At 73.8% G+C, this 57,671-nt stretch carries 39 protein-coding genes and 2 pseudogenes (1 of these 41 cut by a window edge); 26 read left to right on the top strand and 15 right to left on the bottom strand.

Going from position 1 to position 57,671, the window contains the following annotated elements; genetic code table 11:
• Positions 1 to 399, bottom strand: the 5' portion of a protein-coding gene (locus ACIRBX_RS11510; protein WP_402295616.1) for an acyltransferase family protein. Its footprint begins 708 nt before the window's first position; 399 of the gene's 1,107 nt are visible here — the first part of the coding sequence; its start codon is at positions 397 to 399; the stop codon falls past the left edge of the window.
• Between the two features lie 136 nt (positions 400 to 535).
• On the opposite strand from ACIRBX_RS11510, the gene ACIRBX_RS11505 reads away from it, so the two are divergent.
• Positions 536 to 3,550, top strand: coding sequence for a bifunctional [glutamine synthetase] adenylyltransferase/[glutamine synthetase]-adenylyl-L-tyrosine phosphorylase (locus ACIRBX_RS11505; protein ID WP_402295614.1), 3,015 nt, complete (start codon positions 536 to 538; stop codon positions 3,548 to 3,550).
• A 65-nt stretch (positions 3,551 to 3,615) separates the two neighbouring features.
• Here ACIRBX_RS11505 and ACIRBX_RS11500 read toward each other — a convergent pair whose 3' ends face one another.
• Positions 3,616 to 4,566, bottom strand: a complete 951-nt coding sequence (locus ACIRBX_RS11500) for a phosphatase PAP2 family protein (protein WP_402295612.1) — start codon at positions 4,564 to 4,566, stop codon at positions 3,616 to 3,618.
• A 325-nt stretch (positions 4,567 to 4,891) separates the two neighbouring features.
• On the opposite strand from ACIRBX_RS11500, the gene pulA reads away from it, so the two are divergent.
• The 4 genes from pulA (at position 4,892) to ACIRBX_RS11480 (ending at position 15,305) form a co-directional block, all read left to right on the top strand.
• Positions 4,892 to 10,429: a pullulanase-type alpha-1,6-glucosidase gene (pulA, locus tag ACIRBX_RS11495; RefSeq protein ID WP_402295611.1), complete on the top strand. Its 5,538-nt coding sequence runs from the start codon at positions 4,892 to 4,894 to the stop codon at positions 10,427 to 10,429.
• Positions 10,430 to 11,020: 591 nt separating this feature from the next.
• On the top strand, positions 11,021 to 13,354 hold the full coding sequence (locus tag ACIRBX_RS11490) for a M4 family metallopeptidase (RefSeq protein WP_402295610.1): 2,334 nt from the start codon (positions 11,021 to 11,023) through the stop codon (positions 13,352 to 13,354).
• Between the two features lie 293 nt (positions 13,355 to 13,647).
• Positions 13,648 to 14,970, top strand: coding sequence for an ammonium transporter (locus ACIRBX_RS11485; protein WP_402295608.1), 1,323 nt, complete (start codon positions 13,648 to 13,650; stop codon positions 14,968 to 14,970).
• Positions 14,967 to 15,305, top strand: coding sequence for a P-II family nitrogen regulator (locus ACIRBX_RS11480; RefSeq protein ID WP_402295607.1), 339 nt, complete (start codon positions 14,967 to 14,969; stop codon positions 15,303 to 15,305). The genes ACIRBX_RS11485 and ACIRBX_RS11480 overlap by 4 nt, the downstream gene beginning before the upstream one ends.
• Before the next feature lie 93 nt (positions 15,306 to 15,398).
• Here the strand turns inward: ACIRBX_RS11480 and ACIRBX_RS11475 are convergent, their stop codons facing one another.
• From ACIRBX_RS11475 to ACIRBX_RS11465, 3 genes are all read right to left on the bottom strand, one after another.
• A complete protein-coding gene (locus tag ACIRBX_RS11475) occupies positions 15,399 to 16,286 on the bottom strand; it encodes a hypothetical protein (protein ID WP_402295606.1) in 888 nt (295 codons plus the stop codon).
• 11 nt (positions 16,287 to 16,297) lie between these two features.
• Positions 16,298 to 16,795 (bottom strand): SigE family RNA polymerase sigma factor, encoded by a 498-nt coding sequence (locus ACIRBX_RS11470; protein ID WP_402295604.1) that lies wholly within the window; start codon positions 16,793 to 16,795, stop codon positions 16,298 to 16,300.
• A 139-nt stretch (positions 16,796 to 16,934) separates the two neighbouring features.
• Positions 16,935 to 17,606 (bottom strand): TNT domain-containing protein, encoded by a 672-nt coding sequence (locus ACIRBX_RS11465; protein WP_402295602.1) that lies wholly within the window; start codon positions 17,604 to 17,606, stop codon positions 16,935 to 16,937.
• Positions 17,607 to 17,946: 340 nt separating this feature from the next.
• On the opposite strand from ACIRBX_RS11465, the gene ACIRBX_RS11460 reads away from it, so the two are divergent.
• Positions 17,947 to 19,713 carry a carbohydrate-binding module family 20 domain-containing protein gene (locus tag ACIRBX_RS11460; protein WP_402295600.1) on the top strand — a complete coding sequence of 589 codons (1,767 nt, stop codon included), beginning with the start codon at positions 17,947 to 17,949 and terminating at the stop codon, positions 19,711 to 19,713.
• 73 nt (positions 19,714 to 19,786) lie between these two features.
• Here the strand turns inward: ACIRBX_RS11460 and ACIRBX_RS11455 are convergent, their stop codons facing one another.
• A complete protein-coding gene (locus tag ACIRBX_RS11455; RefSeq protein ID WP_402295599.1) occupies positions 19,787 to 20,530 on the bottom strand; it encodes an SDR family oxidoreductase in 744 nt (247 codons plus the stop codon).
• A gap of 193 nt (positions 20,531 to 20,723) precedes the next feature.
• Here ACIRBX_RS11455 and ACIRBX_RS11450 point away from each other — a divergent pair, with 193 nt between their 5' ends.
• From ACIRBX_RS11450 to ACIRBX_RS11435, 4 genes are all read left to right on the top strand, one after another.
• The gene (locus ACIRBX_RS11450; protein ID WP_402295598.1) at positions 20,724 to 22,019 is read left to right on the top strand and encodes an ROK family protein; all 1,296 of its coding nucleotides are present in this window, start codon (positions 20,724 to 20,726) and stop codon (positions 22,017 to 22,019) included.
• 473 nt (positions 22,020 to 22,492) lie between these two features.
• Positions 22,493 to 23,536, top strand: coding sequence for an alpha/beta hydrolase (locus tag ACIRBX_RS11445; protein ID WP_402295596.1), 1,044 nt, complete (start codon positions 22,493 to 22,495; stop codon positions 23,534 to 23,536).
• Positions 23,537 to 23,705: 169 nt separating this feature from the next.
• Positions 23,706 to 24,434: a hemerythrin domain-containing protein gene (locus ACIRBX_RS11440; protein WP_402295594.1), complete on the top strand. Its 729-nt coding sequence runs from the start codon at positions 23,706 to 23,708 to the stop codon at positions 24,432 to 24,434.
• Between the two features lie 85 nt (positions 24,435 to 24,519).
• Complete coding sequence (locus ACIRBX_RS11435; protein ID WP_402295592.1) at positions 24,520 to 25,476, top strand: DUF1152 domain-containing protein; 957 nt, start codon at positions 24,520 to 24,522, stop codon at positions 25,474 to 25,476.
• 29 nt (positions 25,477 to 25,505) lie between these two features.
• On the opposite strand, the gene ACIRBX_RS11430 is transcribed toward ACIRBX_RS11435, so the two are convergent.
• The 4 genes from ACIRBX_RS11430 to ACIRBX_RS11415 form a co-directional block, all read right to left on the bottom strand.
• Positions 25,506 to 26,189, bottom strand: coding sequence for a hypothetical protein (locus ACIRBX_RS11430; RefSeq protein ID WP_402295590.1), 684 nt, complete (start codon positions 26,187 to 26,189; stop codon positions 25,506 to 25,508).
• A 113-nt stretch (positions 26,190 to 26,302) separates the two neighbouring features.
• A complete protein-coding gene (gene arr, locus ACIRBX_RS11425) occupies positions 26,303 to 26,725 on the bottom strand; it encodes an NAD(+)--rifampin ADP-ribosyltransferase (protein WP_402295589.1) in 423 nt (140 codons plus the stop codon).
• Positions 26,726 to 26,831: 106 nt separating this feature from the next.
• Complete coding sequence (locus ACIRBX_RS11420) at positions 26,832 to 27,845, bottom strand: ParB/RepB/Spo0J family partition protein (protein WP_402295588.1); 1,014 nt, start codon at positions 27,843 to 27,845, stop codon at positions 26,832 to 26,834.
• The gene (locus ACIRBX_RS11415; RefSeq protein ID WP_402295586.1) at positions 27,842 to 28,999 is read right to left on the bottom strand and encodes a ParA family protein; all 1,158 of its coding nucleotides are present in this window, start codon (positions 28,997 to 28,999) and stop codon (positions 27,842 to 27,844) included. The genes ACIRBX_RS11420 and ACIRBX_RS11415 overlap by 4 nt, the downstream gene beginning before the upstream one ends.
• Before the next feature lie 168 nt (positions 29,000 to 29,167).
• Between ACIRBX_RS11415 and ACIRBX_RS11410 the strand changes: the two genes are divergently transcribed.
• The gene (locus ACIRBX_RS11410) at positions 29,168 to 29,929 is read left to right on the top strand and encodes an isocitrate lyase/phosphoenolpyruvate mutase family protein (protein WP_402295584.1); all 762 of its coding nucleotides are present in this window, start codon (positions 29,168 to 29,170) and stop codon (positions 29,927 to 29,929) included.
• 115 nt (positions 29,930 to 30,044) lie between these two features.
• Here the strand turns inward: ACIRBX_RS11410 and ACIRBX_RS11405 are convergent, their stop codons facing one another.
• Both ACIRBX_RS11405 and ACIRBX_RS11400 read right to left on the bottom strand, forming a co-directional pair.
• The gene (locus ACIRBX_RS11405; protein WP_402295582.1) at positions 30,045 to 30,593 is read right to left on the bottom strand and encodes a DUF1697 domain-containing protein; all 549 of its coding nucleotides are present in this window, start codon (positions 30,591 to 30,593) and stop codon (positions 30,045 to 30,047) included.
• Positions 30,594 to 30,641: 48 nt separating this feature from the next.
• A complete protein-coding gene (locus tag ACIRBX_RS11400) occupies positions 30,642 to 31,022 on the bottom strand; it encodes an arsenate reductase family protein (protein ID WP_402295580.1) in 381 nt (126 codons plus the stop codon).
• A gap of 110 nt (positions 31,023 to 31,132) precedes the next feature.
• On the opposite strand from ACIRBX_RS11400, the gene ACIRBX_RS11395 reads away from it, so the two are divergent.
• The 5 genes from ACIRBX_RS11395 to ACIRBX_RS11375 all read left to right on the top strand — a co-directional run bounded on the left by ACIRBX_RS11395 (position 31,133) and on the right by ACIRBX_RS11375 (position 36,497).
• On the top strand, positions 31,133 to 32,350 hold the full coding sequence (locus ACIRBX_RS11395; RefSeq protein ID WP_402295578.1) for a cytochrome P450: 1,218 nt from the start codon (positions 31,133 to 31,135) through the stop codon (positions 32,348 to 32,350).
• An 89-nt stretch (positions 32,351 to 32,439) separates the two neighbouring features.
• A complete protein-coding gene (locus ACIRBX_RS11390; protein ID WP_402295577.1) occupies positions 32,440 to 33,348 on the top strand; it encodes a MurR/RpiR family transcriptional regulator in 909 nt (302 codons plus the stop codon).
• Entirely contained in the window at positions 33,348 to 34,394 is a 1,047-nt protein-coding gene (gene murQ, locus ACIRBX_RS11385) for an N-acetylmuramic acid 6-phosphate etherase (protein ID WP_402295575.1), read from the top strand. The genes ACIRBX_RS11390 and murQ overlap by 1 nt, the downstream gene beginning before the upstream one ends.
• Positions 34,395 to 34,434: 40 nt before the next feature.
• Positions 34,435 to 36,006 (top strand): PTS transporter subunit EIIC, encoded by a 1,572-nt coding sequence (locus tag ACIRBX_RS11380; RefSeq protein ID WP_402295574.1) that lies wholly within the window; start codon positions 34,435 to 34,437, stop codon positions 36,004 to 36,006.
• 284 nt (positions 36,007 to 36,290) lie between these two features.
• Positions 36,291 to 36,497 (top strand): DUF6011 domain-containing protein, encoded by a 207-nt coding sequence (locus tag ACIRBX_RS11375; RefSeq protein WP_402295572.1) that lies wholly within the window; start codon positions 36,291 to 36,293, stop codon positions 36,495 to 36,497.
• A 263-nt stretch (positions 36,498 to 36,760) separates the two neighbouring features.
• On the opposite strand, the pseudogene ACIRBX_RS11370 reads toward ACIRBX_RS11375, so the two are convergent.
• Positions 36,761 to 37,411, bottom strand: a pseudogene (locus tag ACIRBX_RS11370) (HAD family hydrolase).
• A 126-nt stretch (positions 37,412 to 37,537) separates the two neighbouring features.
• Here ACIRBX_RS11370 and ACIRBX_RS11365 point away from each other — a divergent pair.
• From ACIRBX_RS11365 to ACIRBX_RS11320, 10 genes are all read left to right on the top strand, one after another.
• A complete protein-coding gene (locus ACIRBX_RS11365; RefSeq protein WP_402295570.1) occupies positions 37,538 to 37,780 on the top strand; it encodes a hypothetical protein in 243 nt (80 codons plus the stop codon).
• Positions 37,781 to 37,859: 79 nt separating this feature from the next.
• Positions 37,860 to 38,375, top strand: a complete 516-nt coding sequence (locus ACIRBX_RS11360) for a pyridoxamine 5'-phosphate oxidase family protein (RefSeq protein ID WP_402295568.1) — start codon at positions 37,860 to 37,862, stop codon at positions 38,373 to 38,375.
• 290 nt (positions 38,376 to 38,665) lie between these two features.
• Positions 38,666 to 39,448, top strand: coding sequence for a hypothetical protein (locus ACIRBX_RS11355; RefSeq protein ID WP_402295566.1), 783 nt, complete (start codon positions 38,666 to 38,668; stop codon positions 39,446 to 39,448).
• Between the two features lie 275 nt (positions 39,449 to 39,723).
• Complete coding sequence (locus ACIRBX_RS11350) at positions 39,724 to 40,377, top strand: sigma-70 family RNA polymerase sigma factor (protein WP_402295565.1); 654 nt, start codon at positions 39,724 to 39,726, stop codon at positions 40,375 to 40,377.
• A 140-nt stretch (positions 40,378 to 40,517) separates the two neighbouring features.
• The gene (locus ACIRBX_RS11345) at positions 40,518 to 40,751 is read left to right on the top strand and encodes a heavy-metal-associated domain-containing protein (protein ID WP_402295563.1); all 234 of its coding nucleotides are present in this window, start codon (positions 40,518 to 40,520) and stop codon (positions 40,749 to 40,751) included.
• 144 nt (positions 40,752 to 40,895) lie between these two features.
• The gene (locus ACIRBX_RS11340) at positions 40,896 to 41,156 is read left to right on the top strand and encodes a hypothetical protein (RefSeq protein WP_402295561.1); all 261 of its coding nucleotides are present in this window, start codon (positions 40,896 to 40,898) and stop codon (positions 41,154 to 41,156) included.
• Positions 41,153 to 43,474 (top strand): heavy metal translocating P-type ATPase, encoded by a 2,322-nt coding sequence (locus ACIRBX_RS11335; protein WP_402295560.1) that lies wholly within the window; start codon positions 41,153 to 41,155, stop codon positions 43,472 to 43,474. The genes ACIRBX_RS11340 and ACIRBX_RS11335 overlap by 4 nt, the downstream gene beginning before the upstream one ends.
• Positions 43,475 to 43,479: 5 nt before the next feature.
• A complete protein-coding gene (locus tag ACIRBX_RS11330; RefSeq protein WP_402295558.1) occupies positions 43,480 to 43,932 on the top strand; it encodes a copper chaperone PCu(A)C in 453 nt (150 codons plus the stop codon).
• 118 nt (positions 43,933 to 44,050) lie between these two features.
• Positions 44,051 to 45,238 carry a hypothetical protein gene (locus ACIRBX_RS11325; protein ID WP_402295557.1) on the top strand — a complete coding sequence of 396 codons (1,188 nt, stop codon included), beginning with the start codon at positions 44,051 to 44,053 and terminating at the stop codon, positions 45,236 to 45,238.
• Positions 45,222 to 45,995 (top strand): hypothetical protein, encoded by a 774-nt coding sequence (locus ACIRBX_RS11320; protein WP_402295555.1) that lies wholly within the window; start codon positions 45,222 to 45,224, stop codon positions 45,993 to 45,995. Before ACIRBX_RS11325 ends, ACIRBX_RS11320 begins: the two co-directional genes overlap by 17 nt.
• A 69-nt stretch (positions 45,996 to 46,064) precedes the next feature.
• Here the strand turns inward: ACIRBX_RS11320 and ACIRBX_RS11315 are convergent, their stop codons facing one another.
• On the bottom strand, positions 46,065 to 56,903 hold the full coding sequence (locus tag ACIRBX_RS11315; RefSeq protein ID WP_402295553.1) for a toxin glutamine deamidase domain-containing protein: 10,839 nt from the start codon (positions 56,901 to 56,903) through the stop codon (positions 46,065 to 46,067).
• A gap of 6 nt (positions 56,904 to 56,909) precedes the next feature.
• A pseudogene (locus ACIRBX_RS11310) lies at positions 56,910 to 57,671 on the bottom strand (hypothetical protein); the annotation flags it as partial.

Below are 57,671 nucleotides of genomic sequence, written 5' to 3'. Positions count from 1 at the left end.
CCACGCCTCGTCGCCCAGCGACCAGCTCGCCGGATTCCCGCCCTTGGCGGCGGCCGGCAGCCAGGCGTGCAGCAGCGGGACGGACCAGAGCGCGGCGGTCAGCGGCAGCGCCGCGCCGATCGCGGCGTAGGCGGCCAGCGAGAGCAGGGTGGTCAGCGCGTGCAGCGGCCAGATCCGGGCCAGCCGCCGGCGCAGGAAGACCGCGGCCCACACGGGGGAGCCGGCGTACGTCCAGGCCAGCACGTAGCCGGAGAGCACGAAGAAGAAGGTCACCCCGCTGCGCCCGTACCAGACCAGCGGGCTGAGCAGCGGCAGCTCGCCCAGCTGGCGGGAGAGGTGGTAGAGCACCACCAGCAGGGCGGCCCAGAACCGCAGGCCGGTGAGGGAGGGCAGGCGCATGAACGGCCCAACGCGGCGGGCGGTGCGGAGGTTGCTCCCGGCGCCCGGTGGGGAGGCTGACACCCCGCCACCTGACGCACCGTCGGCGGGTCAGCCCGTACGCTCGTACCACGAACGAACAGGGAGGCGGGCCGCAGTGGCGGAGCGGAGCAGTCGGCTGGAAGTACGGCTGGTGCGGCGGGGGTTCTCCGACCCGGACGCGGCCGTCCGGTGGCTGGCCGGGCCGGGGCTGGAGGGGCTGGCCGAGGACCCGGTGCTGCTGGACGCGCTCGGGGCGACCGCCGATCCCGATCTGGCGCTGCACGGGCTGGCCCGGCTGCTGGAGGCGCTGGACGCCACCGAGCGGCACACCCTGCGGGACACCCTGACCGGCTCCAAGCCGCTGCGCGACCGGCTGCTCTCGGTGCTCGGCGCCTCCGCCGCGCTCGGTGACCACCTGGCCCGGCACCCGCGCGACTGGCACGCCCTGGTCACCTTCGAGCTGCGCGACGTGCACCCCCGCCGGGAGGACTTCCAGCAGGTGCTGCGCGGGCGGGTGAGGAGCAGCGGGGCCTCCCCGGCCGACGCGCTGCGGGCCGCCTACCGCCGCTGCCTGCTGGCCATCGCCGCCCGGGACCTGAGCGGCACCGCCGACCTGCCGCAGACCGGCGCCGAGCTGGCCGACCTGGCCGGGGCCACCCTGCAGACCGCGCTGGAGATCGCCGAGGAGGAGGACCCGGAGGCCGCCGGGCAGTGCCGGCTCGCGGTGATCGGGATGGGCAAGTGCGGCGGCCGGGAGCTCAACTACGTCTCCGACGTGGACGTGATCTTCGTGGCCGAGGCCCGGGACGGGGTCGAGGAGCACAAGGCGCTGCAGGCCGCCACCCGGCTGGCCGCCCGGCTGATGCGGCTGTGCTCCGACACCACCGGCGAGGGCACCATCTGGCCGGTGGACGCCAACCTCCGCCCGGAGGGGCGCAACGGCCCGCTGGTCCGCACCCTGGCCAGCCACCTGGCGTACTACCAGCGCTGGGCCAAGACCTGGGAGTTCCAGGCCCTGCTGAAGGCCCGCCCGGTGGCCGGGGACGCCGAGCTCGGCGCCGCCTACGCCGAGGCCACCGGCCCGCTGGTCTGGCAGGCCGCCGAGCGGGAGAACTTCGTCGCCGACGTGCAGCAGATGCGCCGCCGGGTGGTGGACTCGATCCCCGCCACCGAGCTGGACCGCCAGCTCAAGCTCGGTCCGGGCGGGCTGCGCGACGTGGAGTTCTCGGTGCAGCTGCTCCAACTGGTGCACGGCCGCACCGACGCCGGGGTGCACAGCCCCAACACCCTCCGGGCACTGGAGCAGCTGAGCGCCGGCGGCTACGTCGGCCGGGCCGACGCCGCGTCACTCGACGCCGCGTACCGCTTCCTGCGCGCACTGGAGCACCGGATCCAGCTGCACCGGCTGCGCCGCACCCACCTGATGCCGACCGACCAGGCCGACCTGCGCCGACTGGCCCGCTCGCTGGCCCCGCAGATCAACGACACCGGGCTGACCGGGCAGGGCAAGGCGGACCCGGTCGCCGCGCTCCAGCGGGAGTGGCGGCGGCACGCGATGGAGGTCCGGCGGCTGCACGAGAAGCTGTTCTACCGCCCGCTGCTGGACGCCGTCGCCGAGCTGCCGGCCGGGGCGACCGGCCTCTCGCCGGCCGCCGCCAAGGCCCGGCTGGAGGCGCTCGGCTACGCCGACCCGGCCGCTGCGCTGCGCCACCTCAGTGCGCTGGCCTCCGGGGTCAGCCGGAAGGCGGCGATCCAGCGCACCCTGCTGCCGGTGCTGCTCGGCTGGTTCGCCGACTCGGCCGACCCGGACGCCGGGCTGCTGAACTTCCGTCAGGTCTCCGACGCGCTCGGCCGCACCCCCTGGTACCTGCGGCTGCTGCGGGACGAGAGCGCCGCCGCCGAGCAGCTGGCCCGGGTGCTCTCGGCCGGCCGGCTCGCCCCCGACCTGCTGCTGCGGGCCCCCGAGGCGGTCGCCATGCTCGGTGACCCGAACGGGCTGGCGCCGCGCGGGCGCCCCGCCCTGGAGGCCGAGGTGCTGGCCGCGGTCAGCCGGTCCGGCAGCGCCGCCGCCGGGGTGGCGGCGGCCCGCTCGGTCCGGCGGCGGGAGCTGTTCCGCACCTCGGCCGCCGATGTGCTGGGGCGGTTCGGCGAGGACCCGGGCGAGGCGGTGGACGCGGCCGGCGAGGCGCTCACCGCGCTCAACGCGGCCACCCTGCAGGGCGCGCTGCGGGCCTGCACCGCCGAGTGGGAGGCCGAGAACGGCGAGCTGCCGACCAGGCTCGCGGTGATCGCGATGGGCCGGTTCGGTGGCCGCGAGATGGGCTACGGCTCGGACGCCGACGTGCTCTTCGTGCACGAGCCCCGGCTCGGCGCGCTGGACCACGACGCGGCGAAGGCCGCCCAGACGGTCTGCAACCAGCTGCGCACCCTGCTCGGCGCCCCTTCCACCGAACCGCCGCTGCTGGTCGACGCCGACCTGCGGCCGGAGGGCCGGCAGGGCCCGCTGGTGCGCACCCTGGCGTCGTACGAGGCGTACTACCGGCGCTGGTCGCACGTCTGGGAGGCACAGGCGCTGCTGCGGGCCGAGCCGGTGGCAGGGGACCCGGAGCTGGGCGGGCGGTTCCGCGCGCTGATCGATCCGCTGCGCTACCCGGGGGCCGGGGTGTCGGAGCAGGACCTGGTGGAGATCCGCCGGATCAAGGCCCGGATCGAGGCCGAGCGGCTGCCGCGCGGGGCCGATCCGACCACCCACACCAAGATCGGCCGGGGTGGCCTGGCCGACGTGGAGTGGACGGTGCAGCTGCTCCAGCTGGTGCACGCCCACACCGTGCCGGCCCTGCGGACCACGAAGACCCGGGCGGCCCTGACGGCGGCCGGGGCGGCCGGGCTGATCGGCGCCGAGGACGCGGCGGTGCTGGACGCCGCCTGGGTGCTGGCCTCCCGGGTGCGCGGCGCGGTGATGCTGGTCCGCGGCCGACCGGGCGACAGCTTCCCGGCCGACGCCCGCGAACTGGCCGGGGTGGCCCGCTACCTCGGCTACGGCAGCGGCCACACCGGGGAGCTGGTGGACGACTACCGCCGCACCACGCGAAGGGCCCGCTCGGTCGTCGAGCGCCTGTTCTACGGCTGATCGACGGCGGGCGGGCCCGGGCGTGCTCCGTGGGCGTGCTTCGTGTGTGGGACGGGTGGGGCGGCTCAGGCGGCGGCCTTGGCGCTCCAGTCGGCCGGGACGGTGACCGGGGTGTCGTCCCCGGGCCGGACCGGGTGGCGGGGGAGCTGGTAGGCCCAGACGTGGTAGACCGCGCGGGCCGCGGCGTAGCCGGCGGCCAGGCAGACGATGCCGCCGACCGCGTCCATCCAGAAGTGGTTGGCGGTGGAGACGATCACCAGCAGGGTGGCGGCCGGGTAGAGCAGGCCGAGCACCCGGACCCAGAGCGGGCGGGCCAGGAAGAAGATGGTCAGGCCGCACCAGAGCGACCACCCGATGTGCATCGAGGGCATCGCCGCGTACTGGTTGGAGACGCTGGCCGCCGCGCCGGAGGCCATCGAGCCCCAGGTGTCGTGCACCTTCACGGTGTCGATGAAGTCCATCCCGTGCATCAGCCGGGGCGGGGCGAGCGGGAAGAAGTAGAAGCCGATCAGGGCCAGCCCGGTGGTCAGGAAGAGCACCGTGCGGGTGGCCGCGTAGCGGCCGGGGTGGCGGCGGTAGACCCAGACCAGGACGCCGATGGTCACGATGAAGTGCAGCGTCGCGTAGTAGTAGTTCATCCCGACGATCAGCCAGGTGACCGAGTCCACCGCGTGGTTGACGGACCGTTCGACCGCGATGCCGAGGGTCTGCTCCAGGTTCCAGATCCAGCGGGCGTGCTTCTGGGCGGTGGCCTCGTGCTCGGGCACCGCATTGCGGACCAGTGAGTAGACCCAGTAGCTGATGCCGATCAGGGCCAGCTCGAACCAGAGCTTGGGCCGGGCGGGGGAGCGGCGCTGCCCCCGGATGCGGCGGCGCAGCGCGGCGCCCCTGGACTGGGCGGCCAGGGTGGCTCCGTCCGGCTGGTGGCTCGTACGGGCCTCGCCAGGGACGGAACCTCTCCGGGTCGCCTCCGAGGCGCTCGCGGCGTCGGTGCGGATGTCGGTCGGTTCCCCCATGGACGAGAAGTCTGCCAGACGTGCCGTGGCCGCTTGCTCATCCTGCGGTAGTGGATTCTTCACCACCCGTCCCCCTTCGGGGGTAGGGGGGCGGGTACCGGAGGCTGACATGGAGTCCATTGTGGCCCCTTCGGGTACGCCCGGTCGACGGGACCCCGGTGGTCTTCACCACTGCCCCGCTGCGCGGTGCGCGCGGGCCCGGTCGGCAGGCAACGGTTCGGTCAAGACTGCCGCTGCAACGATTTCTGCATCTTGCTGAAACATTTTGCAATCGCTAGCGTCCAGCCACCCACTCGACGACGAGCCGCCTCAAGGGAGCCCAGCTGTGGCCGAAGTCCAGCCCCGCCGCCCACGGAGCACGACCCCCTACCAGCGCCCCGGCCGGACGGCCGCGCTGATCGCCGCCTCACTGCTGGCCACCGGGCTGGGGGTCACCGGGCTGGGGGCCGCCCCGCTCGCCGTCGCCGCGCCGGCCGCCCCGCCCTCGGACCGGGCGATGGCCGACCGGGCCGACCGGCACGACCTGACCAGGGAGCAGTTCTACTTCGTGCTCCCGGACCGCTTCGCCAACGGCGACCGGCGCAACGACACCGGCGGCATCCCCGGCGACCGGATGGCGCACGGTCTGGACCCGGCCGACAAGGGCTTCTACCACGGGGGTGACCTCAAGGGACTGATCGACCGGCTGGACTACGTCCAGGGCCTGGGCACCACCGCGATCTGGATGGCCCCGCTGTTCGAGAACCGCCCGGTGCAGGGCACCGGCGCGGACGCCTCGGCCGGCTACCACGGCTACTGGATCACCGACTTCACCAAGGTCGACCCGCACTTCGGGACCAACGAGCAGCTCAAGGAGCTGATCACCAAGGCGCACGCCAAGGGCATCAAGGTCTTCTTCGACGTCATCACCAACCACACCGCCGACGTGGTCGACTTCCAGGAGAAGGCGTACGACTACCGCTCGACCGGCGCCTACCCGACCCTGGACGCCGACGGCCGACCGGTGGACGAGACCGCGATCGCCGACGCCGCCGCGCAGTGGCCGAAGCTCACCGCCGACTCCTTCCCCTACCGCCCGACCTTCCGGACCGAGGCCGACCGGAAGGCCAAGACGCCGAACTGGCTGAACGACCCCGCGCTCTACCACAACCGGGGCAACTCGACCTTCGTCGGCGAGTCCGCCACCGAGGGCGACTTCTCCGGCCTGGACGACCTGGACACCCAGAACCCCCGGGTGGTCAAGGGCATGCAGGACATCTACAAGACCTGGGTGAAGGAGACCGGGGTCGACGGCTTCCGGATCGACACCGTCAAGCACGTCAACACCGCCTTCTGGTCGCAGTGGGCCCCCGAGCTCAAGGGCTACGCGGCCAAGCTGGGCAACGACGACTTCTTCATGTTCGGCGAGGTCTACTCCGGCGACCCGGCCGTCACCGCGCCGTACGTCACCAAGGGCAGGCTCCAGGCCACCCTGGACTTCGGCTTCCAGGAGGGCGCCCGCCGCTACGTCTCGCAGGGCGGCTCGGCGAGGACGCTGGCCGAGCTCTACGCGCAGGACTACCGCTACACCACCGCCGAGACCAACGCCTACGAGCTGCCGACCTTCCTCGGCAACCACGACATGGGCCGGTTCGGGTCCTTCCTGCGGGCCGACGACCAGGGCGCGAGCGGTGAACTGCTGCTCCGCAAGGACCGGTTGGCGAACGAGCTGATGTTCCTGACCCGGGGTCAGCCGGTGGTCTACTACGGCGACGAGCAGGGCTTCACCGGGGCCGGCGGGGACAAGGACGCCCGGCACGACATGTTCGCCTCGAAGACCGCCTCGTACAACGCGGACGAGGTGATCGGCGGGGTCAGGGGCTCCGCCGACCGGTACGGCACCGACGGGGCGCTCTACCGGGGCATCGCCGAGCTGGCCCAACTCCGCCGGCAGCACCCGGCGCTGGCCGACGGCGCGCAGATCGAGCGGTACGCCGCCGACGGGGCCGGGGTGTACGCCTTCTCCCGGATCGACGCCGAGGAGCAGGTCGAGTACCTGGTCGCGGTCAACAACGCGGCCGAGCCGAAGACCGTCACGCTGGACACCTTCTCGGCCGGCACCGACTTCGGGCAGGTCTACCCGGCGGCGGCGGGCAAGGTCACCAGCGGAGCCGACCGCAAGGTCACCGTCACCGTGCCGGCGTACTCCTCGGTGGTGCACAAGGCCGCCAGTAAGCTCGCCAGGACCACGACCGCGCCCCAACTCACCCTGCGCACACCGGCGGACGGCTCCACCGGCACCGTCACCGTCGGCGCCGAGGTGCCGGGCGGCGGCTTCAACCGGGTCTCGTTCGCCGCGCAGATCGGCAACGGGGCCTGGCAGCAGCTCGGTTCGGCCGACAGCGGGGTCTACCGGACCACCCTCGACCTGACCGGGGTGGCCCCCGGCACGGTGGTCCGGTACAAGGCCGTGGTCCGCGACAGCAGCGGCAACCTCCGCTCCGCGACCGGGAGTTCCACCACCGGTACGCCGGCCCCGAAGCCGGTGCCGAGCGCCACCTCCCGCCCGTACGCGATCGTGCACTACCAGCGGAAGAACGCCGACTACGACGGCTGGAACATGTACGCCTGGGGCGACCTGGCCGACGGCGAGGCCACCCCGTGGCCGGCCGGGCACGCCTTCACCGGGCGGGACGGCTACGGCGCCTTCGCCTACGTGAAGTTGAAGACCGGCGCGGCCGACGTGGGCTTCGTGGTGGAGAACAACGGCACCAAGGACACCGACGGCGACCGGCACATCGACCTGGGCTCCACCGGCGAGGTCTGGGTCAAGGAGGGCGACCCGAAGCTCTACACCAGCAACCCGGACCCGGTCACGCCCGTCCCGGCGAACACCGCCGTGATCCACTACCAGCGGGCCGACGGCGACTACGAGGGCTGGGGCCTGCACGACTGGACCGGCGCGGCGAACCCGACCGACTGGGGCAACCCGCTGATGCCCGTCCGCCGGGACTCCTATGGTGCCGTCTTCGAGGTGCCGCTGGCCCCCGGCGCGACCAGCCTCAGCTACATCCTCCACCGGGGCAACGACAAGGACCTGCCGAACGACCAGTCGCTGGACTTCGCCACCAGTGGCCGCGAGGTCTGGCTGATCGGCGGTCAGGAGGGCCACCTGCTGCCGCAGGCGGCCGGGTCCTCCTCCCAGCTCGACCCGGGCAGCGCCCGGGCCCAGTGGATCGACGCGAGGACGGTGGTGGTGCCCGCGACCTACGGTGCGGGCGACGCCGCGCTGAAGGGCGGCACCAGCGCCCAGCTGGTCTACGACCCGGCCGGCGGGATCACCGTCGACAAGGGCGTGATCAGCAAGCCCGGCCAGTGGATCCGGCTCAGCCCCGGCGCCCTGACGGAGGCCCAGAAGAAGAAGTACCCGCACCTGGCGGGCTACCGCGCCTTCACGGTGGACGCCCGGGACGCCCGCCGCACCACCGAGGCGCTGCGCAGCCAGCTGCTCTTCACCGAGCACCTGCCCAGCGGCGCCGCACTGGCCGCCACCGGGGTGCAGATCCCCGGCGTGCTGGACGACCTGTACGCGGCCGGGGCCGCCAAGGCCCGACTCGGGCCGGTGTACCGGGAGTCCGGCGGCTGGTGGTGGCGGGAGAAGCAGGTGACGCTCTCGCTCTGGGCGCCGACCGCCACCGAGGTCTCCGTGCAGCTCTTCGACGGGCCGGGCGGCGGCAGCCCGCGCACCGTGCCGCTGCGCCGGGACGAGGCCACCGGCGTCTGGTCGCTGACCGAGGACGCCCGGAAGCTGGACGGGAAGTACTACCTCTACCAGGTGAAGGTCTGGGCGCCGAGCGTCGGCAAGGTGGTCACCAACACCGTCACCGACCCGTACTCGGTGGCCCTCTCCACCGACTCCACCCGCTCCCTGGTGGCCGATCTGACGGCCCGTGACACCAAGCCGCGCGGCTGGGACGACCACCGCGCCCCGCAGGCCGTGGCCCCGCAGAAGCAGCAGATCCAGGAGCTGCACGTACGGGACTTCTCGGCCTCCGACAGCACCGTGCCGGTGGCCGAGCGCGGTACCTACAAGGCCTTCACCGAGTCGAGGTCGGCCGGCATGAAGCACCTCAAGGAGCTGGCGGCGGCCGGGGTCACCACCATCCACCTGCTGCCCACCTTCGACATCGCCACCATCCGGGAGAACCGCGCGCAGCAGCAGCTGCCCGCCTGCGACCTGGCCGCGCTGCCCGCCGACGGCGAGCAGCAGCAGGAGTGCGTGGCGGCGGTGCAGGCCACCGACGCCTACAACTGGGGCTACGACCCGCTGCACTACACCGTGCCGGAGGGCTCGTACGCCACCGACCCGAACGGCCTGGCCCGCACCGTGCAGTTCCGCGAGATGGTGCAGGCGATGCACGAGGCCGGGCTGCGGGTGGTGCTGGACGTGGTCTACAACCACACGGCGGCATCCGGTCAGGCCGAGCACTCGGTGCTGGACAAGGTGGTGCCCGGCTACTACCAGCGGCTGAGCGACACCGGGAAGGTCACCACCGACTCCTGCTGCGCGGACACCGCGCCCGAGCACGCCATGATGAACAAGCTGGTGGTGGACTCGGTGCTGACCTGGGCCCGCGAGTACCGGGTGGACGGCTTCCGCTTCGACCTGATGGGCCTGGACCCGAAGCAGACCATGCTGGACGTGCAGTCCGCGCTGCGCGGTCTGACGCTCCGCAAGGACGGCGTGGAGGGCAAGGACGTCTTCCTGTACGGCGAGGGCTGGAACTTCGGCGTGGTGGCGAACGACGCCCGCTTCGAGCAGGCCACCCAGCTGAACATGGCCGGCACCGGCATCGCCACCTTCAACGACCGGATCCGGGACGCCGCGCGCGGCGGCAACTTCATGCTGAACTCGGCGCCGCAGCAGGGCTTCGCCTCCGGCCTGTACACCGACCCGAACGGCTCGGCGGCCAACGGCACGCCCGAGGAGCAGAAGGCCCGGCTGCTGCACCAGATGGACCAGGTGAAGGTCGGACTGACCGGGAACCTGGCGGGGTACTCCTTCACCGACAGCAGCGGACGGACCGTCACCGGCGCGGGCGTGGACTACAACGGCGCCCCGACCGGCTACGCGGCCAACCCCGGGGAGGCGCTGGAGTACCTCGACGCGCACGACAACGCCGACCTGTTCGACGCGCTGGCCTACAAGCTGCCGGCCGGCACCTCGCCGGCCGACCGGGCCCGGATGCAGGCGCTCGGCCTCTCGCTCACCGCGCTGAGCCAGGGCCCGGGCTTCCTCCAGGCCGGCAGCGAGCGGCTGCGCTCCAAGTCGCTGGACGCCAACTCCTACGACTCGGGCGACTGGTTCAACGCGATCGAGTGGGACTGCACCAAGGGCAACGGCTTCGGCCGTGGGCTGCCGATGGCGGCCGACAACAAGGAGATGTGGCCCGCCGCCAAGCTGCTGCTGGCCGACCCGAAGCTGCGGATGGGCTGCAACGAGATCTCGGCCGCCGACGAGCAGTACCGGCAGTTCGTCCGGATCCGGCAGTCCTCGCCGCTGTTCGCCCTGCCCACCGCCGCCGAGGTGCAGCGCCGGCTCTCCTTCCCGCTCTCCGGCACGGCCGGTGAGCAGCCCGGCGTGATCACCCTGCACCTGGACGGTGCCGGTCTGCCCGGCGCGGAGCGCGGCATCACCGTGGTGGTGAACGCCACCCCGGCCGAACAGCGCCAGACCGTCGGGCAGTTGAAGGGCACCACGCAGACGCTGCACCGGGTGCAGGCCACCGGGGGAGACCCGGTGGTGAAGGGCGCCCGTTTCGATCCGGCCACCGGCACCTTCACGGTGCCGGCCCGGACGGTGGCGGTGTTCGTCCGGGGCTGATCCGTTCACATCTCAACGGGCCGTTCACACAAGGCGGTTCCGTTCACACGGCGGACATGCGCCTGATACGCGTCATCGTCGGACCGCATGGCCGAAAAGCGCCGTCCGGCGCCCAGGGGTGGTGACACCCGGGCGCCGGACGGCGCTGTTTCGGGGTCCGCGCACCGCCGGGGTCACCGGCCGACCGACCGTCCGGACGGGTGGCGATCCTGCCGCTGTTCAGTGCGGATCTGCCGGATGCGAAGCGCTTCGGGACGGTGCCGGCCGATCCCGGCCGTCCCGTGCGCCCCAAGGGAGTTGGCACCGGTGCGCGGTCCCGGTGCCTGGGTCGGATATCGGCCAACCTATGACGTGCATCTGTCATTCACGGCTCGTTTGCTGCCACGATTCCCCCTGCCGCAGACGAGGTGGCCCCGACAACCCACCCGGTACGGCGTTCAGCGCAGGCAAGGCGCTACCAAGCACCACTCCTTTCAACGCACCGACCCGGGCGTCGCACAGGCAGCCCGGGGCCCCCGCTGTGCCGCAACCCCGCGGCCAGGTTCTCTCCACCGCCAGTGCACCCCGCAGGCGGTCGGAAAAGGAGTCCGCATGTCCCGCTACACCCACGCCCGGGTGACGATGGCCGCGCTCGCCGCTGCCACCGCCCTGGTGGTGACGGCCGTGCCCACGATGGCGCAGGCGTCCCCGCAGGCCCCCTCGCAGGCCGCCAACCCGATCGCCGCCGGCAAGGCGAGCCTGCTCGCCTCCGCCGACGCCCAGGGCGCCGGCCTGGTCCAGTCGCTCGGCCTCGGCGGCCAGGAGAAGCTGGTCGCCAAGGACGTCGTGGTCGACGCCGACGGCTCCAAGCACCTGCGCTACGAGCGCACCTACGCCGGCCTCCCGGTGCTCGGTGGCGACCTGGTCGTCCACCAGACCGCCGGTGGCCTCACCAAGGGCGTGGACAAGGCGACCCAGGAGGCGCTGACCGGCTTCAGCACCTCGCCGAAGCTGGCCGCCCCAGCCGCCCAGTCGGCCGCGCTCGGCGCCGAGCAGGGCACCAGCCTGGACACCGCCCCGCGCCTGGTCGTCTGGGCCGCCTCGGGCGCCCCGCGGCTGGCCTACGAGACCGTGGTCTCGGGCGTGGAGGCGGACGGCACCCCGCAGCGCACCCACGTGGTGACGGACGCTCAGACCGGTGCCGTGATCCACAAGTTCGAGGGCATCAAGAAGGGCACCGGCAACGGCGTCTTCGTCGGCAACGTCACCCTCGGCACCTCGCAGTCGGGTTCGAACTACCAGCTCAAGGACCCGACCCGCGGCAACATGTACACCACCACGCTGAACCAGGGCACCAGCGGCAACGGCACCCTGTACAGCAAGGCCGGTTCGGACAGCTGGGGCAACGGCCTGGCCTCCAACAAGGAGTCGGCCGCCGTCGACGCGCACTACGGCGCGGGCGCGACCTGGGACTACTACAAGAACACCTTCGGCCGCAACGGCATCCGCAACGACGGTGTCGGCGCGTTCAGCCGCGTCCACTACGGCAACAACTACGTGAACGCGTTCTGGGACGACTCCTGCTTCTGCATGACCTACGGCGACGGCGCGTCCAACAACGCCCCGCTCACCGCGCTGGACGTGGCCGGCCACGAGATGACGCACGGCGTCACCTCCAACACCGCCAACCTGAACTACTCGGGCGAGTCCGGCGGTCTGAACGAGGCCACCTCGGACATCTTCGGCACCATGGTCGAGTTCGCGGCCAACCTGCCCTCCGACCCGCCGGACTACCTGATCGGCGAGGAGATCAACATCAACGGGGACGGCACGCCGCTCCGTTACATGGACAAGCCCTCCAAGGACGGCGCCTCCAAGGACTCGTGGTACTCGGGCATCGGCAACGTGGACGTGCACTACTCGTCCGGCCCGGCCAACCACTTCTTCTACCTGCTCTCCGAGGGCAGCGGCGCGAAGGTGATCGGCGGCGTCAGCTACAACAGCCCGACCGTCAACAACATCACCGTCACCGGCATCGGCCGGGACAAGGCCGCGGCCATCTGGTACAAGGCGCTCACCGCCTACATGACCTCCACCACCAACTACGCCCAGGCCCGCACCGCGACCGAGAACGCGGCCAAGGACCTGTACGGCGCCGGTTCGGCCGAGGTCATCGCGGTCGGCACCGCCTGGGCGGGCGTCGCGGTCGGCACCGTGCCGACCCAGCCGGGCACCGTCACGGTGACCAACCCGGGCAACCAGACCACCAAGGTCAACACCGCGGTCAACCTGCAGATCGCCGCGAGCGGCGGCACCGCCCCGCTGACCTTCTCGGCCACCGGCCTGCCGGCCGGCCTGTCGATCTCCACCTCCGGGAAGATCACCGGTACCCCGACCGCCGAGGGCACCTCGAACGTGACGGTCACCGCCACGGACAGCGCCAACAAGTCGGGCACGGCCAGCTTCACCTGGACCGTGAACAACTCGACCAGCACCTGCACCCCGGCCCAGCTGCTGGGCAACGCGGGCTTCGAGTCCGGTAACACCACCTGGACCACCACCTCGGGCGTGATCGACAACAGCACCACCAAGCCCGCCCGCACCGGCTCGTACAAGGCTTGGCTGAACGGTTACGGCTCCGCCCACACCGACTCCGCCAGCCAGACCGTCACCATCCCGGCCGGCTGCAAGGCGACCCTCGGGTTCTACCTGCGGATCGACACCGCCGAGACCGGCACCACCCAGTACGACAAGCTGACGGTCACGGTCAACGGCACCGCGCTGAAGACCTACTCCAACGTGGACAAGACCGCCACCTACACCCTGCGCACCTTCGACCTCTCGGCCTACGCCGGCCAGAGCGTCACGGTGAAGTTCAACGGTGTCGAGGACGCGTCGCTCGCGACCAGCTTCCTGATCGACGACACCTCCATCGCCACCAGCTGACACACCCTCAGCGGTAGCACACCCCGGCCCGGCGGAGCTTCGGCTCCGCCGGGCCGGGGCGCGTCCGTCACTGCGTGCGTCCGTCAGTGCGTGCGTGCGTCCGTCGGTGCACGGGTGCGGCCGTCCGGGAGGGCGTCCGCAGGCGCGGCCGTGAGCGGCCGGAAACGGCCCGGCAACACGAAACGCGGGTGAAACACGCACGTCCGCATCCGGAAATCCGGCCCGTTCAGACTCGGCTCCCAACCGACGCGCACCCCACCCCGGCGCGTCGAGGCACCCCGGGAAGGCCGCAGATGCTGCTCGCAGAGACCCCCGCCGGGCCGGACACCGGCGACACCGCCTGGCTGCTGGCCAGCACCGCGCTGGTGCTGCTGATGACGCCGGGCCTGGCGCTGTTCTACGGCGGCATGGTCCGCACCAAGAGCGCGCTCAACATGATCATGATGAGCCTGGTCTCGATCGCCACCGTCACGGTGGTCTGGCTGGTGGCCGGCTACTCGCTGGCCTTCGGCCCGGACCTCGGCGGGCTCGGCCTGATCGGCGGGCTGGACCACCTGGGGATGGCCGGGATCACCCCGTCCTCGCTCACCGGCACGGTGCCCACCCTGCTCTACGCCACCTTCCAGCTGACCTTCGGGATCGTCACCGTCGCGCTGATCTCCGGCGCGGTCGCCGACCGGGCCAGGTTCGGCGCCTGGGTGCTGTTCACCGTGGTCTGGACGCTGCTGGTGTACGTCCCGGTGGCGCACTGGGTGTTCGCCCCCGGCGGCTGGCTGCTCTCCAAGGTGGGTGCGCTGGACTTCGCCGGCGGGCTGGTGGTGGAGGTCAACTCCGGTGCCAGCGGCCTGGCCCTGGCCCTGGTGCTCGGCCCCCGCCTGGGCTTCCGGAAGGAGGCCATGCGCCCGCACAACCTGCCGATGGTGGTGCTCGGTGCGGGCCTGCTCTGGTTCGGCTGGTTCGGCTTCAACGCGGGCTCCGCGCTCGGCGCCAACGGCACCGCCGCCGCCGTGCTGCTCAACACCCAGGCGGCCGGCTGCGCCGGTCTGCTCGGCTGGCTGCTGGTGGAGAAGAAGAAGGACGGCCACGCCACCACCCTGGGCGCCGTCTCCGGCGCGGTGGCCGGGCTGGTCGCCATCACCCCCTCCTGCGGCTCGGTGGACCTGCTCGGCGCGCTGGCCATCGGCGCGGCGGCGGGCGTGGTCTGCTGCTACGCCGTCAGCTGGAAGTTCCGCTTCGGCTACGACGACTCGCTGGACGTGGTCGGCGTGCACCTGGTGGCCGGGGTGATCGGCACCGTGCTGATCGGCGTCTTCGCCTCCGCGGTGATGACCGGCGGCCCGGTGGGCCTGCTGCACGGCGGCCTCGGGCAGCTCGGCAAGCAGCTGCTGGGCGTGCTGGTGGTCGGCGGTTACGCCTTCGCGGTGACCTACGGGATCGGCAAGGCGATCGACCGCACCGTCGGCTTCCGGGCCTCCGCCGAGCACGAGTCGACCGGCCTGGACCTCGCCGTGCACGCCGAGACCGCGTACGATCACGGCGTCCTGGGCCACGGCAGCGCCACCGCCGCGGCCCATGTGGCGCCCGCTCCCTCCGTCCTGAAGGCCCCTCAGTCATGAAGCTGATCACCGCCGTCGTCAAGCCCTTCAAGCTGGACGAGGTGAAGACCGCCCTGCAGTCGCGCGGCGTGCACGGACTGACCGTCACCGAGGCCAGCGGCTACGGCCGGCAGCACGGCCACACCGAGGTCTACCGGGGCGCCGAGTACCGGATCGACCTGGTGCCCAAGGTCCGGATCGAGGTGGTGGTGGAGGACGAGGAGGCCGACCTGGTGGTCGAGGCCATCGTGGCCGCCGCCCGGACCGGCAAGATCGGGGACGGCAAGGTCTGGGTGGTCCCGGTGGACGGCATCGTCCGCGTCCGGACCGGCGAGCGCGGCCCGGACGCGGTCTGAGGCTCCGTCGGTCCCGGCCGGCCGGGGCTGACCGGCCACGGCCGACGGGCCGACCTCGACCACGGCCACGTCCGACGGGCCGGTCCCGGCCGGTCAGCCCCGGCCGGCCGGTTCGGTCAGCCCTCGGGGTACCAGCTCCTGCCACTCGGGGGCGCCGGTCCAGTTCCACAGCGCCTCGGTCGAGAACGGCACGGTGGGCAGCCCGCCCACCGGGTGGCCGTCGAAGTCGATCACCGCGTTGCCGGAGACGATGGTGACGGCCATCCCGTCCAGCCGCTCCCGACGGACCGTCAGGGTCCTGAGGTCCTTCCGGGAGTCGTCCCTGCTCTCCACCAGCTGGCGTTGGCCGTCGGTGAGCAGGTTGACCGTGCAGCCCTGCTCGGAGCGGCAGTCGTACTGCTCGGACGACATCCGGGAGAGCGCGACCCGGAGGTCGGCCGCGCCCCGGGGGTCGGCGTAGCGCACCGCGATCTCGTAGTAGCCGTCCGCCGGGCGCCAGCGGGTCCGGGCCACCGCCGGGGTCTCCTTGACCGGCAGCAGCACAGCCTTCCCGTTCGAGGGCAGCATCCTGGTCAGGATGGCGAGCATCGCCTCCCGGGTGAGCGGGACGGTGCTGTCGGGGTCGGGGTCGGGGTCGGGGTCGGGGTCGGTGGCGTGGTCGTGGTCGGGAGCCGTGGTCGCGGTGTCCGGGGTCGTCCCCGGTGAGGTCGGCGGGACGGATCGGACGGGCGGCGTCGCGGCGACGGCGGCCCGGGAGCCGTCCCGGTCGGCCGCCCAGAAGCCCGGGGTGGCGACGGTGGCCAGGGCGGCCACGGCGAGTGCCGCGCCGGCGATCCGCAGCCGGCGGCGGCGCCGGAGTCTGAGGCCCAGGCGCTTGCTCTCGGCCACCATGGCGGCGACCGGGGCGTCGATGAGGTGGACCGCGTCGAAGAGTTCGTCGAGTCCGGGGTCGTGCGGCATGTCGTCGGTGCTCCTGGTCATGGGTGGCTCGTTCACAGGCTCAGCAGGAGTTCGCGGTCCTCGCCCAGGATGCCCCGGAGCTTGGCCAGCGAACGGGTGGTGAGGGTCTTCACGGCGCCGGGGGAGCACCCGAGCAGCTCGGCCACCGCCTCCACGCTGTGGTCCTCCAGGTACCGGAGCACCACCACGGCCCGGTTCCGGGGCGGGAGTTGGGCCAGCGCGGCGACCAGGGTGACCCGTAGGTCGGACTCCCCGAGGCCGGCCGTCAGCTGCTCCGGCAGCTCGGCCGAGACCACCTCGGAGGAGCGCCGCAGCCGCCGCTGGGAGAGGTACATCCGCAGCAGCACCTTGCGCGCGTACGCGTCCAGCCCCGGCTCGTCCCGGCCGCGCCGCAGCCGGCCCCAGACGGTGAACATCTTGGCCAGGGTGATCTGGACCAGGTCCTGCGCCTGGTGCCAGTCCCCGCACATCAGGTAGGCGATCTGGAACAGGCGTCTGCTCCTGGTGCTCGCGAACTCCTCGAATTCCATGTCCCTGCCCGGCGGTGAATTCCTGCTGACGTCATGAACCCTGACGCTCCGGAGGGACGAGAGGTATCACACGGCTTCGTGCCGGAGGCCGGCTCCCCGTCCGGGGAGCCGGCCTCCGGCACGGCGGTGGAGCGCGGGATCAGGTCCGGGCGAGGTAGCCGTTGTCGATCAGCCAGAGCACGTTCAGCCGGGCCGGGGCGCCGGGCAGGTGCCGGGCGTCCAGCTGGAACTGCCAGCCGTGGCCGGGCTGTCCGAACCACGGGGCGATCGGGCCGGCGTCCACCGTGAACGCCTTGGCGACCTTGTAGACGTGGTAGTTGCAGGCCGGTGCCGGGTCGCTGTCCAGCGACTGCGGCGGCAGCGCGCGGGTCGCGTACGGCAGGCCCTCGGGGGCCAGGTAGGAGCCGTACTCGCTGCCGTAGCGGTCGATCCGCTGGCCGGGCACCAGGGTCTGCTGGATCTCCAGCGGAGTGCCGTCGGGGAGGGTGACGTAGCCGTCGGCGGGCGGGTAGCGCCAGGAGCCGGTGGCGGTGTCGTAGTAGGTGTCCAGGAACTGCTGCTCGCCGAGGCCGCCGGTGCGCTGGTAGCCCCAGAGCTGGCGGCCGACCGGGCCGGTGGTGGGGAGCTGCTCGGGGCCGAGGCGCTTGTCGCCGTGGAAGTCCTGGGCGGAGCACTCGGAGGAGGGGGTGGCGGCCCTGGCGGCGGTCGCGGTGGCCGCGGTGGTGGTGGCCGCGGCGGTGTTCACCAGCGCGGTGCCGGTGAGCAGGGTGGCGGTCATGCCGATGGCCAGCAGGGCCTGACGGATCCTCATGGGCGGGGCACTCTCCGGTCGGTGACGGAGTGGATGCGGACGGTGATCATCGAAGCGGTGGCCGGGCTTCCGCGTCAACCGGGGCGCGCGGAAGCGGCCGAGACCGGCCGGGGGGTGACCGATCCGTTGCCTCCCGGAGCCTTGACGCTCCCCGGTGGCGGCCGTAGGTTCAGCGCGTTGCAAGTTTCCAGCAAGTTTCAATGGTCTTGCAGCAAGAGGCACTTGCTCCTCCTCCACCCCCACCCCGTCCGACCCGTGCGTGCACTGACGGAGGCTCAGGCCGCCGTCCTCGCACCGCCCGGGCGGTCCAGGCTGCCCCACCCAGCCCCCTGGAGACACCGTGGTCACCACCTCCCCCCGCCGCGCGGTCGGCGCCCTCACCGCCGCCGCCGCGCTGGCCCTCTCGATCGGCGGCGGGCTCTCGCTCGCCCCCACCGCCGGCGCCACCCCGCCGGGCACCAAGGACGTCACCGCCACCCTCTTCGAGTGGCGCTTCGACTCCGTCGCCAAGGCCTGCACCGACACCCTCGGCCCCAAGGGCTACGGCTACGTCGAGGTCTCCCCGCCCCAGGAGCACATCCAGGGCGGCCAGTGGTGGACCTCGTACCAGCCGGTCAGCTACAAGATCGCCGGACGGCTCGGCGACCGGTCCCAGTTCCAGTCGATGGTGAACACCTGCCACGCGGCGGGCGTGAAGGTGGTCGCCGACTCGGTGATCAACCACATGTCGGCGGGCTCGGGCACCGGCACCGGCGGCACCGCCTACACCAAGTACACCTACCCCGGCTTCTACCAGGACTGGGACTTCCACTCCTGCCGGACCGCGATCGGCAACAACTACGCCGACCGCTCCAACGTGCAGAACTGCGAGCTGGTCAACCTCTCGGACCTCAACACCGGCTCCGCCTACGTCCAGCAGACCATCGCCAACTACCTCAGCGACCTGCTCTCGCTCGGCGTGGACGGCTTCCGGATCGACGCCGCCAAGCACATCGCCGCCTCGGACCTGGCCGCCATCAAGGCGAAGATGAGCAACCCGAACGCCTACTGGGTCAGCGAGGTGATCTACGGCGGCGGCGAGGCCGTCCAGCCCGGCGAGTACACCGGGGTCGGCGACGTGGACGAGTTCCGCTCCGCGACCTGGCTGAAGAGCGCCTTCAACGGCGGCCGGATCTCCGACCTCCAGGGCTGGGGCAGCGGCCTGCTGGCGAGCTCCCAGGCCCGCACCTTCGTCGACAACTGGGACACCGAGCGCAACGGCTCCACCCTCAACTACACCTACGGCTCCGCCTACACGCTGGCCAACGTCTTCCTGCTGGCCCACCCCTACGGCTCGCCGAACGTCTACTCCGGCTACGCCTTCACCGACCACGACGCCGGCCCGCCGAACGGCGGCACCGTCAACTCCTGCTACACCGACGGCTGGAACTGCACCCACGCCTGGCGCCAGGTGGCCAACATGGTCGGCTTCCGCAACGCGGTGACCGGCACCGGGATCACCAACTGGTGGTCCAACGGCAACAACGCCGTCGCCTTCGGCCGGGGCGACAAGGGCTACGTGGCGATCAACCGCGAGAGCGGAGCCGTCACCCAGACCTTCCAGACCTCCCTCCCGGCCGGCACCTACTGCGACGTCCAGCACGGTGACTTCGCCAACGGCTCCTGCTCCGGCCCCGCCTACACCGTCGGATCCGACGGCCGCTTCACCGCCACCGTCGGCGCGGGCGACGCCGTCGCCCTGCACGTCGCCGCCCGGGGCGGCGGCACCGCGACCCCGACCCCCACTCCGACCCCCACCCCGTCGCCGACCACCGCGACCGCCGCCGCCTTCGCGGTGAACGCCACCACCGTCTACGGCCAGAACATCTTCGTGGTCGGCAACACCACCGCCCTCGGCGGCTGGGACACCGCCAAGGCCCTGCCGCTCTCCTCGGCCGCCTACCCCGTCTGGAAGCTCAACCTCCCGATGGCGGGCGGTACTTCCTTCGAGTACAAGTACATCCGCAAGGAGTCAAACGGCTCCGTCACCTGGGAGTCCGGCGCCAACCGCACCGCCACCGTCCCGCCCTCCGGCACCGTCACCCTGAACGACACCTGGCGCAGCTGACACCCCACCCGAACGCCGGCCGCCCCACCCCCAGCGCACGGGGGAGGGGCGGCCGGTCCCGTCCGCTGCCCCGTCAGCCGCGGCCGACGTACGGCATGGCGGTGGCCATCACGGTGGCGAACTGGACGTTGGCCTCCAGGGGGAGGGCGGCCATGTGACGGACCGTCCGGGCCACGTCGGCGACGTCCATGGTGGGTTCGGGGGCGGTGCGGCCGTCGGCCTGGCGGACTCCGGTGGACATCGCGGCGGTCATGTCGGTGGCGGCGTTGCCGATGTCGATCTGGCCGCAGGCGATGCGGTACGGGCGGCCCTCCAGGGAGAGGGACTTGGTGAGGCCGGTGACGGCGTGTTTGGTGGCGGTGTAGGCGACGGAGTGCGGGCGGGGGGCGTGGGCGGAGATCGAGCCGTTGTTGATGATGCGGCCACCCTGCGGGGTCTGCTGCTTCATCCGGCGGAAGGCGGCCTGGGCGCAGAGGAAGGCGCCGGTCAGGTTGAGGTCGACCACCGCGCGCCAGTCGGCCGCCGTCAGGTCCTCGACGGGGGTGGGGGTGCCGAAGCTGCCGGCGTTGTTGAAGAGCAGGTCGATCCGGCCGTACGTGTCGACGGCGGTGTCGAAGAGGGCGTCCACGGCGGCCGGGTCGGTGACATCGGTCGGGACGGCCAGCGCCGGGGCGGCGGCCGAGGCGGCGACGGCGGCGAGCGGATCGGGGCGGCGGCCGGCCAGCACCAGGTGCCAGCCGTGGGCGGCCAGTTCGAGGGCGACCGCGCGGCCGATCCCGCTGCCGGCTCCGGTGACGACGGCTACCTGCTGGTCCATGGGGCGGCTCCTGGTGGCACGAGGGGCCTCGATGATCGCGCACCGGGGGCGGCGGAGTCACTGGTGGGAGCGTCCAGCGGCGGGTCGGGGGAGGGCGGGGCGGCTTGGCGGGACGTACGGGGAGGTGACGCGGGCCACGGGGCCCGCCCGGGGTGATCGCTAGAGTGTCCGGAGGGAGAGCGCAGGGAGAACCGTGGAGAAGCAGGACGGCAGACCGACCGGTCTGGTCACCTCGGGCCAGCGGGCCGAGCTGATGCGGCAGGGCAACGCCTCCTCGGTGCTGCGCGCCGTGCTGGCCTACGGGCCGGTCTCGCGGGCCGAGATCGCCCGGCACACCGGGATCTCCGCGCCGAGCGTGACCAAGCTGACCGCCGCCCTGATCGAGGCGGAGCTGCTCACCGAGCTGGCCCCGGTGGAGCCGACCCAGGGCCGCCCCCGGGTGCCGCTGGCGCTGGACGGCGACCGGGTGGTGGCGCTCGGCCTGCACATCGGACTGCTGCGCACCACCTACGGACTGGTCGGCCCGGACGGCAGCGTGGTGGCCGAGCGCGAGGTGCTCCACCACGAACTGCCGGACCTCTCCCCGGAGCTGATCGTCGACCAGGCGGTGGCCGGGGTGGACGCGTTCCTCAAGGACCGGCTCGGCGACCGCCACCTGGTCGGGACGGGCGTGACCATCGGCGGCTGGGTGGACGGCGCGCGCGGTCTGGTGGTGGAGCACGGCCCGCTCGGCTGGCGGGGCGTCAGGCTGCTGGAGCTGCTGGAGGGCCGGCTGCCCGGACCGGTGGTGCTGGAGCAGACGGTGCGTGCGATCGCCCGGGCCGAGCTGTGGTTCGGGGCCGGCCGGGAGACCGACGACTTCGTGCTGGTGATGATCGGCAACGTGCTGGGCGCCGCGATCGTGGTGGACCGCACCGTGCACCGGGGCCCGGCCGCCGCCGCCGGGGCGATCGAGCACCTGCTCGCCACCGACGACCCGGACGCCCCCCGCTGCCCGGTCTGCGGAGCGGCCTGTCTGGTCGTCACCGCCTCGGACACCGCGCTGGTCGCCGAGGCCCGGCGGCTGGGCGTGCTGCCTCACCGGGGTCTGGCGGACGACCCGGACGGCGCTGACTCGCTGGCCCTGGAGCGGCTGATCGCGCTGGCCCGTCCGGCCGGTTCGGGCAGCGGTGACGAGCGGGCGCAGGACCTGCTGCGGATCCGGGCCCGGCGGGTCGGCCGCGCGGTGGCCGGGATGGTGGACCTGCTGAACCCGAGCAAGGTGGTGCTGGCCGGCGGCATCCTGGTCGCCGACGAGTACCTGGACGAACTGCGCACCGAGGTCGGCCGCCGCAGCCACCGGGGCCTGGCGGTGGCCGACGACATCCTGCCGGCGGTGTTCGGTTCGCGGACGCTGGTGCGGTCCTCGGCGGTGCCGGTGCTGGAGCGGGTGATCACCGAACCGTTCACCGCGCTCGGTCTGCTCCGCTCCCAACCTGCCGGGGCGTGAGACCGGACGCGTGTGGCCGTGGCGTGACGCCGGTCCGGTGCGCGGGGCCGGTGAGCGAGCCCGGTCCGGCGGTGACGTCGGCGCGGTGACTCGGACGGGGTGAATTCGGCGGGGTGACTCCGGCCACCTCCGGGCCTGTGACGCTGGTCACGTCAACCGCCCGTCCCGGCCGCCCCGTTGGCGCCCCTGGCGGCCCGGGGCCGTTCGAACGCGCAGCGACCCCGCCGAACGGCGGGGGCCGCCCCCGTCGGACGGCGGGAACGTCCGGGCCGGGGGCCGAAGATCGCAACCAGCCTTCACCGGGCCCGCGTCGTAGGATCACGGACGGCACACCTGCCCCGCCGGGCGCGGGTCGCCGACCAGGGTCGGCGCTCCGGACACCCCCGGTGGCCTCAGGAGACGCCCGGCCCGGGCCCTGCCCCGGGGCCCTCGTCCGGAGTCGTCCGGGCGATCGAACGCTCGGAGAGAAGACCTTGCTGCTGAAGCCCGCCCGCACTGTCCTGGCCGCCGCCGGTGCCCTCGGTCTGGCCGTGAGCCTCGCCGCCTGCGGCAGTTCACCGGCCCCGACCGGCGACGGCGCCAAGGGCGGCAAGGACGGCTCGGCGGCTGCCCGGGACGGGTCCTCCGGTTCGCCCTCGGCGGCCCAGAGCAGCACCCCGCCGCCGAAGCCGAGCAAGGTGCTGATGCCGAGCGGCCCGGCGGCCGACCTCAAGAAGGTCCGGGACACCGCGGCCGGCCCGATCATGATGACCACCCTGACCGGCGCCAAGTCCGGTGTGAGCGGCAAGGTCTGGGTCTGGCTGCCGCCCGAGTACGGCGACCCGAAGTTCGCCAAGACCGGCTTCCCGGTGCTCACCCTGTACGCGGGCGGCCAGAGCGCGGGCTACAACACCTGGACCGACAACCAGCTGCCGATCCAGGAGATCGGCGCCCAGCTCTCCAAGGAGGGCAAGGCCCACCCCTTCATCCTGGTGATGCCGGTACAGAACCTCGAAACCGCCGAGGCCAGGGCGCTGGAGTGCAGCGACATCCCCGGGCAGCCGAAGATCGGCACCTGGATGTCGCAGGACATCCCGGACTTCGTGAAGGCCAACTTCCGCACCGTCAAGGGCCGGGACGGCTGGGGCCTGATGGGCGCCTCCACCGGTGCGTTCTGCAGCGCCAAGCTGGCGATGGCGCACCCCGACGTGTTCAAGGCGGCCGTCCCGATCGACGGGTACTTCAACCCGGACTCCCCGCTCTGGAAGGGCCACGAGGCCGAGCGGCTGGCCAACAGCCCGGACCAGCTGATCGCCACCAGCAAGGCCGACGTGCGGATGCTCGCCACGGCGGGCGGGGCCAACGCCTACGAGACCAAGCTGGTGAAGGCCTGGGTCGCCAAGGCCGCCGCCCCGACCACGGTCGAGTACTACGAGCAGCCGGGCGGCAAGCACCTCACCTCGGACTTCAAGAAGATGATCCCGGTCACCCTGGAGTGGCTATCGAAGAACCTGGCCGGGCCGCAGAGCGACGACTGAGGGCACCGCGCGGAGTGTGGTGCTGACGGACCGTCAGGGTTCTGACCTGCGCGTCAATCGGACATTGATTCGACCCTGATGGTCTGTCATCACCCTGGAGACCATGCCGGGGCGCCGTCGAGTGCGGTGCCGGCCCGGCTCGGTCTCAGCCAGTCGTGAAGAGAGTGCCATGCCCAGCCACCTGCTGCCCGTCGAGTCCCCGAAGGCCACCGCCCCCGCGGACGCTCCGCGTGAGACGCAGCCCGCCGCCGAGGCGGTCCCGTTCGCCGGGGTGACCCTGGTGCACGCCGCGCTCCGCCGCGACCTGGCCCGGATCCCCAACGCCCTGCGCCTGCTCCAGCCGGACGACGCCGCGACCGCCGGGGCGATCCAGCGGCACTGGGACTTCCTGACCGCGATGCTCACCTGCCACCACGAGCAGCAGGACAGCCGGCTGTGGCCGCTGCTGCGCCGCTTCGCGCCCGAACTCCGGCTGCTGCTCAACTGGTTGGAGTCCGACCACCACAACCTGGACCACTCCTTCACCCGGGTCACCACCCTGGTCCGGATCGCCACCCGGGACCCTGCGAGCAGCTGGTCGGTGGCGTACGCGGTGGAGGAGCTGGCCGCCCGGCTGGAGACCCACCTGCGGATCGAGGAGCGGCAGTTGCTGCCCCGGATGGAGGGCGTCTTCCCGGCCGGTTCGCGGATCGGCACCCTGCCCGAGCTGCTCGACCTGATCCGGGCCGCCGACGGCCCCGGCACCTCCGACGCGCTGGCCTGGCTGCTGGAGGGCGTCGACCCGGAGCTGGTGGACCGGCTGCTGGCCGACTGCGACGACACCACCGCCCGGCACTGGCCGCACTGGCGGGACACCTACGCCCGCTGCACGGACGAGCTCTGGGGCCCGCGCCCCTGACGTCCGGCTCGGGGGCCCGCACCCCTGACACCGGACCCCGGGGCCCGCGCTCCTGGCGTCCGGCCGGGTGGCCTACGATGCGCGGATGCCGTTCGAACCGCAGCTGATGACCCGTCTGAAGGACGCCCGCCGGGTGCTGGTCGCCGGAGCCGGGGGAGGCTTCGACGTCTACGGCGGGCTCCCGCTGGCCCTGGAGCTGCGCGCGGCCGGTGCCGAAGTGCACCTGGCGAACCTGTCGTTCAGCCACCTCTACGGTCTGCCGAACGAGGTCTGGCACGCCCCCGAGCTGGCCAGGATCACCCCGGACACCGCCTCGGCGGAGAGCTACTTCCCGGAGCGCACGCTGGCCCGCTGGCTGCGCCTGCACGGACTCCCGGACACCGTCTGGGCGTTCGGCTCGGTCGGGGTCAAGCCGCTGCGGGCCGCCTACCGGGAGCTGGTGCGGCACCTCGGCATCGACGCGATCGTGCTGGTGGACGGCGGCACCGACATCCTGATGTGCGGGGACGAGGCCGGTCTCGGCACCCCGGAGGAGGACATGGCCAGCCTCGCGGCGGTGGCCGGCCTGCGCGAGGTGGAGACCCGGCTGGTGGCCTGCCTCGGCTTCGGGGTGGACGCCTACCACGGCGTCAACCACTCGCTGGTGCTGGAGAACCTGGCCGCCCTGGAGCGCGACGGCGGGTACCTCGGCGCCTTCTCGCTCTCCCGGGACAGCCGGGCCGTCCAGCTCTACCTGGACGCCGTCGAGCACGCCCGGGCCGCCTGCCCCGAGCACCCCAGCATCGTCCAGGGCTCGGTGGCGGCCGCCGTGCGCGGCGAGTTCGGCGACGTGCGCTTCACCGAGCGCACCAGCGGCGGCCGGCTCTTCGTGAACCCGCTGATGACGATGTACTTCTCCGTCACGGTGGAGGCGCTGGCCGCCCGGAACCGCTACGTCGACCGGATCGAACGCACCGTGCTGATGCGTCAGATCAGCTCGGTGATCGAGGAGTTCCGCGACGAGCTGCCGGCGCAGCGACCGCCGCGCCAGTACCCGCACTGAGCCGACCCGGGGCCCGCCCGGCCCTCCGCTCAGCTGCCGCCCCCGCCGCCGGTGCCGCCGTTCGAACCGCCGTAGCCGCCGGTCTCGACGGTCTCCAGGCGACGCCGGACGACCAGCTCGACCTCCAGGCCGAGCTCGGGGCCGACCGCTCCGGGGCCGGCGGCGGCCAGTGCCTGCCGCAACTGCCGGTGCAGGGCCTCGGGATCGGTCAGCCGGTGGGACAGTTCGGTGGGCCGGATCGGGCGGCCGTACCGCGTCAGCACGTGCAGGGTGATCTTCTGGGAGACGGGTGGGGAGCCCTCCTTGCGCGAGAGCGTGATCTCGTGGTCGATCACGATCCGCTCGATGGAGGTGGCCGGCCGCGGCGGGTCCGTCCGGCTGCCCCGGATCACCGTCACGGTGTCCGGCGCCGCGGCCGGGGAGAACCGCAGCCGGTGGGCGGCCTGCCGGGCGTTGCGCAGTGCCGCCGCAGCGTTGGCCAGCAGCGCGAGCACGGTGGTGATCACCAGCAGGACCCACAGCGGAAGGGGCACGCGGTCGAGGAGCAGCGCCAGGGTGACGTACACCACCAGCCCGCCGAGCACGCCGATCACCACCGTGCCGAGAGTCTCCACGGCCCACTGCCGGGCGGCGAAGGCGAGCGGCCCCCGGCCCTCGCGGAGCACCAGGTCGATGTGGTCGGGAGGTGAACTGTCCAGCCGGGCACGGTTCATGACACCACGGTAGGGAGGTCCGGGGGCCGGCGGAAGGGGGCGGGAGCGTGATCGGTCCGTCCCCTCGCCGCCGGATCGACGCCGGAGAGACGCCACCGCAGCGCCGGGGAGGGCTAGTTAATGATCTCGCCCTGTCCGCCCGCACGGATCGCGGTGAGACGCTCCCGCCAGAGGAGGAGCGCGTCGGGGGTGAGCCGCGTCCAGTCGTGGACCTCGGCGACGATGCGGAGCGGTTCGGTGCTGCGGTAGGAGCGGGTGGGGTTGCCGGGGAACTTCTTGTCGGTGACGTTCGGGTCGTTCTCGAACTCCCCGGTGGGCTCGACCAGGTACACCCTCGGCTGGCCGACTCCGGCGGCGAGCTCGGCGGCGAGTTCGGCCGCGAGGCCGGCGCCGTCGCGGAGGGCCGTGAAGTAGATGTGGTTCATGACGATCTCGGGCCGGTAGTTGGAGCGGAAGCCCGCGGTCAGGAGGTCTCCGACCTGCAGGTCAGCCGTCGTACCGTGGAAGAACGGCCCCGTGTCCAGCATTTCGCTCATCGCCACAGCTTACGAGTCCGGCCGGGCCGCCCGCTCGAACGGTCCGGGGGTGGGGGGGGGGGCGGGGGCCCCCCCCCCCCCCCCCCCCCCGGCCCCGGCGGTGTGCTCAGAGCAGGGCGCGGAGCGCCTCGACCAGGGCGAGGAATCCGTCGTCGTCGAGGTGGGCGCGCAGGACTGCGGCCTGCTCGCCGGCGGTCCCGCCGAGAAGGGCGGTCAGGTCCGGGCCGGCGCCGGGCGTTCGCGGGGCGGCCGACCCGGCGGACGTCTGCTGCGGGAGCGAGGCGGTCCGGTCCGCTGCGGTGTTGTCCGCGGACAACACCGGGGCGGGGTCGGCGGTCGTCGCCCTGGCGGCTTCCAGGAGCGCCTTCGCCGAGCCCCGCCTGTCCCGCTCGGCCTCCCGCAGGTCGCTCTCCATCCGGAGGAGCGCCTCGACGGTGAGGGTGGTGTCCTCCTTGAGGGCCCGGGCGAGGCGGCGGGCGTAGCGCTCGGCCATCGTCCCGGTGATCAGCATGTGCTGGATCTCCTGGGGGAGGGTGAGGAGGGCGACCTGGTTGCCCACCCAGGAGCGGTCGCGGCCCCGGCGGCGGGCGACCTCGGCGGCGTTGCCCTCGCAGGCGCCGAGCAGGTCACGGATGCCGCGGGCCCGCTCGATGACGTTGAAGTCGTTGCGGTCCTCGTTCTCCAGCAGGAGGTTGTCGAGGAAGTCGGCCCGCGAGGTGGCGAGGTCGTCGCGGACGACGAAGTCCAGGCGGTCGAGGGTGGCGAACCGGGCGGCCTGGAAGCGGCGTTCGCCGTTCAGGATGACGTACTCGGCGCCCGGGTTGACCAGCCGGTGCTCGGGCCAGAGCCTGCGGTAGGCGTCGACGGTGACGGCCACGCACGGCGTGAGCTGACGGACCGCCAGGCTCTCGCCGAAGGCGAGCTGCTCGGCCTCGGTGCCGAAGTCCTTGCGGGGGTTGACGGGGGTGGGGGTGACCTTGGTGAGCTCGATGCGGAGGAGTTCGTAGCCGGGGAGGGTGCCTTCGGCGATGGCCTTGGCCCGGCCGCGTTCGCTGCGGTGGGTGCGGGTGGCGAGGCTGCCGAAGCCGCCGGCCCCGAGGCGGTCTGCTGTCGTGGTCACCGGGTGATGCTCCTCGCGATGGTGCGCATGATGTCGGCCTGTTCGCTGTCGGGGGCGTGGGTCAGCAGGGGCTGCTTGACCCGGACGGCTTCGCGCTGGTCCTTCAGGTCGGGGACGATGCCGATGACGGCCGGTGTCCCGAAGCTCTGCCAGCCGGCGAGGGAGCTGTTGACCACGTAGCCCTTGCGGGGGTTGAAGAGGTTGACGACGAATCCGAGGTCGCCGATGACGATCTTCAGGTCTCCGGCGAGGGAGTCGATCTGGTCGCGCAGCAGCTCGTAGGCGTCGAGCGAGGAGTCCTCGGCCTGGACCGGGATGACGAGGCCGGACCGGCCCTCGTCCTCGCCGTCGCGGGTGCGCACGTAGTAGAGGGCGTTGTCCATGGCGTAGCCGAGGCTGGGAGGGCAGTCGACGACCACGACGTCGTACTCCTTCTCCAGGTCGGCGAGCGCCTTCTCCAGGGCGGTCTCCTTGACCCGGAGCTCGCGGGAGGTGACGAGCCTGGCGTCGAGCAGGAAGCCGTCGGTGCAGGCCGGCAGGAGGTGGAGGCGGTCCTCGATGCCGTGCCCCTCGACGCCGACGGTGAGGCCGCGCAGGTCCTGGCCGGCCTCGCCGGCCATCGCCTTGGTGAGGCTGGCGCCCTTGAGGGGGAGGTGGTCGTGGCCGAGCTGCTTGGTGAGGTGGCCCTGGGGGTCGAAGTCGACCATCAGGACGCGGTGGCCCATCTCGGCGAGGGCGGTGGCGAGGCCGGCGGTGAGGGCGGTCTTGCCGACGCCGCCCTTCTGGTTGGCGAGGGCGATGCGGCGGGGTGCGCCGGCGGCGGTGCGGGTGTGCCGGGGGAGCGGGTGGCTGTCGAGCCAGAGGCGGATGGCCTGGCCGAGGGCCTGGTGGTAGGGGACGCCGCGCTGGGAGCAGTCCGCCCGGAAGTCCTTGTAGAGGTCGGAGGGGACGTAGGTGGAGAACGAGGAGCCGCGGCTGGTGTCGACGGGTGCGAGGGGCCCGTCGGTCCGACGCCACGCCAGGATGCCCTGGGTGACGGCGTCCTGGATGTCGATGCCGACGGTGGCGGCCCGGATCCTCAGCTCGCGGCGCAACTGCTGGGGGAGCTTGGCGACTACCTTGTCCCGGCCGTCGGGCGGACTCTGTGCGGTCATGGGGGAGCTTAGGCACCGCGCGGACGCCGTTGCCGTCCCCGACACGCGTCTCTGCGGAAGTATCTGACGTTTTGTCTGTTTCATCCCCTGTCGGGGTGAGGGGCGCGTGTCGTCGGCCCGGTGTTGCGTCGGCCTTTGGAACCGGAGCGCCGGGGTAGCTTCCTCGGCATGGACCTTCACATCACCGTCGAACGGGCCCAGCGCCTGAAGAAGTTGCACGCCGAGCACCGGCCGCTGGTGCTCCCCACCGTGTGGGACGTCTGGTCCGCGCGGACCGCCGCCGGTGCCGGCTTCCCCGCGCTCACGATCGGCAGCCACCCCCTCGCCGACTCGCGCGGGGCCAAGGACAACGAGGGCCAGACCTTCGAGGAGGTGCTGGCCGCCGTCCGGCCGATCATCGCGGCGGTCGACGTCCCGGTGTCCGTCGACCTGGAGGCCGGGTACGGGCAGTCCCCCGCGGATCTGATCGCCGGGCTCACGGAGGCGGGAGGTGCGGGCCTCAACATCGAGGACACCGTCCACTCGGAGGGCGGGCGCGTGCGGAGCACCCGCGAGCACGCCGACTACGTCGCCGGTCTGCGGGCAGCCGCCGACGACGCGGGCGTCCCCGTCTGGATCAACGGGCGGACCGACCTCTTCCTGCACGCGGAGGACGCCGCCGCCGTCCTCGACGAGGCGGTCGAGCGGTTGCTGGCGATGGAGCAGGCGGGTGCCGACAGCGTCTACCCCGTCCGGATCCAGGACGACGACGAGCTGCTCGCAGCGGTGACCGGGGCGCTCACGGTGCCCGTCAACTCCACCGCCCACCCGGTCAAGCACGACCTCGACCGGTTCCGTCGGCTCGGCGTCGGCCGGATCACCTACGGCCCGCTGCTGCAGATCGCACTGACGGACGCGATGAAGGGGATGCTCGCTCCGTGGTCGAGCTGAGCCGCTGAGCCGCTGATCCGGCGACGGGTCGGCGGCAGGTCGGTGGGTGTTGTCCGCGGACAACACCCACCGCGAGCCCGTGCACCGGCCGCGCCGCTCCGCCCCGGCGACGGGCTCAGGGCTTCCGGGCGGCGGCCAGGATCTTGACGGTGGTGTGGAAGAACCGCGAAGTGCCCTGCCCGGTGTAGGACTTGGGGAAGGACTTGGCCGGGTCGCCGCTGAGCCGGCCGTTCCTCAGGCGGAACACCGTGCAGGCGGCGCCCGGTGTCGCGGAGAGGATCTCCCAACTGCCCTTCGGGTCTGCCACCGGGTACTCCAGGTCGGCCGGCAGCGGCTCGGAGAGGAACACCACGCAGAGCCGCACGTCCGGCGTCACCTCCACGCCGGCGAACGGATCGGCCTCGACCACCGCCGCCACCTCGTCCACGGTGCGGAGCATCACCGGGACGGCGAAGTCGAGTTCGGCCGCGAGGTGACGCTCGATCCGGGCGGTGAGCGCGGCGCGGTCGGTCTCCTCGGTGTCGAAGAAGACGTTCCCGCTCTGGATGTAGCTGCGGACCCTGGTCAGGCCCAGATCGGCGAAGAGGGCGCGCAGCCGCTCCATCTTCACCGTCCGCCCGCCGACGTTGACGGCCCGGAGGAAGGCGATGTAGGTATCGGTCACCCGGGCAGTCTGGCAGGCCCCACCGTCACCCGGGCCCCGGCGCGGCCGTCAGCCGTTCTCCGGCGCCGACGGCGCCGGTACCACCGACGCCAGCGCCTCCGGCGTGCGGGCGACCACGGCGTGGCCGTCGTCGGCGGTGATGATCGGACGCTGGATCAGGATCGGGTGCTCGGCCAGGGCTGCGATCCAGCGGTCGCGGTCGGCGGCGGTGCGGCCCCACTGCCTGATGCCCAGCTCCTTGGCCACCGCCTCGTCGGTGCGGGTGATGTCCCAGGGCTCCAGCGCCAGCCGGTCGAGCACCTGCTCCAGCTCGGCCGCGCTCGGCGGGTCCTCCAGGTAGCGGCGGACGGTGTACTCCGCCCCGGCCTCGTCCAACGCGCCGACGGCGACACGGCACTTGGTGCAGCGCGGGTTGATCCAGATCTCCATGCGGACCAACATACCGAGCCCGCCGTTCCGCTCCGGGGAGGCGGTCGCCGGGAACTCGTCGGTACGCCCACCGGTTGATCGTACGGATGGTCGACCGGGGAGGGGTGTCCATGGACGGCGAACGGATCATCGGTGACCTGATGGGCCCGCAGGGACGGGCGGACCCGTACCCGCTGTACCGGAGGGCGCACGCCCTCGGGCCGGCCGTCGCGGCGGGTGAGGGGGCGGTGCTGGTCTCCGGGTACCACGAGGTCAACCAGGTGCTCCGGTCCACCGCCTTCCGGGTGCCGGACGCGGTGCTGCGCGAGCGCTGGGAGGAGGGCTTCCTCGACCACAGCTCCAAGACGCTGTTCAGCCGCTCGATACTGGAGACCAACGCGCCGGACCACGCCCGGATGCGCTCGCTGATCGCCTCGGTCTTCACCGCCCGCCGGGTGGCCGCGCTGGAGCCGGCCGTCCGGGCGGCGGTGGCGGAGCTGCTGGACGACCTGGCCGAGGCGGGGACGGGCGGGGAGCCGGTCGACTTCATGGACGCCTTCGCCTTCCGGCTGCCGGTCGGGGTGATCTGCGAGCTGCTGGGGGTGCCGAAGCAGGACCGCTACCGGTTCCGCCCGCTGGCCTCCGACCTGACGGCGGCGCTGGAGATCCTGGTCTCCGACGAGGAGCTGACCGCCGCCGACCGGGCGGCCGACGAACTCGCGGGCTACTTCACCGAGTTGGCCGCCCGGCGGGCCGCGGAGCCGGCCGATGACCTGGTCAGCGCGCTGGTCCGGGTGGCCGCCGAGGACCCGGGCCGGATCGCCGGACGGGAGCTGCTGGCCAATCTGGTGCTGCTGCTGGTGGCCGGCTTCGAGACCACCACCAACCTGCTGGGCAACGGGCTGGCGCTGCTCTTCGACCACCCCGCCGAGCTGGCGGCGCTGCGCGAGGGCCGGCTCCCGGCGGCCGGCCTGGTGGACGAGGTGCTGCGCCACGACTCGCCCGTGCAGCTCACCTCCCGGATCTCGCTCGACGACGAGCTGAGCGCGGGCGGCGTCCCCACCCCGTACGGCACCGCCCTCTTCCTGCTGATCGGCGCGGCCAACCGGGACCCGTCCCGCTACCCCGACCCGGACCGCTTCGACCCCTACCGCACCGACAGCCAGCCGCTCAGCTTCGGCGCCGGTGCGCACTTCTGCCTCGGTGCCCAACTCGCCCGGCAGGAGGCCGTGGTGGCGATGCCGGAGCTGCTCCGCCGGTTCCCCGGCCTGGCCCCGGCGGGCGAGCGCACCCGCACCGACCGGCTGGTGCTGCGCGGCTACCGCACCCTGCCGGTCACCCTGGGGTAGCGCCGGGCGGCCCCTCGGGCCGAAGGTCCCGGCCGATTCGGTGACCTTCGGTCGGTGCGCGGGAGGGTCGCTGAAAATATCCTTCAGGTGTGAGCACTTCGGAGAAGGAAACCTTCACCCGCCCGCCGGCGGCCCGGATCAGGGCCCGGCAGGCGGAGATGACCCCGGCGATGAGCCGGGTGGCCGAGGCGGTGGCGGCCGACGCCGCCGGGTGCGCCCGGCTGAGCGTCACCGAACTGGCCGCCCGCACCGGCACCAGCGAGGCCACCGTGGTGCGCACCGCCCGGCTGCTCGGCTACCCCGGCTACCGGGACCTGCGGCTGGCACTCGCCGAGGACGCCGCCCGCCGCCCGGCCCCGGTGCCGGCCGTCACCGGGGACATCGCGGTGGACGACCCGCTCGCCGAGGTGATCGCCAAGCTGGCCCGGGACGGCCGCCGCACGCTGGCCGACACCCTCGAACTGCTCGACCCGGAACGGCTGGCGGCGGCGGTGGCCGCCATCGCCTCGGCCCGCCGGATCGAGGTCTTCGGCATCGGCGCCTCCGGCCTGGTCGCCCAGGACCTGATGCAGAAGCTCCAGCGGATCGGCCTGCTCGCCCAGGCCCACGCCGATCCGCACCTCGCCCTCACCGCCGCCGTCCAACTGCGACCCGGCGACGTGGCGGTGGCCGTCTCCGACTCCGGCGCCACCCAGGACGTACTGGAGCCGCTCACCCGGGCCGCCGGGAACGGCGCCACCTCCATCGCGCTCACCGCCCGCCCGGACTCGCCGCTGGCGCGGGCCGCCGATCTGGTGCTGGCCACCAGCAGCGGCTACGAGACCTCGCTGCGCCCGGCCGCGCTGGCCTCCCGGCTGAGCCAGCTGTTCGTGGTGGACTGCCTCTGCGTCGGGGTGGTCCAGCGCACCTACGAGACCGCGGCCCCCGCACTGGCCGCCACCTACCAGGCCCTGGCGCCCCGCCGCGGCCGTACCACCCCGAAGAAGGGTCACTCCTGATGACCGCTCAGCCCGCCACCGCCGCCGGGTCCGCCCCCGCAGGACCTGCACCCGAAGGACCTGCACCCGAAGGACCTGCCCCGGCAGGGTCTGCTGCCGCAGGGTCCGCTGCCGCAGGGCAGCACACCGCGCCGTACGCCGAACTCCGGGCGCAGCTGGAGACCCTGGCCACCGAGGCGTTCCGCCCCGAACTGGCCGAGATCGACCGGCTCTCCACCCTGGAGATCGCCACCCTGATGAACGGTGAGGACCGCACCGTGGCCGAGGCGGTGGCCCGCCGCCTGCCGGAGATCGCCGCCGCGATCGACGCCACCGCCGAGCGGATGGCCCGGGGCGGCCGGCTGGTCTACGCGGGGGCCGGCACCGCCGGACGGATGGGGGTGCTGGACGCCAGCGAGTGCCCGCCCACCTTCAACACCGCGCCCGGCCAGGTGATCGGCCTGATCGCGGGCGGCCGGGAGGCGATGGTGCAGGCCGTCGAGGGGGCGGAGGACAGCGTCGAGCTGGCCGAAGCCGACCTGGCCGCGCTGGAGTTGACCCCGGACGACGTGGTGGTCGGGATCTCCGCCTCCGGCCGCACCCCCTACGCGGTCGGCGCGGTGGCGTACGCCCGCCGGCTCGGTGCGCTCACCGTCGGGCTCTCCTGCAACGCCGACTCCGCGCTCGGCGCCGCCGCCGAGCATCCGGTGGAGGTGGTGGTCGGCCCCGAACTCCTTACCGGCTCCACCCGGTTGAAGTCCGGCACGGCCCAGAAGCTGGTGCTCAACCTGCTCTCCACCGTCACCATGATCCGGCTCGGCAAGACGTACGGGAACCTGATGGTCGACGTCCGGGCCTCCAACGAGAAGCTCCGGGCCCGCTGCCGCCGGATCGTCGCCCTGGCCACCGGCGCCGACGACGCCACCGTGGAGGCCGCCCTCACCGCCACCGACGGCGAGGTCAAGAACGCCATCCTGGTGGTCCTCGCCGAGGTGGACGGCCCGACCGCCGCCCGCCTCCTCACCGAACACCACGGCCACCTGCGCGCAGCGCTGCTCGCGGTCTGACCCCGAACCCCGAACCACCCCTCCAGCAAGGCAGAGCACCATGACGGACGACAAGAACCGCGCCACCGCCGCCGCGATACTTCCGCTGGTCGGAGGCCCCGGCAACATCACCTCCATCGCGCACTGCATGACCCGCCTGCGCCTCGGGCTCCGGGACCGCTCACTGGTCCGGGAGGACGAACTCAAGGCGCTCCCGGCGGTGTTGGGCACCGTCGAGGACGACACCTACCAGATCGTGCTCGGTCCCGGCACCGTCGCCAAGGTCACCCCGGAGCTCCAGGCACTGGTGGACGCCGCGCCCGCCTCCCGCAGTGCCGAGCAACTCGCCGACCGCGGCGCCGAGATCAGGGCGGCCCGGAAGGCGAAGAACGCCACCCCGGTGAAGCTGATGCTCCGCCGGATCGCCAACATCTTCGTCCCGTTGATCCCGGCCCTGATCGGCTGCGGCATCGTGGCCGGCCTCAACGGCCTGCTGGCGAACCTCGGTTGGCTGCCCTCCCTGGTGCCCGCGCTGGGCGCGATCGCCTCCGGCTTCATGTCGCTGATCGCGGTCTTCGTCGGCTACAACACCGCCAAGGAGTTCGGCGGCACCCCGATCCTGGGCGGTGCGGTCGCCGCCGTGATCCCGTTCGCCGGGGTCGCCAAGGTCACGGTGTTCGGCGAGACCCTGTCACCCGGACAGGGCGGTGTGCTGGGAGCCCTCGGGGCGGCGCTGCTCGCGGTGTACGTCGAGAAGTGGTGTCGGCGCTGGGTCCCCGAGGCGCTGGACGTGCTGGTCACGCCGACCCTCACGGTGCTGCTGACCGGGCTGGTCACGCTCTACGGCCTGATGTTCCTGGCCGGTGAAGTCTCCACCGCCATCGGCTCGTTCGCCACCTGGCTGCTGGCCGGCGGCGGGGCGCTGGCCGGCCTGGTGCTCGGCGGCCTCTTCCTCCCGCTGGTGATGCTCGGCCTGCACCAGGCGCTGATCCCGATCCACACCACGCTGATCGAGCAGCAGGGGTACACCGTGCTGCTCCCCATCCTGGCGATGGCCGGAGCCGGCCAGGTCGGCTGCGCGATCGCGGTCTACTACCGCCTGCGCCGCAACGGCTCGATCCGGGCCACCATCAAGTCCGCCCTCCCGGCCGGATTCCTCGGCGTCGGCGAGCCGCTGATCTACGGGGTCTCCCTCCCGCTCGGCCGCCCCTTCGTCACCGCCTGCATCGGCGGCGCGGCCGGCGGCGCCTTCGTCGGACTCTTCAACCAGCTGGGCACCACGGTCGGTTCGACCGCCATCGGCCCCTCCGGCTGGGCCCTCTTCCCGCTCATCCAGGGCGACCGGAGCCTGGCCTTCACCATCGCCGTCTACGCGGGCGGCCTGCTCACCGGCTACCTGGTCGGCTTCCTGGCCACCTACTTCTTCGGCTTCACCCGGCAGATGCTCACCGAGCTTAACGCCGAGCCGGTGCCCGCCGCGACGGTGGACGGGCCCGCCGGGGCGGCGGGGGCTGAGGGGTCGGCGGGGGAGCCGGCTGCGGTGCCGGCTGCGGTGCCGGGTGCGGTGCCGGCGGAGGCGCCGGCCGGCCGTCCGGCCGAGGCCCGTCCGGACCGGGCTCCGATCGGGGTCTGACCACCTCCGACCGCCGACCGCCGATCGGGAGCCGAGCTCACCGGTCGGCGGTCGGCGGTGTCCGGGGGGTCATTCGCGGGCGGCGGCAGCGGCGGCGAAGAGGCCGCCGAGGCCGAGGGCGACCAGCAGGGCGATGAGGATCTTCCACGTCTTCGTCATGACCTTCCCAACTGCCCGGCGGGCACTGCGGAAACGTCTTGTCACCCGAGCAGCCGGTGGGCCGCCGGGAGCGCTCGGGCCGCCCGGCGGTGGTCCGGGGGCGGACGGTCCGTCAGACTGGCCCGATGCAGTCCGACGAGCCCGCCCTCATCCCCGCCCCGGCCGGTGCCGGTGCCGCCGCCGCCGAGCCGCCGGTGCTGCGCTGCCGCCGCTGCGGCCGTCCGCTGCACGACCCGGAGTCCCGCATCCTCCGACTGGGACCGGGCTGCCGGGGGCCGGAGGAGGGCACCAAGGTCGTGCCCGGCGAGCAGGACTCCCTCCCAGGGCTGTGAGCCCCCGCCCGCCCGGTCGGAGCGCGGGGTCCGGGCGCGGGCCCGATGGCTCGCCCGTCGCCGACTGGTGGGTGGCTCGGGTGGGTGGCCCGGTGCGGACCTGGCCGGTGTCCGCAGGGGTGAGGGCCCGGGGTCAGACCGTGGCCACCAGGGCGGGGGTTTGGGCTCGGGCTCGATCGTGGCTCTGATGGCTCGCCCGGTCCGCGATCGGTGGGTGGCCCGGTGCGGGCCCGGCTGGTGTCCGCAGGGGTGAGGGCCCGAGGTCAGACCGTGGCCACCAAGGCGGGGAGGTCCCGCATGTCGGTGAAGACCGTGGTGCCCGGGCCCGCGAGCCAGGCGGCCGGGGTCAGCCCGCCCGCTTAGCCGAGCGAGCGCATCCCCGCCGCCCGGGCGGCCTGCACGCCGTAGCGGCTGTCCTCGACCACCACGCAGGCCGCCGGGGCGACGCCCGATCGCCGGGCGGCGTGCAGGAAGAGGTCCGGTGCGGGCTTGCCCCGGGCGACCTCGGTGGCGCTGAAGAACCGGCCTTCGAAGTGTTCGTACAGGCCGGTGCGTCCGAGGGTGTGCCGCATCTTGGCGTGCTCGCCGCTGGAGGCCACGCAGGTCGGCAGGGTGAGCCCGGCCAGTGCCTCGGCGATGCCGTCCACCGGGAGCAGTCCGGCGTCCACCGCCTCCGCGTGCCGCCGGGCGAACAGCTTCTTCCAGAGCGTCCCGGCCTCCGGCCCGAGGCGCTCGGTCCACTGCTCGGCGATCGAGGTGGAGGAGCGGCCGATGAAGCGCTCCACCACCTCGTCGGCGGTGAGCGGCCAGCCCAGCTCGGCGCCGATCTCGACATTGACCCGGACGGCGATCCGCTCGCTGTCGACCAGGACGCCGCCACAGTCGAAGATCACCAGTTCGATCGCTCCGTTCATCCCGGCAGGATAGGAGGACCGGGCGGAGCGGGCTGACGGCGGGTCAGGGAATCCCGGATCGGGCGCACGTTCGTGTACGGTTCGCGTCTGCCCCCCGCGCCCGCACCCGTGAACCCTGGACCAGCCGTGAACCCGTACGCCCAGCCCTCCGCGCCCCGCAGCGCCACCGACCGCCTGCTGCGCGTCGGTGCCCTGCTGTTCCTCCCGCCGGTGGCCGCGATCTGGCTTTGGGACTCGCGGCGCCTGCACGTGGCGGCCAAGCTGGTGCTCACCGTCTGGTGCGTGCTCGCCTCGCTGTTCTGGATCGACGTGATCATCGGCCCGAACGACAAGCCGGCCACTCGGGCGGTGGCGTCCGCCCGGGGCTGATGCCGACGGGCGCTCAAGGGCGCTGCCGGATTGCGGAATTCGGCGGCGCGGCCGGCCCCGGGGGAGGGAGGCTGTCGCCATGACCACTGAGAGCCCTGAGAACACCGTGAACCCTGAGACCGCGGTGGACGGTGTGACGGACGAGACCGCCGCGCCCAGAAGCCGCGCCCAGCGCCGCCGTGACACCGAGCACCGGCTGGCCACCGACGTGGACGTCTGGGTGGCCACCGCCTCCCAGGAGGGCGTTCCGTACCTGGTGCCGCTCTCGTTCGCCTGGGACGGCACCGCGCTGCTGGTGGCCACCCCGGCGGGGAGCCCGACCGGGCGGAACCTCGCCGCCTCCGGGACGGTCCGGCTGGCGCTGGGGCCGACCCGGGACGTCACGATGATCGAGGGCCGGGTGGAGTACCTGGAGATGGCGGACCTGCCGGCCGACGAGCGGGCCGCCTTCGCCGCCCGGACCGGATTCGACCCGGCGGCCTCGACCACCCGGTACCGCTGGTACCGGATCACCCCGCTCCGCATCCAGGCGTGGCGGGAGGCGGACGAGCTCTCCGGTCGCGAACTGATGCGCGACGGCGCGTGGTTGGCCTGACCGTACCCGCTCCGGCCCCGGGTGGTACTTCTCACATCGCCGCCCGGGCGCCCGGGCCGACCGAGGGCCGTGCTCCGGCGGCGCGGTATCCGCGCAGGTCAGCCCGGTGCGGTGGGACGGCACGGGGCGGTGCGGAGACGGCGCCCACCCAGCAGTCGGCCGCCGGGGCCGTCCGGTTCCCGGCCGTCCGGGGTGACCTCGGCCACGTGGCCCGAACGGACTGACGGAGCGTCGGTACCCCCGGAAGGCGGGTCCCCGGCGGGCTCCGATGGTGCGACGATGAGTCCGCCATGGAGTCGGGACGGTACGTGCGAGCGGGGCGGGCTGCGGTGTTCGCCGCCGCCTGCGTGCTGCTCGGCGCGGCCGGGCACGTGCTGATGTCCGGTGTCCCGCTGCCCGGGTGGGCACTGCCGGCCGCCTTCGGAGCGGTCGGGGCGCTCGGCTGGCTGACGGCCGGCCGGGAGCGCGGACCCCTGCTGATCACCGGTCTCACCGTGGGGGTGCAGGCCGCGCTGCACGTGCTCTTCTCGCTCGGCCAGGCGACCGCCACCCCGGCGGGTGCCGGCGCCGACAGCACCGCCGTGCAGTGGGCCAGGCTGCTGCTCTGCAACGGTCACCCGCTCACCCCCGGCGAGGCCGCCCGCTTGGTCGAGGACGCCGGGCTTGACCTGGACTCCCTCGGCCCGCCGGTCACCGGTCTCTCCGCCTTGGTGGTCCCGGCCACCTCGTCCGCGCACGCGCACGCCGCCGCCGGACACCTGCACGCGGCCGGGGCGGATGCCCCCGCCGCCCACCAGATGGCCGGCGGCGGCTTCGGCATGCTCGCCGCCCACCTGGTCGCCGCCCTGCTGCTCGGCCTCTGGCTGGCAGCGGGCGAACGGGCGGTGTACCGCCTCGGCCGGACCGTCGCGGCCTGGCTGTTCGCGCCGGTGCTCCTGCTGCTCCGGGCCTGTGCCCCGGCGCCCGCGCCGCGCCCGCGCCGCCGTCAGGAGCCGCCGTCGCGGCTCCGGCTGCTGCTGCTCGTCCACGCCCTCACCTCTCGGGGACCGCCGTTCGGGACCGCCGTCCTCTGACGGCCCGTCACCCCGGGGCCCGCCCCGGCCGACGCCGCGCCCGAACGGGCCGCGGCGCCGCTGCCGCGCGCCCGTGTGCCCCGGGCCGGTCCTGCGGCCGTCCGCGCCGCTCCCGCCTCCGAGAAAGACCCACGGCGTTGAACCCTGCCCTGTCTGCTCCGGTCCTGCCGGTCTCCGTCCCTGCTCCTGCTCCTGCCCCTGCTCCTGCTCGTGCGCGTGCCCTGGCCGTCCCGGCCGCGTCGCCGACCGCCCACCCGCCGGCCGCTCCCGTGCCGGTGCCGACTCCGGCCCCCCGGACGGCCGCCGCCCGGCGGGCCGGCCACGACGATCCGACCGTCACCGCCTGGGCGCTGGCCGCCCGGGAGGGTGACCCGGCCGCCGTGGAACTCTTCGTCCGGGCGACCCGGATGGACGTCTGGCGCTACGTCACCCACCTGAGCGGCGAGCCCCAGGCGGCCGACGACCTCACCCAGGAGACCTTCCTGCGGGCGCTGCGCAGCCTGCCCCGCTTCGAGGCCCGCTCCTCGGCCCGCACCTGGCTCCTGTCGATCGCCCGCCGGACGGTGATCGACCGCTTCCGCTTCGCCGCCGCCCGCCCCCGACTGCTGGACACCGACGACTGGCAGACCGCCGTCGAACGCTCCCAGACCGGCGGACTGCCCGGTTTCGACGAGGGTGTCGCGCTGGCCGAACTGCTGGCCGCCCTCCCGGACGAGCGGCGGGAGGCGTTCGTGCTCACCGCCGTGCTCGGCCTTCCGTACGAGGAAGCGGCCCGGCGGACCGGCTGCCCGGTCGGCACCGTCCGCTCCCGGGTGAACCGGGCCAGGGCCGCGCTGATCCGTCAACTCACGGAGGCCGAGCGGCAGTCGACGGCTCCGCCGGCGGCCGTCACGGCCCCGGCTCGGGCGCCGGTCGGCTGCGCGGCCTGACCGGTTCCCGGAACCACACGATGGGGGCACCGGGCGGCGTGTCCCGGTGCCCCCGGCCCCGGGGTGCGCTGTCGTGGACGCTCACCGGGCCCCGTCGTCCGACCCTGCCCGACCACCTCCGATCTCCCAGGAGCACACCCATGTCCACCACCGCTGCCGCCGCCGTCACCACCGTCCTCACCGTCGGGGGCATGAGCTGCGGTCACTGCGAGCGGACCGTCAGCGCTGCGCTGTCCGCCCTGCCGGGCGTGACCGACGTGACCGCCGAGGCCAAGGCGGAGCGGGTCACCGTCGCCTCGGCCGCCGCACTGGACGAGGCGGCCGTCCGGGCCGCCGTCGAGGGGGCGGGTTTCACGTACACCGGCCGGGCCTGACCGTCCGTCGGCTCCGGACGGCCTGTTCGGCCGTCCGGACCGCCGTTCACCGCCCTCCGCCCGTCGGCTGGTCCCGTGCGTCCGATCCGGTGACGGATCGCGGGGCACGGGAACTCGGCCGGGCCCGGCTCCGACTGCTCCGGTGTGAACGCAGACGCCACCACCTCCGCCGCAGCCGGGCCGGGCCCCCGGCCGTCCGCCCTCCTGCTGGGCTTCGCCCTGCTGCTCGCCCTGGTCTTCGCGGGGGCCTTCGCCGCCGGGAAGGCGGTGGGCCCGGTCGCCCCGGGGCTGCGGCCCGCCGGTGGTGACAGCGGTCCGGCCCACGGGGACACGGGCGGCGCGGGCGACATGGACGGCATGGGCGGCATGGGCGGTCACCGGACGGGGCCGGGGGCGGGCCGGTGAGTGCCACTCCTCCGGGCAGCCTGACGTCCGACGCGTCGTCAGCCACCCCCGCCGACCCGGGCGCCGTCACCGACCTCCGGGTGGGCGGCATGACCTGTGGTGCCTGTGTGGGCCGGGTGGAGAAGCGGCTGACCCGCCTGCCGGGCGTCACCGCAGCGGTCAACCTGGCCACCGGCCGGGTCCGGGTCGGCCACCCGGCCGGGCTGCCGGCCGCCGAGCTGATCGCCGCCGTCGAAGCCGGCGGCTACACCGCCGAGTTGGTCCCGACCCAGCCCGAGAGTGCCCCGCACGCCCCGGACGGCACCGCCCCGGAGCCGGCCGCCGCCGCGCGGGAGCGCCGGGACGAGGTGGTCCGACTGGCCGTCACGGCGGTCCTCGCGCTGCCGGTGCTGGCGTTGTCGATGGTGCCGTCCTGGCAGTTCCCGGCCTGGCAGTGGGTCTGCTTCGGGCTCGCGCTGCCGGTGGTCGGCTGGAGCTCGGCGGGCTTCCACCGGCGGGCCTGGCGCGGGCTGCGGCACGCCACCGCGACCATGGACACCCTGGTCAGCCTGGGGGTGATCGCCTCCTTCGGCTGGTCCGCGTACGCGCTGCTGCTGGGCGGGGCCGGTGATCCGGCGATGCGGATGCCGTTCTCGCTGACCGCCGGGGGCGGCGGGGCGGCCCACGTCTACCTCGAAGCCGCCGTCGGCGTACCGCTGTTCGTGCTGGCGGGGCGGCTGCTGGAGGGACGGGCCCGGCGGCGCGGCGGGGCCGCGCTGCGCGCCCTGGCGGTGCTCGGCACCCGTGAGGTCTGCCTGCGCGAGGGTGCCGCCGAGCGCACCGTCCCGGTCGAACTGCTGCTGCCGGGACAGGAGTTCGTCGTCCGGCCGGGCGAACGGGTGGCCACCGACGGGGTGGTGGTCGAGGGCGGCTCCGCGCTCGACCTGAGCGTGCTGACCGGGGAGAGCGTGCCGGTCGAGGTCGGCCCCGGCGACCAGGCGCCCGGCGCGGCGCTGAACGTCGGAGGGGTGCTGGTGGTGCGGGCCACCGCCGTCGGCGCGGACACCCAACTGGCGCGGATCGCCGCCCTGGTGGCCGAGGCGCAGACCGGCAAGGCGAAGGCGCAGCGGCTGGCGGACGCGGTGGCCGAGGTCTTCGTGCCGGTGGTGCTGGCCGTCGCGGTCTGCGTGCTCGGCTTCTGGCTCGGCGCGGGCGCCGACCCGCAGGCGGCGGTCACCGCCGCCGTCGCGGTGCTGGTGGTGGCTTGCCCGTGTGCGCTCGGCCTGGCCACCCCGACCGCCCTGCTCGCCGCGACCGGGCGCGGAGCCGAACTCGGCGTGCTGGTCCGGGGGCCGGAGGCGCTGGAGAGCCTGCGCCGGGTGGACACCGTGGTCCTGGACAAGACCGGCACCCTGACCACCGGCCGGATGACGCTGGCCGGGCTCACCGCGCTGGAGGGCGTGGACCCCGAACGGGTGCTGCGGCTGGCCGGCGCGCTCGGACACCGCTCGGAGCACCCGGTGGCAAGGGCGGTCGCCGAGGCGGCCCGGCAGCGCTGCGGTGAACTCCCGTCGGTGGAAAGCTTCGTGGCCACCGCCGGACTCGGCGTGGAGGGCACGGTGGAGGGGGCTGCGGTCCGGATGGGGCGCCCGAGCGCCGGGCTCGACGCACCCGGGCTGTCGGCGGCGCTGGCCGAGGCCGACACCGGGGGCCGGACCTCGGTGCTGGTCGAGCTGGACGGCCGCCCGGTGGCGGTGCTGATGGTCGGCGACGCCCTGCGGGCGGGCAGCTGGCGGGCGGTGCACCGGCTGCGCCGGCTCGGCCTGGAGGTGGTGCTGCTGACCGGTGACCGCCCCGGCCCGGCCCGCGCGGTGGCCGAGGAGCTGGGCATCCGCACCGTGCACGCCGCCGCCACCCCGGCCGGCAAGGCCCAGGTGATCGGGCAACTCCGCGCCGCAGGACGGACGGTGGCGATGGTCGGGGACGGTGTCAACGACGCCGCCGCGCTGGCCACCGCCGACCTCGGCATCGCGCTGGCCTCCGGCACGGACGCGGCGATCGGGGCGGCCGGGCTGACCCTGGTCCGGGGCGACGTGGAGACCCTGGTGACCGCGGTCCGGCTGGCCCGCCGCACCCTCGGCACCATCCGGGTCAACCTGCTCTGGGCCTTCGGCTACAACGTGGTGCTGCTACCGCCCGCCGCCCTCGGGCTGCTCAATCCGATGCTGGCCGCCCTGGCGATGTCGGCCAGCTCGGTCCTGGTGGTGGCCAACAGCCTGCGGCTGCGCACCTGGCAGCCGGGTGGCACGGTCAAGTCGGCTACGGCGAGGGTACGTTGAGCCGGGTGGGGGTGCTGCCGCCGCTGGCCGCCGTCACCACCCTGGCCCTGCTCTGCGGGTGGACGGCCACCGGCCAGGCCGGCCGCCGCCTTCCGGTCCGGGCCGAGCCCGGCGCCCGGGTGCTGGTCCCGGCAACCCCGGGCGCGCCGACCGCAGCCCTGGTCACCCTGCACAACCCGGGCGACCTCACCGACGCGCTGACCGGGGCCAGCTGGGGGACGGCGGGCGTGGTCACCCCGAAGCGGCACGTGCACCGCGCCGGGGCCGGCAGCTGGGAGCCGGTGGCCGAGCTGCGGGTGCCGGCCCGGGGCGAGCTGCGGATGTCGGTGGACGGCGCCGACCTGCTGATACCCCGTCCGCCGGCCCTCCGTCCGGGCGACCTGCTGCCGCTCACCCTGCGCTTCCGGCACGGCCCGGACCTGCTGGTGCAGGCCACCGCCGTCGCCCCGGGCGGCTGACGGATGGGGTGGCAGGGGAGGATGGTTCACTGAGGGGGTGGGGTGATCCACCCCGAACGGCGAACGGGGGGTCCGGTCGATGCACACGGCAGGGGAGGCAGGGCCGGCGGAGGCGCGCATGGAGGACGCGGGCAACGTCATCGTCGCGGCCCGGGGTTGGCGGAGCGAGGGCCTCGCCGAGGGGTTCTTCGGTGCCGTGGCCGCCCCGGAGGAGATCGCCTCCGGGGCGGTCGATCCGGCGGGGAAGGACGTCTACGTCCTGGATGACGTCTCCGAGGCGGGTGCGGTCCGACTGGCGTCCGCCGAGCGGGTGTTCGTGGTGCGCGGGCTGTGGGGGAGCCAGGGGGACGACTCGCCGTGGCCGGTGATCGGGGCCGGCCGGGTGCCCCGGCGGGTGCACGGGGCCGGGGTCTACTACCCGCGCTTCTTCGAGCCCGCCGACGACCACTTCGGACGGATCACCGCCGAGCACGCGTTCCAGTCCCTGACCGAGTCCACCAAGCCGGGGACGGCCCACCGCAGCGGCATCTACCTGACGCCCGTCACCCGGGACGGGGACGACCTGCACTTCCGGCTGCTCCGCTGCTCGACCAACCTCTCCGGTCCGACCGAGACCTTCCGCCCCACCGACACCGCCGTCGTCGAGGCCCTCAACCGCGAGGCGGCCACGGTCTTCCGGGGCCACGCCCCGCTGAACCACGTGCTCGCCCAGACCTACCACAACACCGGCGCCACCCCCGAGCGCAAGCAGTCCAAGGCCAGGATCTCCTCCCACGCGGACAAGACCAAGGACATGCCGGTCAACGGCATCATGGCCTTCTGCACCTTCTACGACGGCCTCGACCGGCTCCAGCCCCTCGCCCAGGACCCCTTCGACCTCGGCATCAAGCGCACCAGCGGCCTGACCCGGCTCGAATTCCGGCTCAAGGACCCCGCCGAGGAGTCCGACGCGTTCCCCGCCCGGTTCGGCCTGACCCTCCACCCCGGCTCGGTCTTCTTCATGCCGCTCTCCACGAACCGCCACTACACCCACGAGATCCGCCCCGCGACCCTGGACGCCGGGCAACTCCCCACCCGCCTGGGCTACGTGGTGCGCTGCTCGGCCACCGAGGCCGTCCACCGCGACGGCCGGACCTACCTCAAGAGGGCGGGCGGCCTGGCGGAGTTGGAGCCACCCACCGAGGCCGGCATGGCGGAGCTCCGCCGGCTGTACGCCGAGGAGAACCGGTCCACGGCCTTCGTCGACTACGGCGACCGCTTCCCCTTCAGCATGAACGCGGGAGACTACCGTGCCCCGACCGCCTAGCCTCCCGGCCGAGTTCGGAACCCACTCCCTCCCGGTCGACCGCGACCTCTTCTCCGAGCTCTCGGCCTCGGTCGCCTGGGAGGAGCTGGGCAAGGGCCGTCGCGGCGCCGTGCTCACCAGGGTCGACGGATCGGGCGCCGTCCCGCTGGTGCGGACCACCACCCGGTACGGCAGCCCGGCACAGCGGTTCCGGCCCCTGCACGAGGAGTTGGCGCGGCTGGTCCAGGAGTGCGCAGCCCTCCCGCGCGCCTTGGACAACGCCCTGGTCGAGCTCTACACCAACGCCTACGCGACCATGGGCGCCCACTCCGACCAAGCCCTCGACCTCGCCGAGGACTCGCACGTCGCGGTCCTCTCCTGCTACCGCTTCCCCGAGCCCGTCCCGTCACGGAAGCTGATCGTCGAGCCGAAGGACCCGGCCGACGGCGAGCGCTTCGAGATCCCCCTCGCCCACCACGGCGTGGTCACCTTCTCGACCACGGCCAACCGCCGCTTCCGGCACCGCATCGTCCTCGACCGCTCCGCCCGCACGCCCGACAACCTCTGGCTCGGCGTCACCTTCCGCAGCTCGAAGACGGCCGTCCGGTACCGGGACGGCCACGCCCACCTCCCGGACGGCTCCCGCCTCCTGCTCGCCGACGAGGAGCAGCAGCGCGCGTTCCACCTGCTCCGCCGCCGGGAGAACCAGGAGACGGACTTCGACTACCCCCGCCTCGCCCACACGGTCAGCGCGAGCGACCTGCTGCCTCCGGTCTGACGACCGCTCAGCGCCCCCGCCGCCGCCACCCCTGGCGGCGGCGCGGGCGCGCGGGTGGTGCGGGGCCCGTCAGGCCCTGGGGTGGTCGGTGGTCTCGGTGACCAGGTGCCGGTGCCAGGGGACGGGGGTGTCGGCGGTCGGGAGGAAGGTGGTGATGAGCTGGTCGAGCTTGCGCTGACGCCAGTCGCGGTCCTTGGCGGGAGTGGAGTCGTTCAGGGCGGTGAGCCTCTCCTGGGCGGTGGTGCCGGCGCTGTGGCGGGTGGCCCCGATGGACTGGGCGACCTCGCCCAGGGTGGCGAAGGTGAGGGTGTCGGGGGCCGGGGTGGGGAGCGGGACGGCGGCCGGGTTGGTCCCGCTGAAGGGAGCCCGGGGGTCGAGGTGGCCCTGCTCGCGGAGGTTGATGAGGTCCAGCAGGAGGGTGCTGCGCAGGCGTTGGATCTCCTGCTCCACCTCGGCCTTGGTGCGGGCGTTGCCCCAGTTCTGGGCGAGGATGCCGGCGGTGTCGGTGTCGAAGCGCTTGAGCTCGGCCTCGGCCATGCCGGTGTAGATCCGGGCCAGGTGGACGGCCTCCTGGGAGGGGGTCGGCGGGGTGAGGTCGAGGGGACGTTGGCGGACCGCGGTGACGGTGGAGGAGGCCTCGTCGGTCGGGTCGACGCCGGTCTCCTGGCTGACGATCTGCCAGCCCTCGGTGGGGTGCTTCCAGAGGAAGTTGGTCACCTCGTAGAAGGCGGCCTGGGTGCCGCTCTCGTACTCCTCCGAGCCGAACCAGTCAGTGGGGGCCTGGGCCCGGCGGAAGTCCAGGGCACTGGCGTTGTTGGTGGTGCTGGACTGGTAGTGCCAGGCGGTGAAGACGTCCGGGGTGGCCCCGGGGGTGACGGCGAGGGCGCAGCCGTTCATCACGGCGGTGAAGACGAACTCCGAACCGGCCACGCCGGCATCGGGATCGAGCGGCACGGTGGTCGAGCCGACGGTGTCGAGCAGGCCGCCCGGAGCACCGGCCAGGTAGGGGATGTAGGAGGAGGTCAGGTACTGCTGGTCGGCCGGCGGCTGGGGGAAGCGGTCGGCGAAGCGGGAGACGAAGGGGTCGCCGGGGTGGGCCTCGACGTACTTCTCGACGGCGGGGGTGAGGATCAGCGCGTTGTTCCGGCGCGGGTCCGGGACCAGGGTGAACCAGTTCTGCGGCTGGGTGTTGGCCCAGGACATGAACTGACGCGCCTCCTGCCGGTCGAGCTTTGGTTGCCTGAGCTCCATCCCGAGTGCACCGTCGTAGGACAGGATGGTGTCCCGGAGGAAGTCGGCCGGGGCGTCGGTCAGTTGACTGAGGGCCTGGACCGGGTCGGGGAGGTTCAGCGGCTGCGGAGCGGCGACCTGTGGTGTGGGCTGGGGGGTCTGGTCCGTGCTCTGGTGGCCGAACAGCGAGCTGAGGAACGGGGCCCCGAAGTCGGCCTGGAAGTTCCGGTCCGGAGTGAGGCCGGGGAGGGTCGACTCGTCCGGCCCGGCCGCCGAGGCCCAGACCTTCCAGTCGGTGGCGCGCGGGTCCGGGAGGGAGCCGGGGGTGGCCTCCCAGGCCTGGCGGGTGCTCGGATCGACCCAACGGAGCTGCCCGTCGGCGCCGTTGACCAGCGCGACGGTGTGCCCGACCTCGCCCTCGCGGCCGACCAGCACGGTGGCGAACGAGCCGGGGCCGCCGCGTCGGACGTGGTCGAGCAGGGACTCCACGGCGGGCCGGCCCTCGCCGAACAGGTGCGGCAGGTCGTGACGCCGGTTGAGCACCTGGGCGGCGTGCTGCTCCACCGCACCGGTGTGGCTCTGACCGGACGGCCGGGGCCGGCCGTAGTGGGTGTCGCGGTACGCCTCGACCGCTTCGAGACAGCTCTGCAGGTCGTCACCGAGGCGGAACTCGGCGGCGGGGGAGACGGGTTGCTCGTGCGGGGTGATCAGGCCGAGCAGCTCGGGGGTGGGCTCGGGGAAGCGGCGCCCGCCGGTGTGCTCGCGCACGGCGGCCTGCTGGTCGCCGTCGGCCGGGCGGTAGCCGCGGTCGTGCAGCACGGCGTCGGTGTTCTCGTACGCGGGCGTGCGGCGGCGCTTGGCCGGGGGCTCGCCCCGGTCGGTGCTGGGTGCAGCTGGGGGCGGGGGAGACGGGTGACCTGCCGTCGGCTGACGGTGCGGCTCGGCCGTGCCGAAGCCGGACGGTGCCGGGGTGCCGGCCGAGCGGGCGACCGGGCCGAGCTGGAGCGGTGCGGCGGGCGGGGGCGGGGAGGTCCGCTGGTGCTCGGAGTCGGACTCGCTGTCGTCGTTCAGGGTGAAGTCGTCGTCGAAGATGCTCGGGCCCTGGTCGGTGTCGGTGGCGGTGACCGGGCCGTGCAGCGGGCTGTCGCCGAGCGGCGACTCGGGGGCGGTCACCATCGAGGCGTCGGTGTCCGAGTCGCTGTCGAGGGCCGTCGGCTCCGGGGCCGTCCTCGCCGAACCCGCTTCGGAGGACGGGGCGTTGACGCTCTCGGTGTCGCTGTCGTCGTCGCCGAACGAGAAGTCGTCGTCGAAGATGCTCGGGCCGGGCTCGGCGGCCGACGGGTGGACGGATTCGGTGTCGCTGTCGTCGTTGAGGGTGAAGTCGTCGTCGAAGATGCTCGGGCCAGGCTCGGCGGCCGGGCGGTGGACGACGGACTCGGTGTCGCTGGCGCTGTCGTTGTCCGAGCCGAACGAGAAGTCGTCGTCGAAGATGCTGGGACCCTCGCTCGACGGGTCGAGCCGGAACGGCCGCTCCTGGACCGGTGGTTGGGTGGCCGGCGGCTGCGGAGCAGGGGTGTGCACCGGCTCAGGCGTGGGCTGTCGCGGTGCGGGGGCGGGCTCCTCGGTGGCGGACACCGGGGTCGGGCTGCGGTCGGGGGCGGGCTCGGGCTCGACCGCCGGGGGCGGGGAGGTCCGGAGGATCTCGTGCGGCTGGTCGTTGACGTGCAGCAGGGCCACCAGCAGCTGGTTCTGCTGCCAGTCGTTGGCCCGGCCGGTCAGCTCCGAGGTGTACTGCCGGTAGGGCGAGTCGGGGGTCGCGAAGCCGTTGAGCACGTCGGCGATGACCCGGACCTGGTCCCGGTCGGGGGCGGTGGACTCGTTCTTGAGCTCCTCCGCGTTCCTGAGCTCCTCGATGAAGCCGTTCTCGCGCTCGCGGATGGCGGCGGCCACGTCCGCGAGCCGCTGCCGGGCCTCGGCGGTGGTGCCCAGCGGGATCTGGTGGAGGTCCTCGCCCATCATGGTGACGCGCTCCTCGGCCCGCCGGCCGTCCTCGGAGAGGTAGTGGTCGAGGGTGGCCCGCTGCTCGGTGGTCATGCCCTGGCCGAGCAGGTCGGCGAGCTTGTCGTAGTCCTTGCCCAGGCCCTCGGCGAAGCCGTACAGCTGGTCGCTCTTGAGCTCGAACGGGCGGCCCGAAGCGTCGTCGGCAGGCAGGGTGTTGAGCCAGCCGTCGGCGATCTCCCGGTTGTAGGTGGCCTGCCGCAGGCTGTTGTAGGCCTCGGAGCTCTCGATGGCCGTGGTCCAGTCGTTGCCGGCCGACAGCGCGTCGGTGACCCGCTGGAGCTGCTCGCGGACGGCGACCGCCGCGTGCGCACGCTCCAGCGCGTCCGCGTCCTTGCTGCCGGTCTCGGCCAGCTCGCGCAGCGCCCGCTGCTCGGCCGGGTCGGCCAGCCCGTCCGCCCGGTCGGCCAACAGGTCGGCGGCGGCGCGGAGTTCGCGGACGGCGGTGTCGACATCGGCCTTCGCGGCCCCGGGCCTGAGCGCGCTCTCCCAGGAGTCGGTGAGCCGGTCCGCGGCGTCGCCCGGCAGGTGGGCACCGGCCCGGTCGGCGAGGTCCCGGGCGGCGGTCGAGGAGACCGCCTCGGGGTAGGGGGTGGTGCCGGTGACCGGGGAGAAGTAGGGGCGGCCGGTGAGCTGGCTGGTGCCCGTGGTGTTGGCGCCCTCCTGGACGGCGGGCAGGCTGCCGAGCTGGAAGACCTTCTCGAAGGCGTCCTGGCCCAGCGGGCCGGAGCGCAGCACCAGCACGTCGTCCGGGCCGAGGGTGTCCAGCAGCCGGTTCATCCCGTCGGCGTCGAGCGAGGCGAGGTCGGCCCGCTTGAGCCAGGGCTGCTGGTAGGCCGGCGCGTACGGGACGTCGTGGTTGCCGATCTGGAGCAGCACGGCCGGCTTGCCCAGCCCGGCCTGGTGGATGCCCGCCGCCAGGTAGTCGGGGGCACCGGCCTGCCGGTCGGGGGTGAGCCGGGCCAGACCGTAGAGCGGCATCAGGTCCAGGGCGCCGGAGTCGATCCGGTCGGCGATCTGCTGGAGACCGGGCCGGTCCGCGAAGGAGTGCGGGTCGGGGGCCGGGACGTGCTGCTGGAACAGCGCGTTCTTCCTGTCCACCACGCCGTCCAGCGGCAGCACGCCGAAGCCGTCGTCGGTGCGGGAGAAGACCGCCCGGGTGGACATGCCCCAGGCGTACGGCGCCAGCACCACGGCCTTGTCGCCGCCGGTGTAGGAGAGCAGCGCCTTGGCGTTGTCCCCGTCGGCCCCGATCTCGTCGCTGGCCGCGACCAGGGTGAGGCCGCCCTGCCCGACCGGGGCGGGCTGGTTCGCCCCGTGCGGGTCGAACTCGTCCGGGGCGTAGTGCACCTGGCCGCCGACCAGCAGCGCGGCGTCCAGCATCCGGTCCAGGCGGGCGCGGACGTTGGTCGGGGCGACCAGGTCGATCTGCCCGTCGTAGCCGAGCTCGCGCAGCGAGCGGATCATGTTGACCGCCGCCGCCTGGTGGCCCGAACCGGGACCGGAGGCGACCACCACGGTGACCGACTGCTGGTCGGCCAGCGTCCTCGCCACCTCGCGGCGGGCCTCGACCTCCAGGTCGGTGGGCGGCACGCCGCCGCGTCGGTGGGTGATGACCTCCTTCAACCGGTCGGCGTCGGCGGGGTTCTCGGTACCGAGCCGCCAGAGGGTGTGCTCGGGCACCTCGCGGCCGAGGTCCTTGAGCAGCTCCGGGCCGTGGGCGCCGTTCAGCAGGTCACGGACGGCGGCCAGGTCGCCCGCCCGGACGTCCCGGATCTGCCGGGCGAGCGCCTCGGGGTCGGCGATGCCGTGCCGGTCGGCCAACTCGGCGGCCCGGTCGGCCGGATCGGGCAGCATGCGGCCGGTGGCCGGCCAGTCGTGCAGCGGGCCGTCGCCCTCCGCGCGGGTCGGTCCGGCCTGCGGGGGCGGCGACGGGAGGTCGGTGTCGGTGGCGGTGGGCAGGGTGCGGTCGGCCGGGTCGGCGTGGTCCGCCCCGGACTGCTGCGGGGGGAGACCGTCGGGCCCCTCGGTGAGGGCGGTGAAGTCCCGCAGCCCCTGGTACATGTCGTTGTCGGCGTCGGTGGCCCGCACCGGGTTGGCCGGCGCCTCGTGCAGGGCGGACGGGTCCGGGCCGTACAACCGCTCCAGCAGCGGCAGGAGTTCGGGCTCGTTGGCCCGCACCCAGTCCGCGCCGTTGTTGCGGGGCTGGCCGGTGTACGGGTCGGTGCCGTGGTTGGTGCCGAGGTAGGCGTTGCTGACCTGGGCGAAGTACTCGTACTCGTCCCGGGCGGCGTAGTTCTCCGCCTCGCCCCCGTCGACGCGGCGACGGGCACCGTCGGACCACTCGGAGGGGCCGTCCTCGCCGTACAGGCGGGGGATCGACTCGCTGTCCAGCTTCGCGCCGAAGGTCTCGCCGATGAGCTGCCGCTCGGCGTCGGTGAGGCCGAACTTGTGGATGGTGTGGGCGAGTTCGTGGGTGGTGGTGGAGTAGCCGTCGGCGTAGTGCTGGTCGGGGCCGACGGTGGTGCGCTCGCCGAGCAGGTTCTCCTCGGTCACTGCGGCCCACTTGCCGCCGGAGCCGCGCACGTCGTCCCAGCCGCGTCCGCCGCCCGCCTCGCTGTCGGCCGTCCGGCCGCCGAGGTGGGCGAACGGGGCCAGGTCGGTCATCGCGGTGTCCTTGGGCACCACCACGATCCGGCTGCCCTCGGTGAGCAACCGGGCGGCGGTGTCCGGGTCCTGGAGCATCCGGGTGAGCTGCGCGGTCGCCTCGGCCCGGGCCGAGGCCGGGCGGTCGGCGCCCGGGTCCACGTCCACCATCAGCTGGGCGGCGGTCCGGGCGAAGTCGCCGGGCGGCAGGGTGTCGCGCAGCGCGGTGACGAAGGCCGGGTCCTGCGCGAGGCCGCGCCGGTCCGAGGCGGGGAGCGCGGCGATCGCCGCCTCCCGGTCACGGGGCGGGAGTTGGGGCAGCTCGCGGGTCAGCTCGGTGATGTCGGCCGGGCGGGTGACGGCGTAGTCGTCCTGCGGCGGGGCGGAGCGCGGCGTCTCCCGGGACGGGGAGTCGACCGAGCGGTCGGTGGCGGCCGGCGGGGGCGAGGTGGCGTCCCGCATGCTGGCGTCGGACTTCTGGGTGGCGGGCGGCTCCTCGGGCTCCGGTGACGGGGTGGTGCGCATCCGGTCCCCGGAGTCCTGGCTCTCCGGCGGCTCGGAGGTGCGGTCGGCGTCGGCGTCCGAGTCGGTGGCGGCGTCGGCGTCGGTGTCCGTCGAGGTGGTGGCGGGCTGCTGGTCGTCCCCCCTGAGGCGGGAGTCGATGAACTGCACGCCCTCCTTGGCGGAGGACTTGCCCGAGACGTAGCCGTAGTCGGTCAGGGTGGAGTCGATGACGCCGCTGTCGTACAGCGCCTTCAGCACGTTGCGCGTCTCGGAGGGCGTCAGCTTCCCGCCGCCGCCCAGCAGGTCGCCGAGGCTCTCCTCGATCGCCTTGCGCCGGTCCGCCTTGTTGTTGCTGTCGAGCGGCGCCGGGACGGTCTCCCCGAAGTCCTTCACCACCTGCTCGATCCGCTGGGTCTCCGCCCGCTGGTTGTCGACCAACGCCTGGACCAGGGCCCGCTGCTGGGGTGATCCGCCCGTGCCCAGGTCACCCAGGACCAGCGACGGGTAGAGCGTCTCGGCCACGTACGGGCGGGTCCGCCAGAGCGAGCTCTGCTTGTCGCCGATGTGGCCCTCGGACTTGTCGGCGGTGATGTCCAGCCAGCCCAGGTCCGAGGTCTTGCCCTCGGCGTCGGTCTTGGTGATCACCAGGTCGGGGCGGGTGGAGCCGTTGGTCACCTGGGTGTCGATCTCGTACCCGGCCGGCACGGTGACGTTGTCCCGGATCATCTGGTTCGCCATCGACTCGACCACGTAGCCGAACTGGCGGGGCAGCAGCTTCTGGATCTCCGCCCGGCGGTCCGCCGAGGTCGTCGAGTCGGACCACTCGGCGTAGTTCTTGCTCCACTGCTTGGTGTGGCCGTTGAGATCGGGCACCGACTCCGGGTTGGCCAGGGCGAGCCGGGCCGCCTGCTCCACCTCGGCGTCGATGTCGGCGGCCAGTTGACGCACCACGTCGCGGTCGGCGGCGTCCAGCTTGCTGCCGTCGGCGACCACGGAGAGCACGCCGAAGGTCGGGGCGTCGCCGTCGAAGACCGAGTGGTCCAGACGGGAGTCGAGCGAGTCGCCGTCGGAGTCGGAGGTGGCGGCCCAGACGTGCTTGCCGTCCGCCCAGTCGCCGGGCAGCGCGCCCGGCCGGGCCTCGCGGACCTCGCCGGTGCTCGGATCGGCCCAGCGCAGGGTGCCGTCCGGGCCGTGCACCAGCGCCACCACGTGGCCCTCGGTACCCGGGCCGTCGGAGAACAGCACGGTGGAGAAGCTGCCGGGGCCGGCGGTGCGGACCTGGTCGATGACCGCGTCCACCCCGGGCCGGCCGGTGCCGAGCGGCACGGGTGTGCCGTGACGCTTGGTCAGCGTCCAGGCGGAGTTCTGCTCGGCGACGGAGGTGTGCGGCAGGCCGGAGGGGCGCGGATTGCCGTAGTGGGTGTCGCGCAGCGCCTCGACCGCCTCCAGGCAGCTGTAGAGGTCGCCGTGGTCCATGGTCTCGGCGTGCGGGTTGACCCGGTCCAGCAGCTCGGGCGTCAGGTCCGGGTGCGGGGTGGAACCGTGCTGCTGCAGGTGGTCGGCGAGCGCCTGGTACTGCTCGCGGGTGGCGGGCTCGTACCCGCGGTCGCGCAGCGGCCCGGCGGTGTTCTCGTACGCGGGGGTGCGCTGGCGCTTCGGGCCCTCGGGACGGCCCTGCGGGAGGGCGCCGTCGTCCTCGCGGCCCCGCTTGGTGCCGCGCGGGGCGGGGACCGCCGGGTCGGCGTCGGAGACCGGGCGGGGCCTGAACCGGGGCCCCTCGGTGGGCGGTTGGGACCTCGGGCGGTCGGTGCGCGGGCCGGTGTCGGCGGCCGGGCGGACCGGGCCGAGCCCGCTGCGGCCGGGCGCCGCAGGGGCGGCGGCCGGGGGCGGCGGGGAGACCTGGGAGGTCGGCGGCACCTGGGCGGGCGGCGTCTGCGGCGGGGCCTGCTGCGGTGCCGGGTCGGTGCTCGGCGGGGGGACGAAGGTGTCGGAGCGGTCCTGGGTGGGCGTCGCCGACGGGCGCGGGACGGTGATCGGGCCGCCCGCGATGCGGGTGCCCTCGGGAGCCGGGGTGTGCGGCTCGGTGCGGTCGCCGGTCGGGTCGGTGCGGACGGGCGGTGCGGTCGGCGGTGCCGTCTGCGGCTGGGCCGGCTCGGGGGAGACCCGGCCGGTGACGGGGGGCTGGTGCGGATCGGCCTGGTGGGGCTGGGGCTGCTGCTGGGTCTGGGCCTGCTGGGGCTGGGGGTCCTGGGCCGGGGTGGGCTGCTGACGGGGTGTCGGCTCCGCTGCGGCGGGGGGCTGCTGGCGGTCGTCGCGGGTCTGCGGCGGCTGCTCGGTGTGCGGCTGCGCCTCCGCCTGGGGCTGACGCGCCGGGGCCTGCTCCGGCTGCTGCTGGGCGTGCTGGGGCTGGACGTCGTGCTGGGCCTGGGCGTGCTGGGGCTGGACGTCGGGTTGCGGCTGGGCCTGACGGGGCGTCGGGTCGGCGTCCGGGCGCGGCTGCGGGACGGCGTTCGGCTCGGTCTCGGCACGGGCGGGGACGGGCGTGGGCCGGGGCTCGGCCTCGCTCCGGGGCGTCGGGGCCTCGTGCTGGGCGGGCTGCTGACGGGCCGGATCGGCCGGGGTGGCCGGGTCGACGGGCTGGTGCGGGACGGTGGCCTCGGGACGGACGGTGGCCGGGGGCACGTCCGCCCGGGGCTGGTCGAGCGGGGCGTCCTGGGTGCGCTGGACCGGCGGGGCCTCGTGCGAACTCGGCTGCTGATGCGGGACGTTGGCCTCTGGGCGGGCCGCCGGAGGGGCGTCCTGCCGGGCCGGGGCCGGGTCGGCGACCGGCGGCGGGGTGTCGGCCTGCGGGCGGACCGTCGGCTCCGGGCGGGGCGGTGCCGCATCGGGCTCGGTGCGGACCTGCGGCGCGGGCGCGTCGGCCGGGCGGCTGGCCGGTGGGGTGGGGGAGGTGTCGGTCGGCTGTGCGCGGTCGGCGGTCGGGGCGGCCCGGTCCGGGGTCGCAGTGGCCGCGGCGTGCGGTGCCGGCTCGGCCGCGCGGGGGGCCGGGGCCTCGCCGTGCGGGGTGGCCGGGGGCGCGTCCGCCCGGGCGGGTGCCGGGGTGGGGGCGGGGGTCTCGGTGTGGGCGGCGGGCTGCGGGCGCGGGGCGCTCTCGGGTGCCGGGGTGTGGCCGGCCGTGCTGGAGGGCGTGCCGCCGAACGGCGCGCTGTCGCCGCCGCGCGAGCCGGTCGGGGTGGAACTGCCGCTCCCGGAGGGCGTGTTGGTCTCGTGGCCGCCGATGCTGCCGCCGATGCCGCCCGTGGTGCCGCTGGTGGTGCCGCCGGTCCGGTCGGAGCCGAAGGGCGACAGCGTGCGGGGGCCACCGGTCGAGGGGCTCGCGGTGCTGGCGGTGTCGCTGCCACCGTCGGTGGAGCGCGAGCCGCCGCCCGGCCCCTGGTACGCCTGGGCGCCACCGGTGCCGCCCTCGCCGTGCGTCCCGCCCGAGTCGGCGCCCGATCCGCCGGGCCGGCCGCCGAAGGTCGGCGGGGTGTCGGCGCCGGGCAGGGTGCCGCCGGTCGGGACGTTCGGGATGTCGCCACCGCCGAACTTGCCCTTGAGGGCCGAAGCACCGTGCTGGAGACCGACGTTGGAGCCGCCGCTGAGCCCGGAGCCGAGCAGGCTGCCGCCGTCCACCGTGCCGGTGGTGATCAGCTGGGTCGACACGTCCGCGCCGACGCCGACGGCGGCGCCGTGCACCATCTTGCCGCCGACGGTCTCCATCGCGTTGCCGAGCCCGGCCTTGCCGGCCCCGGCGCCGAGGCCCTTGCCGATCAGATTGCCGGAGGCGCCGCCGACCGCGCCGCCCAGAGCGCTCTGCCCCAGCTCCTTGGTGTCCAGACCGGTGCGGTTGCCCTCGGCGATCTGGATGGTCTGCGCCAGCAGGTTGATCGCGACTTCCTGGGCGGCCTCCTTGGCCGCGAACTCCAGGGCCTCCTTCAGCAGTTGCTTGAGGATCTGCTGCACGACCGTACGGCTGACCGCGACCGCCGCCGGGATGGTGGCCAGCGAGGCCCCGGCGGTGAACGGCGCGGACGCCTCGGCGGTCGCGATCTCGAAGGCCAGGATGCCGAGCTGGGCGATGATCTGGATCTTCGCGGTCTCGGTCGAGTTGGCCATGTTGTCCAGCATCTCGCCCATGCCCTCGCAGGACTTGACCATGCTGGGGAAGAAGCCCGGGTCCTCCTCCGTACCCTTGCCCACCGAGAACTTGGCCCAGTGCGTGGCCAAGCCCTCGGCGGCCTTGCCCTGTTGGCCGTCGAGCGCCCGCTGGATGGTCGAGTTCACCGACGTGCCGACGTCCGCCAGGGTCTTCCCGGCATCGCGCCAACGGTCGGCCATCTCGCGCATCACATCCTCCTCGCCCTCCGGCCAGCGGGTGCCGGCCAGCAGGAGGAGGACCCACTGAAGGGGTTCGGGCAGCTCAACCGCCATAGTCGATCAGGGCCTTCCGGTCTGGTGCGGGCGTCCCTTGGCGACGTCCCGCAGGGCGAGGTCGGGGTGGAAGAGTGCCGTCTCCGGCAGCTCCGCCTCCATGGAGGTGAGGCCGGTGGAGAGGCCCTCCTCGGTGTTGGCGTAGCTCTCGGCCATGACCTTGAGCCCGTCGGAGATGTACTTGAGCGCGGCGGGCAGGTTGCCGAGGCCGTCCAGTACCTTGCCGCTGTAGGTGAGGTAGCCCTTCTCGCCGTTGGCGAACTTCTCGCCGGAGTCGTCGTTGCCCCAAGGGGCGCGACCGTTCATCCCGGACATGTACGCCGTCAGGCCACGGGTCAGGTCGGCGAGTTGGTCCGAGGCGGCGAGCACCGGCCCGGCCGCCGCCCGGTACTTCTCCGGATCGACGTCGAAGCCCGCCCCGCTGTCCCCCGAGCCCGCAGGCGCGGCGGACTGCGCCGTCCGCTTGACGGCCTGCGCGGGCTGGACGTCGCTCCGGTCCCGCAACTGCGCGGTCGGCTCCAGCGGTTCGGCCCGTTCCATGGGGCGGAGTGGTGTGAGGGGTTCGGTGGTGTGGGTGGGTTCGGTGGGGGTGAGTCGGTCGGTGGCGTGGAGGGGTTCGAGGGGTGTGCCGCGTTCCATCGGGCGCAGGGCGGTGAGCCGCTCGGTGGCCTGCGTCGGCTCCAGCGGTTCGGCCCGTTCCATGGGGCGGAGTGGTGTGAGGGGTTCGGTGGTGTGGGTGGGTTCGGTGGGGGTGAGTCGGTCGGTGGC

It is taken from the genome of Kitasatospora sp. NPDC096147 (genome assembly GCF_044763225.1).
Classification (GTDB): Bacteria; Actinomycetota; Actinomycetes; order Streptomycetales; family Streptomycetaceae; genus Kitasatospora.
Note: the sequence above shows the minus strand (reverse complement) of the source record. Positions and strands in the feature narration are given on the sequence as shown.

Coding starts and splice junctions, on each gene's coding strand:
- ACIRBX_RS11475 (WP_402295606.1), bottom strand. CDS start 16,286: ATGACCAGGAGCACCGACGACATGCCGCACGACCCCGGACTCGACGAA.
- ACIRBX_RS11430 (WP_402295590.1), bottom strand. CDS start 26,189: ATGAACCGTGCCCGGCTGGACAGTTCACCTCCCGACCACATCGACCTG.
- ACIRBX_RS11465 (WP_402295602.1), bottom strand. CDS start 17,606: ATGAGGATCCGTCAGGCCCTGCTGGCCATCGGCATGACCGCCACCCTG.
- ACIRBX_RS11375 (WP_402295572.1), top strand. CDS start 36,291: ATGCAGTCCGACGAGCCCGCCCTCATCCCCGCCCCGGCCGGTGCCGGT.
- ACIRBX_RS11415 (WP_402295586.1), bottom strand. CDS start 28,999: ATGACCGCACAGAGTCCGCCCGACGGCCGGGACAAGGTAGTCGCCAAG.
- ACIRBX_RS11440 (WP_402295594.1), top strand. CDS start 23,706: ATGCCCAGCCACCTGCTGCCCGTCGAGTCCCCGAAGGCCACCGCCCCC.
- arr (WP_402295589.1), bottom strand. CDS start 26,725: ATGAGCGAAATGCTGGACACGGGGCCGTTCTTCCACGGTACGACGGCT.
- ACIRBX_RS11400 (WP_402295580.1), bottom strand. CDS start 31,022: ATGGAGATCTGGATCAACCCGCGCTGCACCAAGTGCCGTGTCGCCGTC.
- ACIRBX_RS11410 (WP_402295584.1), top strand. CDS start 29,168: ATGGACCTTCACATCACCGTCGAACGGGCCCAGCGCCTGAAGAAGTTG.
- ACIRBX_RS11435 (WP_402295592.1), top strand. CDS start 24,520: ATGCCGTTCGAACCGCAGCTGATGACCCGTCTGAAGGACGCCCGCCGG.
- ACIRBX_RS11315 (WP_402295553.1), bottom strand. CDS start 56,903: ATGGCGGTTGAGCTGCCCGAACCCCTTCAGTGGGTCCTCCTCCTGCTG.
- ACIRBX_RS11480 (WP_402295607.1), top strand. CDS start 14,967: ATGAAGCTGATCACCGCCGTCGTCAAGCCCTTCAAGCTGGACGAGGTG.
- ACIRBX_RS11380 (WP_402295574.1), top strand. CDS start 34,435: ATGACGGACGACAAGAACCGCGCCACCGCCGCCGCGATACTTCCGCTG.
- ACIRBX_RS11470 (WP_402295604.1), bottom strand. CDS start 16,795: ATGGAATTCGAGGAGTTCGCGAGCACCAGGAGCAGACGCCTGTTCCAG.
- ACIRBX_RS11355 (WP_402295566.1), top strand. CDS start 38,666: ATGGAGTCGGGACGGTACGTGCGAGCGGGGCGGGCTGCGGTGTTCGCC.
- ACIRBX_RS11325 (WP_402295557.1), top strand. CDS start 44,051: ATGGAGGACGCGGGCAACGTCATCGTCGCGGCCCGGGGTTGGCGGAGC.
- ACIRBX_RS11490 (WP_402295610.1), top strand. CDS start 11,021: ATGTCCCGCTACACCCACGCCCGGGTGACGATGGCCGCGCTCGCCGCT.
- ACIRBX_RS11345 (WP_402295563.1), top strand. CDS start 40,518: ATGTCCACCACCGCTGCCGCCGCCGTCACCACCGTCCTCACCGTCGGG.
- ACIRBX_RS11485 (WP_402295608.1), top strand. CDS start 13,648: ATGCTGCTCGCAGAGACCCCCGCCGGGCCGGACACCGGCGACACCGCC.
- murQ (WP_402295575.1), top strand. CDS start 33,348: ATGACCGCTCAGCCCGCCACCGCCGCCGGGTCCGCCCCCGCAGGACCT.
- ACIRBX_RS11360 (WP_402295568.1), top strand. CDS start 37,860: ATGACCACTGAGAGCCCTGAGAACACCGTGAACCCTGAGACCGCGGTG.
- ACIRBX_RS11500 (WP_402295612.1), bottom strand. CDS start 4,566: ATGGGGGAACCGACCGACATCCGCACCGACGCCGCGAGCGCCTCGGAG.
- ACIRBX_RS11455 (WP_402295599.1), bottom strand. CDS start 20,530: ATGGACCAGCAGGTAGCCGTCGTCACCGGAGCCGGCAGCGGGATCGGC.
- ACIRBX_RS11395 (WP_402295578.1), top strand. CDS start 31,133: ATGGACGGCGAACGGATCATCGGTGACCTGATGGGCCCGCAGGGACGG.